Annotated in this window: 45 protein-coding genes and 1 tRNA gene (2 of these 46 cut by a window edge); 17 read left to right on the forward strand and 29 right to left on the reverse strand. The window is 74.0% G+C overall.

The features are described 5' to 3' along the window. On the reverse strand, nucleotides 1-260 hold the start of the coding sequence (gene hutU / locus RVR_RS12880) for a urocanate hydratase (protein ID WP_202233985.1). 1,405 nt of this gene lie to the left of the window's left edge; 260 of the gene's 1,665 nt are visible here — the first part of the coding sequence; its start codon is at nucleotides 258-260; its stop codon lies off the left edge, out of view. Nucleotides 261-455: 195 nt separating this feature from the next. Between hutU and RVR_RS12885 the strand changes: the two genes are divergently transcribed. Next, on the forward strand, nucleotides 456-1,781 hold the full coding sequence (locus tag RVR_RS12885; protein ID WP_202238574.1) for a type III PLP-dependent enzyme domain-containing protein: 1,326 nt from the start codon (nucleotides 456-458) through the stop codon (nucleotides 1,779-1,781). A 119-nt stretch (nucleotides 1,782-1,900) separates the two neighbouring features. On the opposite strand, the gene RVR_RS12890 is transcribed toward RVR_RS12885, so the two are convergent. Further along, on the reverse strand, nucleotides 1,901-2,443 hold the full coding sequence (locus RVR_RS12890; protein ID WP_346731449.1) for a hypothetical protein: 543 nt from the start codon (nucleotides 2,441-2,443) through the stop codon (nucleotides 1,901-1,903). Nucleotides 2,444-2,853: 410 nt separating this feature from the next. Here RVR_RS12890 and RVR_RS12895 point away from each other — a divergent pair, with 410 nt between their 5' ends. Then, nucleotides 2,854-4,497, forward strand: a complete 1,644-nt coding sequence (locus tag RVR_RS12895; RefSeq protein ID WP_202233987.1) for an LPXTG cell wall anchor domain-containing protein — start codon at nucleotides 2,854-2,856, stop codon at nucleotides 4,495-4,497. Nucleotides 4,498-4,574: 77 nt separating this feature from the next. Here RVR_RS12895 and RVR_RS12900 read toward each other — a convergent pair whose 3' ends face one another. From RVR_RS12900 to RVR_RS12910, 3 genes are all read right to left on the reverse strand, one after another. Next, the gene (locus RVR_RS12900) at nucleotides 4,575-5,438 is read right to left on the reverse strand and encodes a MurR/RpiR family transcriptional regulator (RefSeq protein ID WP_202233988.1); all 864 of its coding nucleotides are present in this window, start codon (nucleotides 5,436-5,438) and stop codon (nucleotides 4,575-4,577) included. A 247-nt stretch (nucleotides 5,439-5,685) separates the two neighbouring features. After that, nucleotides 5,686-7,851, reverse strand: coding sequence for an MMPL family transporter (locus tag RVR_RS12905; RefSeq protein WP_202233989.1), 2,166 nt, complete (start codon nucleotides 7,849-7,851; stop codon nucleotides 5,686-5,688). Nucleotides 7,852-8,072: 221 nt separating this feature from the next. Continuing rightward, the gene (locus RVR_RS12910; protein ID WP_202233990.1) at nucleotides 8,073-9,509 is read right to left on the reverse strand and encodes an acyl-CoA synthetase; all 1,437 of its coding nucleotides are present in this window, start codon (nucleotides 9,507-9,509) and stop codon (nucleotides 8,073-8,075) included. 91 nt (nucleotides 9,510-9,600) lie between these two features. Between RVR_RS12910 and RVR_RS12915 the strand changes: the two genes are divergently transcribed. Further along, on the forward strand, nucleotides 9,601-10,020 hold the full coding sequence (locus RVR_RS12915) for a hypothetical protein (protein ID WP_202233991.1): 420 nt from the start codon (nucleotides 9,601-9,603) through the stop codon (nucleotides 10,018-10,020). A 395-nt stretch (nucleotides 10,021-10,415) separates the two neighbouring features. On the opposite strand, the gene RVR_RS12920 is transcribed toward RVR_RS12915, so the two are convergent. Then, entirely contained in the window at nucleotides 10,416-11,804 is a 1,389-nt protein-coding gene (locus tag RVR_RS12920) for a cystathionine beta-synthase (protein ID WP_202233992.1), read from the reverse strand. Nucleotides 11,805-12,164: 360 nt separating this feature from the next. Between RVR_RS12920 and RVR_RS12925 the strand changes: the two genes are divergently transcribed. From RVR_RS12925 to RVR_RS12940, 4 genes are all read left to right on the forward strand, one after another. Then, complete coding sequence (locus RVR_RS12925; protein ID WP_237404709.1) at nucleotides 12,165-13,262, forward strand: SGNH/GDSL hydrolase family protein; 1,098 nt, start codon at nucleotides 12,165-12,167, stop codon at nucleotides 13,260-13,262. A 475-nt stretch (nucleotides 13,263-13,737) separates the two neighbouring features. Next, a complete protein-coding gene (locus tag RVR_RS12930) occupies nucleotides 13,738-15,141 on the forward strand; it encodes an NAD(P)/FAD-dependent oxidoreductase (protein ID WP_202233993.1) in 1,404 nt (467 codons plus the stop codon). 431 nt (nucleotides 15,142-15,572) lie between these two features. Continuing rightward, nucleotides 15,573-17,000, forward strand: coding sequence for an SAM-dependent methyltransferase (locus RVR_RS12935; RefSeq protein ID WP_202233994.1), 1,428 nt, complete (start codon nucleotides 15,573-15,575; stop codon nucleotides 16,998-17,000). 265 nt (nucleotides 17,001-17,265) lie between these two features. Beyond that, nucleotides 17,266-17,351, forward strand: a tRNA-Leu gene (locus RVR_RS12940). A gap of 178 nt (nucleotides 17,352-17,529) precedes the next feature. Here the strand turns inward: RVR_RS12940 and RVR_RS12945 are convergent. After that, nucleotides 17,530-18,408: a bifunctional DNA primase/polymerase gene (locus RVR_RS12945; RefSeq protein ID WP_202233995.1), complete on the reverse strand. Its 879-nt coding sequence runs from the start codon at nucleotides 18,406-18,408 to the stop codon at nucleotides 17,530-17,532. A gap of 350 nt (nucleotides 18,409-18,758) precedes the next feature. Between RVR_RS12945 and RVR_RS12950 the strand changes: the two genes are divergently transcribed. Beyond that, on the forward strand, nucleotides 18,759-20,816 hold the full coding sequence (locus RVR_RS12950; protein WP_202233996.1) for a hypothetical protein: 2,058 nt from the start codon (nucleotides 18,759-18,761) through the stop codon (nucleotides 20,814-20,816). Between the two features lie 172 nt (nucleotides 20,817-20,988). Continuing rightward, nucleotides 20,989-21,777, forward strand: coding sequence for a Bax inhibitor-1/YccA family protein (locus tag RVR_RS12955; protein ID WP_202233997.1), 789 nt, complete (start codon nucleotides 20,989-20,991; stop codon nucleotides 21,775-21,777). A 23-nt stretch (nucleotides 21,778-21,800) separates the two neighbouring features. Here the strand turns inward: RVR_RS12955 and RVR_RS12960 are convergent, their stop codons facing one another. Then, nucleotides 21,801-22,034 (reverse strand): DUF4287 domain-containing protein, encoded by a 234-nt coding sequence (locus RVR_RS12960; protein WP_202233998.1) that lies wholly within the window; start codon nucleotides 22,032-22,034, stop codon nucleotides 21,801-21,803. A 134-nt stretch (nucleotides 22,035-22,168) separates the two neighbouring features. Between RVR_RS12960 and RVR_RS12965 the strand changes: the two genes are divergently transcribed. Beyond that, complete coding sequence (locus tag RVR_RS12965; RefSeq protein ID WP_202233999.1) at nucleotides 22,169-22,495, forward strand: hypothetical protein; 327 nt, start codon at nucleotides 22,169-22,171, stop codon at nucleotides 22,493-22,495. 31 nt (nucleotides 22,496-22,526) lie between these two features. Here RVR_RS12965 and RVR_RS12970 read toward each other — a convergent pair whose 3' ends face one another. The 9 genes from RVR_RS12970 to RVR_RS13010 all read right to left on the reverse strand — a co-directional run bounded on the left by RVR_RS12970 (nucleotide 22,527) and on the right by RVR_RS13010 (nucleotide 32,486). Beyond that, the gene (locus tag RVR_RS12970; protein ID WP_202234000.1) at nucleotides 22,527-23,378 is read right to left on the reverse strand and encodes a hypothetical protein; all 852 of its coding nucleotides are present in this window, start codon (nucleotides 23,376-23,378) and stop codon (nucleotides 22,527-22,529) included. Nucleotides 23,379-23,693: 315 nt separating this feature from the next. Further along, on the reverse strand, nucleotides 23,694-24,938 hold the full coding sequence (locus tag RVR_RS12975; RefSeq protein ID WP_202234001.1) for an acetyl-CoA C-acetyltransferase: 1,245 nt from the start codon (nucleotides 24,936-24,938) through the stop codon (nucleotides 23,694-23,696). 206 nt (nucleotides 24,939-25,144) lie between these two features. Beyond that, nucleotides 25,145-26,098, reverse strand: a complete 954-nt coding sequence (locus tag RVR_RS12980; protein ID WP_237404710.1) for a Ppx/GppA phosphatase family protein — start codon at nucleotides 26,096-26,098, stop codon at nucleotides 25,145-25,147. Further along, entirely contained in the window at nucleotides 26,095-26,610 is a 516-nt protein-coding gene (locus RVR_RS12985) for a DUF501 domain-containing protein (protein ID WP_237404711.1), read from the reverse strand. Before RVR_RS12985 ends, RVR_RS12980 begins: the two co-directional genes overlap by 4 nt. Before the next feature lie 83 nt (nucleotides 26,611-26,693). Next, on the reverse strand, nucleotides 26,694-27,200 hold the full coding sequence (locus RVR_RS12990; protein WP_202234003.1) for an FtsB family cell division protein: 507 nt from the start codon (nucleotides 27,198-27,200) through the stop codon (nucleotides 26,694-26,696). Nucleotides 27,201-27,335: 135 nt separating this feature from the next. Next, entirely contained in the window at nucleotides 27,336-28,616 is a 1,281-nt protein-coding gene (eno, locus tag RVR_RS12995) for a phosphopyruvate hydratase (RefSeq protein ID WP_202234004.1), read from the reverse strand. 196 nt (nucleotides 28,617-28,812) lie between these two features. Then, entirely contained in the window at nucleotides 28,813-29,517 is a 705-nt protein-coding gene (locus RVR_RS13000) for a LysM peptidoglycan-binding domain-containing protein (protein WP_202234005.1), read from the reverse strand. A gap of 506 nt (nucleotides 29,518-30,023) precedes the next feature. Next, nucleotides 30,024-30,980 carry a transglycosylase family protein gene (locus tag RVR_RS38590; protein WP_272933075.1) on the reverse strand — a complete coding sequence of 319 codons (957 nt, stop codon included), beginning with the start codon at nucleotides 30,978-30,980 and terminating at the stop codon, nucleotides 30,024-30,026. A gap of 234 nt (nucleotides 30,981-31,214) precedes the next feature. Beyond that, nucleotides 31,215-32,486: a cytochrome P450 family protein gene (locus tag RVR_RS13010; RefSeq protein WP_237404712.1), complete on the reverse strand. Its 1,272-nt coding sequence runs from the start codon at nucleotides 32,484-32,486 to the stop codon at nucleotides 31,215-31,217. Between the two features lie 299 nt (nucleotides 32,487-32,785). Here RVR_RS13010 and RVR_RS13015 point away from each other — a divergent pair, with 299 nt between their 5' ends. Beyond that, entirely contained in the window at nucleotides 32,786-33,295 is a 510-nt protein-coding gene (locus tag RVR_RS13015; protein ID WP_430393130.1) for a Uma2 family endonuclease, read from the forward strand. 9 nt (nucleotides 33,296-33,304) lie between these two features. Here the strand turns inward: RVR_RS13015 and RVR_RS13020 are convergent, their stop codons facing one another. The 6 genes from RVR_RS13020 to RVR_RS13045 form a co-directional block, all read right to left on the reverse strand. Beyond that, entirely contained in the window at nucleotides 33,305-34,006 is a 702-nt protein-coding gene (locus RVR_RS13020) for an endonuclease V (protein WP_202234008.1), read from the reverse strand. 5 nt (nucleotides 34,007-34,011) lie between these two features. Then, nucleotides 34,012-35,058, reverse strand: a complete 1,047-nt coding sequence (locus tag RVR_RS13025) for a nucleoside triphosphate pyrophosphohydrolase (RefSeq protein ID WP_272933076.1) — start codon at nucleotides 35,056-35,058, stop codon at nucleotides 34,012-34,014. A gap of 135 nt (nucleotides 35,059-35,193) precedes the next feature. Next, on the reverse strand, nucleotides 35,194-35,874 hold the full coding sequence (locus RVR_RS13030) for a SurA N-terminal domain-containing protein (protein ID WP_202234009.1): 681 nt from the start codon (nucleotides 35,872-35,874) through the stop codon (nucleotides 35,194-35,196). A gap of 171 nt (nucleotides 35,875-36,045) precedes the next feature. Beyond that, nucleotides 36,046-36,759: an HNH endonuclease family protein gene (locus RVR_RS13035; protein ID WP_202234010.1), complete on the reverse strand. Its 714-nt coding sequence runs from the start codon at nucleotides 36,757-36,759 to the stop codon at nucleotides 36,046-36,048. Nucleotides 36,760-36,814: 55 nt separating this feature from the next. Then, nucleotides 36,815-38,350 carry a serine/threonine-protein kinase gene (locus RVR_RS13040; RefSeq protein WP_202234011.1) on the reverse strand — a complete coding sequence of 512 codons (1,536 nt, stop codon included), beginning with the start codon at nucleotides 38,348-38,350 and terminating at the stop codon, nucleotides 36,815-36,817. Continuing rightward, nucleotides 38,347-39,195, reverse strand: coding sequence for a hypothetical protein (locus RVR_RS13045; protein WP_202234012.1), 849 nt, complete (start codon nucleotides 39,193-39,195; stop codon nucleotides 38,347-38,349). Before RVR_RS13045 ends, RVR_RS13040 begins: the two co-directional genes overlap by 4 nt. A gap of 220 nt (nucleotides 39,196-39,415) precedes the next feature. On the opposite strand from RVR_RS13045, the gene RVR_RS13050 reads away from it, so the two are divergent. Next, nucleotides 39,416-41,113 carry a DUF2079 domain-containing protein gene (locus RVR_RS13050; RefSeq protein ID WP_202234013.1) on the forward strand — a complete coding sequence of 566 codons (1,698 nt, stop codon included), beginning with the start codon at nucleotides 39,416-39,418 and terminating at the stop codon, nucleotides 41,111-41,113. Between the two features lie 121 nt (nucleotides 41,114-41,234). Here RVR_RS13050 and mfd read toward each other — a convergent pair whose 3' ends face one another. Then, entirely contained in the window at nucleotides 41,235-44,831 is a 3,597-nt protein-coding gene (gene mfd / locus RVR_RS13055; protein WP_202234014.1) for a transcription-repair coupling factor, read from the reverse strand. Between the two features lie 265 nt (nucleotides 44,832-45,096). Between mfd and RVR_RS13060 the strand changes: the two genes are divergently transcribed. Then, nucleotides 45,097-48,267, forward strand: coding sequence for an N-acetylmuramoyl-L-alanine amidase (locus RVR_RS13060; RefSeq protein WP_202234015.1), 3,171 nt, complete (start codon nucleotides 45,097-45,099; stop codon nucleotides 48,265-48,267). A 144-nt stretch (nucleotides 48,268-48,411) separates the two neighbouring features. On the opposite strand, the gene RVR_RS13065 is transcribed toward RVR_RS13060, so the two are convergent. The 3 genes from RVR_RS13065 to RVR_RS13075 all read right to left on the reverse strand — a co-directional run bounded on the left by RVR_RS13065 (nucleotide 48,412) and on the right by RVR_RS13075 (nucleotide 52,742). Then, nucleotides 48,412-50,982: an ABC transporter permease gene (locus RVR_RS13065; RefSeq protein WP_202234016.1), complete on the reverse strand. Its 2,571-nt coding sequence runs from the start codon at nucleotides 50,980-50,982 to the stop codon at nucleotides 48,412-48,414. Continuing rightward, the gene (locus RVR_RS13070) at nucleotides 50,979-51,755 is read right to left on the reverse strand and encodes an ABC transporter ATP-binding protein (RefSeq protein ID WP_430393131.1); all 777 of its coding nucleotides are present in this window, start codon (nucleotides 51,753-51,755) and stop codon (nucleotides 50,979-50,981) included. The genes RVR_RS13065 and RVR_RS13070 overlap by 4 nt, the downstream gene beginning before the upstream one ends. A 381-nt stretch (nucleotides 51,756-52,136) precedes the next feature. Continuing rightward, nucleotides 52,137-52,742, reverse strand: a complete 606-nt coding sequence (locus RVR_RS13075) for a TetR/AcrR family transcriptional regulator (RefSeq protein ID WP_202234018.1) — start codon at nucleotides 52,740-52,742, stop codon at nucleotides 52,137-52,139. A gap of 197 nt (nucleotides 52,743-52,939) precedes the next feature. On the opposite strand from RVR_RS13075, the gene RVR_RS13080 reads away from it, so the two are divergent. Further along, nucleotides 52,940-53,695, forward strand: coding sequence for an SDR family NAD(P)-dependent oxidoreductase (locus RVR_RS13080; RefSeq protein ID WP_202234019.1), 756 nt, complete (start codon nucleotides 52,940-52,942; stop codon nucleotides 53,693-53,695). 106 nt (nucleotides 53,696-53,801) lie between these two features. Here the strand turns inward: RVR_RS13080 and RVR_RS13085 are convergent, their stop codons facing one another. Beyond that, nucleotides 53,802-54,299, reverse strand: a complete 498-nt coding sequence (locus tag RVR_RS13085; protein WP_202234020.1) for an SUKH-3 domain-containing protein — start codon at nucleotides 54,297-54,299, stop codon at nucleotides 53,802-53,804. Continuing rightward, nucleotides 54,296-54,805, reverse strand: a complete 510-nt coding sequence (locus RVR_RS13090; RefSeq protein ID WP_202234021.1) for a YwqJ-related putative deaminase — start codon at nucleotides 54,803-54,805, stop codon at nucleotides 54,296-54,298. The genes RVR_RS13085 and RVR_RS13090 overlap by 4 nt, the downstream gene beginning before the upstream one ends. 591 nt (nucleotides 54,806-55,396) lie before the next feature. Here RVR_RS13090 and RVR_RS13095 point away from each other — a divergent pair. The 3 genes from RVR_RS13095 to RVR_RS13105 form a co-directional block, all read left to right on the forward strand. After that, the gene (locus RVR_RS13095) at nucleotides 55,397-56,068 is read left to right on the forward strand and encodes a hypothetical protein (RefSeq protein WP_202234022.1); all 672 of its coding nucleotides are present in this window, start codon (nucleotides 55,397-55,399) and stop codon (nucleotides 56,066-56,068) included. A 138-nt stretch (nucleotides 56,069-56,206) separates the two neighbouring features. Then, nucleotides 56,207-57,217, forward strand: coding sequence for an SMI1/KNR4 family protein (locus tag RVR_RS13100; RefSeq protein WP_202234023.1), 1,011 nt, complete (start codon nucleotides 56,207-56,209; stop codon nucleotides 57,215-57,217). Nucleotides 57,218-57,225: 8 nt separating this feature from the next. Further along, a protein-coding gene (locus RVR_RS13105) for an SUKH-4 family immunity protein (protein WP_202234024.1) crosses the window boundary here: on the forward strand, nucleotides 57,226-57,671 show its start. The gene runs 2,416 nt beyond the window's last position; the window shows 446 of its 2,862 coding nt (coding positions 1-446); the start codon lies at nucleotides 57,226-57,228; its stop codon lies beyond the right edge, outside the window.

Consider the following 57,671-nt stretch of genomic DNA (forward strand, 5'->3'; position numbering starts at 1 on the left):
ATCACACCGACCGGGCGCCCGGACTGGACGAGCATGGTCTCGTCCTGCTTCAGCCCGCGCAGGGTGCGCACCATGGCGTCGAAGGAGTTCCAGTCGCGGGCCGCCTTGCCGGTGCCGCCGTAGACGACGAGCTTGTCGGGGTGCTCGGCCACCTCGGGGTCCAGGTTGTTCTGGAGCATCCGCAGCGCGGCCTCCTGCTGCCAACCCTGGGCGCTCAGTTCCGTGCCGCGCGGCGCGCGTACCGGCCTCGGTCCGGTCATCGGGCAAGCCTCCTCGTGACGGCGGCGGGGTGCCGTGGTGCGGCGCGGTGCCGAGGCGGCACCGGGCCGCACGGGGTGCGCGCGCCGCCGGGCGGCGCACCCGTAGCAAGATATTCACATCCTGGTCTGCTGAATACCCCTAGTCAACAGGCCCCGGGTGGAAGTCCCGCCGGTGGAGGTGGTGTCATGGCGGACATGACGGATGAGCTGGGGATACGGCGAGGGCACGCGCTGCGGGCCGCGGTGGAGCAGGGGCTGGCCGGGCAGGCCGAACCGGTGGTCGGGTTGCTGGACATCGCGGGCATCGCCGGCTCCGCGAAGGCCCTGAAGGCCGCGTTCGCCACGCCCGGGGTCGCCATCACGCACACCTTCGCGGTGAAGGCGGCCTCGCTGGTGCCGGTGCTCGGGCTGCTCGCCGAGTGCGGGCTCGGCGCGGAGGTGGCGAGCCCGGGCGAGCTGGCGCTGGCCCGCGCGGCCGGCGTCCCGGCGGAGCGCACCGTGCTCGACTCCCCCGCCAAGACCGTCGCCGAGCTGCGCGAGGCACTCGCCCTCGGGATCGCCGTCAACGCGGACAACCCCGAGGAGCTGGCCAGGATCGACCGCCTGCGCGACACCGCGCCCGCCGGCTCCCCCGTGGGCCTGCGGGTCAACCCGCAGGTGGGCGGCGGCAGCATCGGGGCGATGAGCACGGCCACCGCCAGCTCCAAGTTCGGCGTGGCGCTGCGCGACCCGGGCGCGACGGAATGGGTGCTGGACGCCTACGCGCGCCGGCCCTGGCTCAACCGGCTGCACACCCACACCGGTTCGCAGGGCGTACCGCTGGAGCTCATGGCCGCGGGCGTGCGGGCGGCCTACGACCTGGCCGAGCGGATCAACGCGGCCGCCGGACGGCAGCAGGTGGAGGCGCTCGACATCGGCGGCGGCCTGCCGGTGAACTTCGGCTCCGACGAGGTGACACCGTCCTTCGCCGACTACGCCGACCTGCTGCGCGCCGAGGTCCCCGGGCTCTTCGACGGGCGCTACGGCATCGTCACCGAGTTCGGCCGCTCCCTGCTCGCCAAGAACGGGACCGTGCTGGCGCGGGTGGAGTACGCGAAGTCCGCCGGCGGGCGGCCGATCGCCGTCACGCACGCCGGCGCGCAGGTCGCCACCCGTACCGTGTTCGTGCCCGACTCGTGGCCGATCCGGGTGCTCGCGCTCGACGCCAAGGGGGTGGAGAAGGGCGGCGAGCCGGTGGTGCAGGACGTCGCCGGGCCGTGCTGCTTCGCCGGCGACCTGGTCGCCAAGGGGCGCGCGCTGCCGCTGCTGGAGTCCGGCGACCACGTGGCGCTGCTCGACACCGGGGCGTACTACTTCTCGAACCACTTCGCCTACAACTCGCTGCCGCGCCCGGCGGTGTACGGGTACCGGGTTCCACGCGACGGCGAGGTCGAGTTCGCGCAGGTACGGGCGGCGCAGACCGAGGAGGAGCTTCTCGCGGAGAGCGGTGCCGGCTTCCCGGCGTTGCGGCTCCAGGGGTGAGGGCCGGGCCGCCGCCGGGGGCCGCGGGAGGCTCCCGCCCGGCGGGCCGGGCCGCCGCCCCGGCCCCGGTACGGAGCGCGGCGGCGGCCCGGCGGCCGCGGGTCAGCGGCGGCCGCGGGTCAGCGGTGGCGGCGCCGGCCGCCCCCGGGTGCCGCGTCGCCCGCGGCGATGCCCGTGAGCTGGTAGAGCGCGGGGTCGCCGTCGGGCCGGACCCACAGCAGGCCGTCGCGGGAGCGCTCGATGCGGGCGACCCGGCGGGACCGCAGCCACAGGCCGGCGCCGACGCCTCCGACCAGCATGCCGGCCGCGCAGGGCAGCACGGCGTTCGAGGCGAGGGCGACCACGAAGACGGCGAGCAGCCACCAGCGGCGGCGGCGCAGCCACGCCCGCGCGGTGACCCTGCGGTCCTGGAGGAACACGGACTTCGCCGCGCGCGAGGCGCCCCTGGCGCGCTCGGCGTGCCGGCTGCCGCGGAAGAGGAAGGACACGGCCGCGGCGACGACGAAGAGCACCACACCGGCCATCACGCCGATCCGGCGGCCGGTCGGGCTGAACGTCACGGCGGTGCCGGGCACCGCGGCGACCACGCCCAGCCACCACAGCCAGCCCGCCGCCACGCGCACCGTCACCGCCACCCGCGCCAATGTGTAGGCCCCGCGCACCACGTCGCGCTCCCTCCGCCGTCGCGCCGGCCCGCCGTCCCTTCAGTACGGCGGCACCGGCCCAGGGCCTTCCGTCCGGATCTCCGCGGCGTCGCGTCGCGCACGAAGGGCCCTGATGCTGGGGAGGGACACTACTTCGCCAATCTCAGATTTTCGTTAAACCGGATACGCGGATCGGACCGCTCGCCGCCCCGCCTGCCCGCGCCCGGCGCCGCCCCGCCGCAACGCCCCGACCCCCAAGCCGGCGCGACCCCGCCGAACCGCCCCACCCCCAAGTCGGCGCCGCCCCGCCGAACCGCCCCCGTCCCACGGATCGGACGCCGTGACGCCGCGTACAACCTTTCCCCTGGATCGCTGGTCGCACGGGATGTTCACCACACCGTGCACCAAGGGACCTGGGGGAAGATCCCGTGACTCCGCTCCTCAACTGGCGCCGGTCGGCCGCCGCGCTCACCGCCGCGGCGGTCGCGCTGCTCGGCGCCGCCGTCGTCCAGGCGCCCGCGCAGGCCGCCGACGGACCCGCCCTTCCGCTGGTCGTGCAGAGCACCAGCGTGGGGCTGCCGCAGCCGGACGACTCGGGCGACCCGCCCCAGATCAGCTGGTCGCTCGCCCCGCCGAGCAGCGGCCCGACCGTCACGGACGTGGTCGTCTCGCTGGACCTGTCCGGCATCAGCTCCTTCGCCACCGCCGACAGCGGGTCCCCGGGCGACGTCGTCACCTGGAAGGACGCCGAGCTGGGCGTCGGCGGCACCGGCGGCCTGGTCGAGCTGACCGCCAAGGCGGGCGTGCCGCTGGGAACCACGGGCACCGCGGTCCTGTCCGGCACCGCGGACAACGCGACGATCACCCCCGTCACGGTGCGGGTCACCGTCGGCGCGGTCGGCCTGGTGGTGAACAAGCTCGCCAAGGTCGGCCACGCCAAGCCGGGCGACCACCTCGACGCGCCGATCACGGTCGTGAACACCGGCCAACTGGCGGCGGACGGCGCCTACCTGAAGGTGACCACCACCGAGGGCCTGGCCTACGCACAGCACTTCTCGAACTGCGTCTACGGCAAGCAGTCGAGCAGGGACGGCTTCGCCACGCTCGACAACAACGCGGTCTGCCACATCGACACGACCCTCCTGCCCGGCACGAAGTACCGGCTGTCCACCCCGGTCGGCATCGACGTGACCGGCAGCGCGATGTGGGACCTGGTCCGCTACAGCGTCAGCCCCGAACCGGGCACGCCGGTCGTCGGTCCGAACACCGGCGGCGGCCCGGCGCTCTCGCTCGTGCCGGTCGGCGCCGGCAGCGCGCCCGCCGGCGCGCAGGACACCGCGGACTGGACCGTCGACACCGACAACACCGCGAACCTCGTGGCCGGCGGCGCCACCGCGAGCGGAAAGCCCGGCGACACGGTGGAGGTCACCGCGTCGATGCGGAACGAGGGTCCCGCCGGTGTGGACATCGAGACCAGCGACGACCAGCTCGGCGTCATGGTCGACGTGCCGCGGGGCACCACCGCGGTGAAGATCCCCGACGCCTGCTACACGTGGTCCGGCGACGGACCCGGGCAGCACAGGACCGGCGCCTCCCGGTACATCTGCTGGACGACCCCGCCGCTCAGGGTGGGCGCGAGCGTCACGATGCCGTTCACGCTGCGGATCGACGCCGACGCCCCGACGCTCGCCACCGGCACGGTCCGGGCCACCACCGTGTACGACTCCGCGCTGCCCTTCGACCCCGACCCGTCCGACAACACCGCGCCGCTGACCGTGCACGTCCAGGGCGGTGCCACGGCCACCCCGACCGCGTCGGTGGCCGGCACCGGCACCGGCACCGGCACGAACGGAAGCTCCGGCACCACCCGGTCGGCCGCCCGGACTCCCGCCGGCGGCACCTCCGGCGGGAGCACCGGGTCCACCGGCGGCACCGGCGCGCTCGCCTCGACCGGCAGCGACGGAGCCCGCGCCCTCACCTGGATCGGCGCGGCCCTCCTCGCCTTCGGCGGCGCGGCCTTCGCCCTCGCCCACAGCCGCAGGAGCCGCCGCCGTACGGCCACCGGCGCCTGACCGGGGCCGGGGCCCGTCCGGCGCGCGAAGCCGGGGCCGGCCCCGTCCCGCACACCACCCGCGGCCCGCGGGGGCGTTCACTCCAGGAACACCCCGCGGGCCGCGGCATGCGCGTCGAACTCCTCCAGTCGCGCCTGCGCGTCCGGCAGGTCGTCGCACATCGACTCCAGCAGCACCCGGCCCAGCAGCATCGGCGCGCACGCGGTGTCGAAGGCCAGCCCGGTGCCCACGGCCGCGGGCAGCAGCAGGTCGCTGTGCGCGGCGACCGGCGCGAACGCGCTGTCCGCGACGGTCACCACCGTCAGCCCGGCCTCCCGCGCGGAGCGGAGCGCGTCGGCCACCTCGCGCGGGTGCCGGGGCAGCGCGAAGCACAGCAGCGCGCTCGCGCCCGCGCGGACCGCCGCGTCGATCCGGTCCGCCAGCATGGTGCCGCCCTCGTCGAGCAGCCGCACGTCAGGGTGCACCTTCGCCGCGAAGTAGGCGAAGCCGCGGGCCTGGGCGCCGGCCGCGCGCAGCCCCAGTACCGGCAGCGGCCTGGACGCGGCCAGCAGCGCTCCGGCCCTGGCCACCGGCCCGGGATCGGCGAGCAGGTCGGCCAGGTGGCGCAGGTTCTCGATCTCGGCGTGCACCGCCTGCTGGTACGCGTTGTACGTGCTCGCCCCGGCCTGGTCGGGGGCCGGGGCCACCTCGCGCAGGTGCCTGCGCAGCGCCGGGTAGCCGTCGAAGCCCAGGGCGACCGCGAACCGGGTCACGGAGGGCTGGCTGACGCCGGCGAGCTCGGCCACCTCCACGCTGGACAGGAACGGCGCCTCGTCGGCCTTGCGCACCAGGCAGTGCGCGATCCGCCGCTGGGTCGGGGTCAGCCGGTGCGCCTCGAAGAGTTTCAGCAGCCGCGCGGAGGAGTTCCCCGCGCCGGCCCCCGGGCCCGTACCGCCGTTCATCGCCGCCTCGTCCCCGTCCTGTCCGCGCCTGCGCCGCCGGCCGCGAGGGGGCGGCCGTTATTCATCGGAACACGACTCTGCATGAGAATATGCAGCCGGGCAAGACGCCCGCCCCAGGCCCCGCGGCCCACCGTGCGCCCCGGCCCGCCGCGCATCGTGCGACCCGGGCGCGCGGGCCCGCCGGGAGAAGCACGAAGGGGCCGGGCGGGGGTGCCCGTCCGGCCCCTTCGGGGGGTCCGCCGGCTGGCTAGCGCCGGCCGGTCCCGTCGAGCTGCTGCGTGCCGCTGCCCGAGGCGACCGCGTGGGCACCCTCGTCGGCGCCGCGGTCCGCGTGGCCGGGCCACCACGCGGCGTGCCCGATCAGCGCGGTGAGGCTCGGCGTGAAGAACATCGCCATCACGAACGCCGCGACCACGATGCCGAAGGCGATCGCGAAGCCCATCTCGGTGAGGAAGGAGTTGCCGGACAGCATCAGCGTGGCGAAGGTCGCCGCCAGGATGAACCCGGCGGAGGCGATCGTCGGACCGGCGTGCCGCAGCGCCTCCGCGGCGGCCTCCCGCGGGGAGCGGCCCTCACGGGCCTCCTCCCTGAGCCGGGCGATCATCAGGATGTTGTAGTCCGTGCCGATCGCCACCACGAACAGGTACATGATGATCGGCAGCATGAAGATCAGCCCGCTGCCGCGGCCGAAGATCAGCACGGTGGCGCCGAGCGTCGCCCCGAACCCGAGGGCCACCGAGGCGATCAGGTACCAGGGGGCCACCACGCTTCGCAGCAGCAGCCCCAGGATCACCATGATCAGGATCGCGGCCACCGGGAAGACCGTGCGGTAGTCGTGGTTCACGGCCGCGTTGATGTCCCGGTAGATCGAGGACGTGCCGCCGACCACCGCCTCGGTGCCGGGCGGGGCGTTGTCCTTCGCGGCGGTGCGGACGTCGCCGACCGTCGCGATCGCCTTGTCGCTCGCGCCGGAGTACTTCAGCGTCAGGTTGAACAGGGCCGTGGTGCGGTCCTTGTTCAGCCCGGTGCTCTGGTCGAAGGTCGCGGTGGCGACCCCGTCGACCTTCGCCAGCTTGTCCTTGTACGCGTCGAAGTCCACGCCGGTCAGCGGCTTGCCGTCGCTGCTGGTGAGGAAGACCGAGGTCGGGTCGGCAGCGCCGGCGGAGTACGCCTTCTGCATGCTGTCCTGGACGACCATCGACTCCTTGGTCTTGGGGATGGACCCGGAGGCGAGGTCGTAGTCGGCCTTGTAGCCGAGGGTGCCCAGCGCCAGCAGCAGCATCACCAGACCGGAGACGACGGCCACCAGTCCGGACCTGCTGCCGACCGTCCGGCCGATGGCGGTGAACCGGGTGCCCGACGGCTCCTGGTTCCACTTCTTGCCCGGCCAGAACAGCGCCCTCGGCGGGATGAGCGAGCAGATCGCCGGGAAGAGGGTGAGACCCGCGATCAGCGTGACCGCGACCAGGATGGCCAGGGCCGGGCCCAACTGGGTGAGGAAGCCCAGGGTGGACAGGGCCAGCGCCAGGAACGAGATGATCACCGCGCCGGCCGCCGAGGCGATCGCCTCACCGACCCTGGTGACGCTGTTGATCATCGCTTCCTTGGGCTCGTCGCCCAGCCGCAGCCGTTCTCGGTAGCGGAACATCAGGAACAGGAAGTAGTCCGTGCCGACGCCGAGCACCACCACGATCAGCAGCGCGGAGATCGAGCTGTTGGCCTGGAGGCCGAAGAGCTTGGTGGCGTAGGCGATCAGGCCGTTGGACGTGGTGAAGACCAGGCCCATCAGGATCACCAGCGGCATGATCGCGACCAGCGGGGACCGGAAGATGATCAGCAGCGTGATGATGATGATCAGCAGCGAGCCGACCAGCGCGACGGCGTCGGAGGTGTTGCCCGCGTCCTGCTGGTCGAGGTTCTGCGCGGCCGAGCCGCCGACCTGGACCTTCAGGTCGGTGCCCTTGGCGAGGTCCTTGGAGTCCGTGCGCAGCGCCTTGGCCGCGTCGGCCTGCTTCGGCTGCCCGTCGGACTTCTTGTCCATCTGGACGTAGGCGGTCGAGAACTTCTGGTCCTTGGACTCGCTGCCCGCGACGACCTTCTGGACCTGGTCGATGTGCTTGCCGCCCAGGGCCGTGGTGATCCTGCTGATGTCGGCCTTGTCGGCCGCGGTCAGCGGGGCGTTGTCGTTCCGCTGGTAGAGGACGATCGCCGCCGGCGTGAACGCCGACGGGAACGCCTTCTCCTGGAGGTCCATCGCCTTGATCGACTGGTAACTGCTGGGCAGGAAGCTGCTCTCGTCACTGTTGGACGGCAGGCTCGGGGCGGTGGCGACGATCGCGACGGCTGCGACGAGCCAGGCCACGATCGTCCATACGGGATGGCGGACGACGGCGCGTCCGATGCGGTGGAACATGCGGTGCTGCCTCCATGGCAGGACGTATCACCGCCACCCTTTGGAGCGGTACCCGGGTATCGGCGACCCGGTCGGCGCGGTACGCCGGCCGGAGATTTTCATATGGGCGGGTTGTGACCCAGATCCTACTTGCCGCCCGGCAAGGGGCAAACCGCCACCCCGACGGGGCCACTGCCCGTCACGGCCGCGACGGACGGCCGAGCCCCGTATGAGTACCCCGTTCAGATCGGCGGGAGCAACCGCTTTTGCGGCTTGCCCATGGCGTTGCGCGGCAGTTCGCCGAGGAACGCGACGCGCCGGGGGCGCTTGTGCACGGAGAGCCGGGTGGCGACGAAGTCGGTGAGTTCGGTGGCGCTCACCCCGTCGGCGACCACGTAGGCGACGATCTCCTGTCCCAGGTCGGCGTGCGGCGCGCCGACCACCGCCGCCTCGCGCACCGCCGGATGGGCGAGCAGCGCGTTCTCCACCTCGCCCGCGCCGATCCGGTAGCCGCCGGACTTGATCAGGTCGGTGGAGGCCCGCCCGACGATCCGGTGCGAGCCGTCCGGGTCGATCGCCGCGATGTCGCCGGTACGGAACCAGCCGTCCTCGGTGTAGGAGGCCGCGGTCGCCTCCGGGCGGCCGAGGTAGCCGTCGAAGAGGGTCGGGCCGGTGAGCTGGAGTTCGCCGATGCCGTCGGCGGACTCGGCGATCCTGGTGGTGATCCCCGGCAGCGCGGTGCCGACCGCGCCCGGGCGGCGCGGCCCGTCCGCCCGCGCCGAGACGGTGATCAGCGACTCCGTCATGCCGTAGCGCTCCACCGGCTCGTGCCCGGTCAGTTCGGCCAGACCGGTGAAGACCGGCACCGGGAGCGGCGCGCTCCCGGAGACCAGCAGCCGCGCGCCGGACAGCGCGCGGGCGGCCTCGCCGTCGCGCACCACCCGGTGCCACACGGTCGGGACGCCGAAGTAGAGGCTGCCGCCGGCCGCCGCGTACGCCGCCGGGGTCGGGCGCCCGGTGTGCACCAGGCGGCTGCCGACCCGCAGCGCGCCGAGCACGCCCAGCACCAGGCCGTGCACGTGGAACAGCGGCAGTCCGTGCACCAGGGTGTCGTCCGCGGTCCACTGCCAGGCCCGCGCCAGCGCGTCCAGGTCCGCGGCGATCGCCTCCCGGGAGATCATGACGCCCTTGGGCGGGCCGGTGGTCCCCGAGGTGTAGAGCACCAGTGCCGGGCGCTTCCCACCGCCGCCCGGCTCCCCCGCGCCGTCCGCCCGCCCTCCGTCCGCCCGACCCGCCCGCGCGCCGTCCGCCCGCGCCCCGTCCACCCGATCCGACCGCGCCCCGTCGGCCGCCGGGCTGAAGTCCGCGCGCTCCGCGAAGTCCACCGCGACCACCTCCGCGCCGGAGTCCCGCAGCACGTGCGCCCGTTCGTCCGGCCCGGCGTCCGGCGCGAGCGGCACCACCGGCACCCCGGCCAGCAGCCCGCCCACCACGGCCGCGACGGTCTCCAGCGTCGCGCCGGCCTCCACCGCGAACGCGTCCCGCCCGGACACCCGCCGGGCGACCGCCCCCGCGGCGCCGAGCAGTTCCTCGTAGCTGCACGCCCGGCCGTCGACCCGCAGCGCGTCCGGGCGGTCCGGCCCGTCGTGCAAGGCGGTGAGCAGCGGCACCGATGCCATGGGAATCCTCCTACTGGACGGTCCGACCCCCGGGAAAACCGGGGGTTAGCCCCAGTGTCGCCCACGTGTCCGGCCTCCTACGGTTGCCCTCATGGACGCCCGCGACCCGGAACTCAAGAAGGAACTCGCCGCCACCCTGGAGGCGCGCAGGACGCTCGGTGAGGAGTACGAGTCGGAGTTGGTCGACTCGTTCATGGACAAGGTGGCCGCGCGCGTGGACAGCCGCGTCGAGCAGCGGGTGCGCCGCGAACTGGCCCAGCAGCAGACCTCGTCCGCGCGCGCGGACCGCCGCCCGATCGGGCCGCCCCGGACCAACCCCCGCTTCGCCCGCTACGGCTTCGCGGGGTTCACGATGATCGCCGCGATCCCGCTGTCCGCGATCGGCGCGGTCAACGCCGGCACCACCGGCCTGCTGATCACCTGGGCCGGCATCGTGGCGGTCAACCTGGCCCAGGGCGTGGGCAGCCTCTTCTCCAGGGACCACCCCGAACAGGACACGGACTGGTCCTGAGGCTCTTCCCCGCCTGATTCCCCGCCTGATCCCCGCCCCAAAAGAAAGAAAGGGCGAGGACCGCCGCACCCCCGGGGCATCGCAGCCCGGGGGGCGGGACGACGGCGGTCCTCGCCGGGACGCGTGCCGGGTCAGGACCGGGCCTGCGCGTCCAGGGTCACCATGGAGTCCGGGAGCCGCTCCGGAAGCCTTGGCGCCACTTGGGTGCCGGCGCGGCCGGCTGGGCCGCCCGCGCTTTCGACGTGACCCAATCTGCCGGACCCGTGTTAACCGCGTGCTGCGCCGACGTGTCGCGGGCGTACCAGTTCCCGGAATCCGCCCCCGGCCTGCTCGGGCACGGCCGTGACCTGCTGGGGCGACGCCCTACTACCTGCTCGGGCGGCGGTGCGGCCCGCTCAGGCCGCGCCGTGGCCCGCGAGGAAGCCCAGCAGGTCCTGCCGGCTGACCACGTTGGTCGGCTTCCCCTCCACCAGCACGACCGCCGCGTCCGCGTTCTCCAGCACCGCCATCAGGTCGGCGACCGGCTCGCCGGAGCCGACCTGCGGCAGCGGCGGGCACAGGTGCCGCTCCAGCGGGTCGTCCAGGTTGGCGCGCTTGGTGAACAGCGCGTCCAGCAGCTCGCGCTCGACCACCGAGCCGATCACCTCGGCCGCCATGACGTCGGGGTGCCCGGCGCCGGGCTTGACCACGGGCATCTGCGAGACCCCGTACTCGCGCAGCACCTCGATCGCCTGGCCGACGGTCTCGTCCGGGTGCATGTGCACCAGGTTGGGCAGGCCGCCGTCCTTGTGCGCCAGCACGTCGACGACGCGCGGCTCGCCCTCGTTCTCGTCCAGGAAGCCGTGCGAGCCCATCCACTCGTCGCTGAAGATCTTCGACAGGTAGCCGCGGCCGCTGTCGGGCAGCAGCACCACGACCACGTCGTCCTTGCCGAGCCCGGAGGCGACCTCCAGGGCGGCGACGACCGCCATCCCGCAGGAGCCGCCGACCAGCAGGCCCTCCTCGCGGGCGAGCCGGCGGGTCATCTGGAACGAGTCCTTGTCGGAGACGGCCACGATCCCGTCGGCCACGTCGCGGTCGTAGGCGGTCGGCCAGAAGTCCTCGCCCACGCCCTCGACCAGGTACGGGCGCCCGGAGCCGCCGCTGTAGACGGAGCCCTCGGGGTCGGCGCCGATCACCTTCACCCGGCCCTCGCTGACGTCCTTGAGGTAGCGGCCGGTGCCGGAGATGGTGCCGCCGGTGCCGACGCCGGCCACGAAGTGGGTGATCCGGCCTTCGGTCTGCTTCCACAACTCGGGGCCGGTGGAGTGGTAGTGCGACAGCGGGTTGTTGGGGTTGCTGTACTGGTCCGGCTTCCAGGCGTTGGGCGTCTCGCGCACCAGGCGGTCGGACACGTTGTAGTACGAGTCGGGGTGGCTGGGGTCCACCGCCGTCGGGCAGACCACGACCTCGGCGCCGTAGGCGCGCAGGACGTTGATCTTGTCCGCCGAGACCTTGTCGGGGCAGACGAAGATGCAGTGGTAGCCCTTGCGCTGGGCGACCATCGCCAGGCCGACTCCGGTGTTGCCGGAGGTGGGCTCCACGATGGTTCCGCCGGGACGCAGTTGGCCGCTCTCCTCCGCGGCTTCGATCATCCGCAGGGCGATCCGGTCCTTGACCGAGCCTCCGGGGTTGAAGTACTCGACCTTCGCGAGGACGGTCGCTTCGATCCCCGCGGTCACGCTGTTGAGCCTCACCAGCGGGGTGTTGCCGACGAGGCTGATCATCGAGTCGTGAAACTGCACCGTGTGTCTCCGGGTTCTCCGTGATGGTGGCACCACATTAGGGCCTTTCGTTCGGATCTCCGTGGGTGAAGGAGCGGGTCCGGTGCGGGCAGCTGCAAGGCGGAGGAGGGAGTCGACGCGGAGCGTCCGCGACCGACGACAACGTGGCAGGTGCGCGTGCCGGGCGACGCGACGCCGCGGAGGTCCGAACGAAAGGCCCTGAGGGCCTGCCGGACGATGCGGTCGGCGTGCGGGTGGGTAGAGGTGTCTCGCGGCGGCTCGCGGGACGGGGCCGGCGCGGAGTGCGGCGGCCGTGGTGGGCGGCGGGCCGGCGCGCGGTCCCCGGCGTGTGGCGGGGGGTGCGCGTGTGCACGGTGACGCATGGTGGTGTCCGGAGAGTCCAGGGAGGTGGCCGGCTCGATGTCCAGGGCGAGGGTGGCACGGCGGATCGCGACCGCGGCGGCGTTCGGCGGCGGGGGGATCAGCCTGCTGGGCGGGGCCGCGGTCGGGCTGCTGCTGACGGAGGCGCGGTTGGCCAAGCGGGTGGTGGGCGGGTCGGGCGACGTACCGCCGCGGGCGGACGGGCGCTACGGCTCCGCGTTCGCGCACCGCACGGACGAGGCACCGCTGCGGTTGGGCTTCCTGGGTGATTCCACCGCCGCCGGCCAAGGTGTGCGGCGGGCCCGGGAGACCCCCGGGGCACTGCTCGCCTCGGGGCTCGCGGCGGTGGCCGAACGGCCCGTGAAGCTGGTGAACGTGGCGCTGTCCGGCGCGAAGTCCGACGACCTGGACCGGCAGGTGTCGCTGCTGCTGAACCCCGCGCTGCCGCCGCCCGACGTCGCGGTGCTGATGATCGGCGCCAACGACGTCACCCGCCGGATGCCGCTGGCCGCCTCGGTACGGCTGCTGTCCGACGCGGTGCGGCGGCTGCGGGCCGCCGGCTGCGAGGTGGTGGTCGGCACCTGCCCGGACCTGGGGTCGGTGGAGCCGGTCTACCAGCCGCTGCGCTGGCTGGCCCGGCGGGCGAGCCGCCAGCTCGCGGCGGCGCAGACCATCGCGGTGGTGGACCTGGGCGGCCGGACGGTCTCGCTCGGCGACCTGCTGGGCCCGGAGTTCGAGGCGCGGCCGCGCGAGCTGTTCGGGCCGGACAACTTCCATCCCTCCGCCGAGGGTTACGCGACGGCGGCGATGGCACTGCTGCCCACGCTGTGCGCCTCGCTCGGGCTGTGGCCGGAAGCCGACGAGCAGCCGGACGCGCGGCGCGGCGAGGGCTTCCTGCCGGTCGCCCAAGCGGCGGCCGAGGCGGCGGCGGAGGGCGGTACGGAGGTGACGGCCGCCCATGCGGTGTCCTCGGGCCCGCGCGGCCGGTGGGCGCTGCTGAAGCGGCGCCGGCGGCACCCGGTGGAGCAGGAGCACCCGCAGGAGGACAGCGGTGCCGCGGCCGGCGCGGCGGAGGGAGCGGCCGGGCGCGGCGCGTGAGGAGGCGTACGGCCGCGGCGCGTGAGCAGGTGTACGGCCGCGGCGTCCGTACCCGGAAGCGGCGGCCGGACCCGGAAGCAGCGGCCGTACGCGCTCACTTGAGACACCGATCTTCGCTGGTGAGCGCGCCGGAGGGGGTCACCGGACCCCTCGGATCACGGCCCTCCGAATTCCTTTGTGAAACTCTTCACATGAAGTTCCGGCCCGGCGGGTCAACTTTCCGGGACACCGGGCTCTGAATCCCCTTGAATCCATGGGCCATCCGTGTTTCCAGGGCGTTGCGGAGCGGGAAGGAAGAAGGGGCGGGCCGCCGATCGACGCTGTTCAGCGCCGTGTATAACGACTGGTGGCCGGCCCGGGCGGGCCGTGGCCGCGCCTCCGGCGCCCGTGAGGTCGCGCAGTATAGCAGAGGGTGTCCAGACCCTTGTGAAGGGGCTCACGAGGTACACCCCCCGACGTGCTGGATACTCGAAGCATGAGCACCACGGAGCGTCCACGGATCCTCGTAGTAGGCGGCGGTTACGTCGGCCTGTACGCGGCGCGCCGCATCATGAAGAAGATGCGGTACGGCGAGGCGACCGTCACGGTCGTCGACCCGCGCTCGTACATGACGTACCAGCCCTTCCTTCCCGAAACCGCAGCGGGCAGCATCTCCCCGCGGCACGTCGTCGTCCCGCTGCGGCGCGTGCTGCCCGGGGTCGAGGTGCTCACCGGTCGGGTCGCCACCATCGACCAGGACCGCAAGGTCGCCTCGGTCGAGCCGCTGGTCGGCGAGTCGTACGAGCTGCCCTTCGACTACCTCGTGATCGCGCTCGGCGCGGTCTCCCGCACCTTCCCCATCCCGGGTCTGGCCGAGAACGGCATCGGGATGAAGGGCGTGGAGGAGGCGATCGGCCTGCGCAACCACGTGCTGGAGCAGCTCGACAAGGCCGACTCCACCACCGACGAGGAGATCCGCCGCAAGGCACTCACCTTCGTCTTCGTGGGCGGCGGCTTCGCCGGCGCGGAGACCATCGGCGAGGTCGAGGACATGGCCCGCGACGCGGCCAGGTACTACCCGAACGTGAAGCGCGAGGACATGCGCTTCATCCTCGTGGACGCCGCGGACAAGATCCTCCCCGAGGTCGGCCCGCAGCTCGGCAAGTGGGGCCTGGAGCACCTCCAGGAGCGCGGCATCGAGGTCTACCTCGGCACCTCCATGAAGTCCTGCGTCGACAAGCACGTGGTGCTCGCCAACGGGCTCGAGGTCGACGCCTCCACCATCGTGTGGACCGCCGGTGTGAAGCCGAACCCGGCGCTGACGAAGTTCGGCCTCCCGCTGGGCCCGCGCGGCCACGTGGACACCGCGCCGACCCTCCAGGTGCAGGGCACCGACTACATCTGGGCCGCGGGCGACAACGCCCAGGTGCCCGACCTGGCCGGCGGCGAGGGCGCCTGGTGCCCGCCGAACGCCCAGCACGCGCTGCGCCAGGCCAAGGTGCTCGGCGACAACGTGGTCTCCGGGATGCGCGGCTTCCCGCAGCAGGACTACAAGCACGCCAACAAGGGCGCGGTCGCGGGCCTGGGCCTGCACAAGGGCGTCGCGATGATCGTGGTCGGCAAGACCAAGATCAAGCTCAAGGGCCGGCTGGCCTGGTACATGCACCGCGGCTACCACGGCCTCGCCGTGCCGACCTGGAACCGCAAGATCCGGGTCTTCGCCGACTGGACGCTCGGCATGTTCCTCAAGCGCGAGGTCGTCTCCCTCGGCGCCATCGAGAACCCCCGCGAGGAGTTCTACGAGGCCGCGCGCCCGATCCCCGCGCCGGTCGCCGCCGAGAAGCGCACCGAGGGCACCGCCTCCAAGGGTGCCGCGGGCGCGGAGAAGGTCGCCTCCTAGCAGGGCTCGGCAGGAGCAGCAGCGCGTTGACGAAGGGCGCCCGCCATCCGTGGTGCGGGCGCCCTTCGCCGTGCCCGGGTCCGCGCCCGGGTTCGTGCCCGGGTTCGTGCCCGGGTCCACGCCCGGATCTGCGCCCGGGGCGACGCCGCCCCGTCGCCGGACCGCCGCTCGGCCGCCGCTCGGCCGCCGCTCGGCCGCCCCTCGCCGGAGTGCCGCTCGACTGCCTCCGAACTGCCGCACGACTGCCGCCGGAACTGCCGCCCCCGCCCTTCCGGATGACGGCCCGGCAGGCGCCCGGGGCCCCACCCCGTCGGTGACGACACTCCAGGTCGGGGGGCATTCCACCCCTTCCGGCCCAACTGCGTGTATCCGCAACGTAGATTTCCGCGTCAGGCGCCTCAAGTGCGATTTTCAGTCGTACGCTCGGATCCATGGCTGACGCGGCTCATCGCATCTTCGACATCGCCGAACGCGTTCTCCCCGGTCCGTTCCCCCTGCGCGTGCGCGCGTGGGACGGGAGCGAGGCCGGACCGGCCGGCGCGCCCGCACTCGTCTTCAGGAAGCGCCGGGCGCTGCGCCGGCTGCTGTGGCGGCCCGGCGAACTCGGCCTGGCCAGAGCGTGGGTGGCCGGCGACCTCGACGTGGACGGCGACCTGTACACCGCGCTCGACACGCTCTCCGGCCTGGTCTGGGAGCGCGGCGAGCCCGACCCGGCGGCCGGCCGCGCGCAGGGAGTGCGCCAGGTCGCCGCCGCCCTGCGGGACCCGGAGACCTACCGGCTGCTGCGCGGCGTGCTGTCGCTGGCCGGCGCCGGACTGCCGCCGTCGGCGCCCGTGGAGGAGGTGCGCCGCCGTACCGGCATCGCGCACACCAAGCGGCGCGACAAGGAGGCGATCGCCCACCACTACGACGTGGGCAACGCCTTCTACGAGATCGTGCTCGGGCCGTCCATGGTGTACTCCTGCGCGCTGTGGGCCGATGCCGGTCTCGCCCCCGGGTCCGGCGCCGCCACCTCCGAGGCGCGCGCGGCCGCCGCCTCCTCGGTGGCCGGCGCCTGCGCGGCGGGCACCGAGCCGGTCGGCGCCGCCGCGATCACCCTGGAGCAGGCGCAGTACGCCAAGCTCGACCTGGTCTGCCGCAAGTTGGGCCTGCGCGAGGGGCAGCGGCTGCTGGACGTCGGCTGCGGCTGGGGCTCCATGGTGCTGCACGCCGCCCGGCACTACGGCGTACGGGCCACCGGGATCACCCTGTCCGTGGAGCAGGCCGCCTTCGCCCGCAAGCGGATCGCGGAGGCCGGGCTCGCCGATCGCGTCGAGATCCGGGTGCAGGACTACCGCGACGTCAAGGACGGCCCCTACGACGCGATCTCGTCGATCGGGATGGCCGAGCACGTGGGCAGCACCCGCTACCTGGAGTACGCGCAGACGCTCTACGCCCTGCTCAAGCCGGGCGGCCGGCTGCTGAACCACCAGATCGCCCGCCGCCCGCTGCGCAGCGAGGAGGAGTACCGGATCGACGAGTTCATCGACCGCTACGTCTTCCCCGACGGCGAACTCTCCCCCGTGGGCACCACGGTGGGCCGGCTGGAGGAGGCCGGCTTCGAGGTGCGCGACGTCGAGGCGCTGCGCGAGCACTACGGGCGCACCCTGCGCACCTGGGTGGCGAACCTCGAAGCGCACTGGAAGGAGGCGGTCGCCGCGACCAGCGCCGGCCGGGCCCGGGTGTGGCGGCTCTACATGGCCGCGTCCGCGCTCTCCTTCGAGCGCAACAGGATCGGCGTCAACCAGGTGATGGCGGTGCGCACCGACCCGGGCGGCCGGGCCGGGCTGCCCGCCACCCGTTCGGCGTGGATCTCCTGACGCGTTCCCCGGCGCGGTGAGGCGCCCCGCGTCGTCCCGACGCCCTCCGCGGCCGGGCCGGGTCACCCCCGGGCCGGTTGCGGAGAGCGATTTCACGTCACTTGTGCGTGAGGGCTGTTGCTGGTGTGAGGCCGCCTGTGGTGCGGCGGGACCCCGGGCGGCGCCCTGACCACACGTCAGTAACCCCTAAAATAAGACAACATGGCTACTTAGACGCCCTGTTCACGTCTCCGAACCCGGATACGCTTTTGTCTGCGCCCCGCCGGCCCGGATGGTGGAACGCAGACACGGCGAGCTTAAACCTCGCTGCCCTTTGAGGGCGTGCCGGTTCAAGTCCGGCTCCGGGCACCACCTCTCGCTGGCCCCCTCACCAGCGAGAACGGCCGGACCCGGGCGTGACCGCTCGTGTCGTGGCGCCCTGCGGTGCCCCGACCTCACCGCCGCCCGTGCGCGCGGCGCGGCCCCCTCACCTCCGACGACCGGCGCCGGACTCCTCGTGGACCGTTACCGGCTCCCGCCGGCCCGCGGCTCAGGGCTGGACGGAGGCGCGCAGCCGTCCCGCGGAGGCCACCGTCGCGGCGGCCTCGCGTTCGCTCAGGCCGGTGTGGACGGCGGCCGTCACCAGGGCCGGCGCCAGGGCGTCGCCCAGCCCCGCGTCGTAGGCACGGCAAGCGGCCCAGAACAGGCGGCCGTTGCGCTCGCCCTCCCGGGAGTCCAGCACGAAGCGGACGAGCCCCGCGGCGCGTTTCTCGGCCGGGTGGCGGGGAGCGGCGGGGGCCGGTGCGGACGCCTCGGGGTCGGGCTGCTGCGGCGGGGCGGCCAGCAGGAGGAGCGCGGGCGGCGCCGGCGCCAGGGGGTGCTGGGCGGTGCCGGGCTCCAGCAGGTAGTGGCCGGCGACGGTGCGCGAGCCGGGACCGACCACGTAGCCGCCGGCGCCGCGGACGTCGATGCCCGGGGCGAGCCGGCCGGCGGAGTTGGGCACCGGGCCGGGCGCGGTCAGCCACAGGTGGCGGCCGCCGCTGGGGGTGAGCACGGTGACGGTCCGCGGGAGCGCGAAGGAGTGCCGCTCGGCGAGGTCGCGCAGCGCGGTCAGGCCGTCCGCGCCGTGCTTGACGTCGAGGTCGAGGCCGATCAGGTGGTGGGGCGCCCGGCCGCACGCGATGCCGTATCCCGTCGCCCAGGGTGCGAGGGCGAACAGGGCGCGTATGCGGTCGGGGTCGGTGGTCGCGTCGTGCACGCCGTGGCCCGGGCGGCCGCACGCGCCGCGGCAGTCGCCGGCGCGGGGCTCGTCGCGGTGCGGGGAGCGGACGGCGGGGAGTTTGGTGCGGGACAGCGGGAAGACCGGCAGCCCGCGCCGGGCGGTCAGCAGCGCCGTGTGCAGGGCGCGGACGTGGTCGGGGCGTGGCATGGCCTGCTCCCTGATGCTCGAACGCGTGTTCGTATCCACTCCTCAGTGATACCGCGCCCGGCCGCCGGCGTCCACCTCATACCGGCAGGTGTCGGCAGGTGGCGCGCCCCGCCGCGGCGGGCGGGGGCGGGCGGAGCGGGGCCGCGGCCCACGGCGGGCGCGGGTGCCGCCACCCCGGTGCCGCGGCGCGCCGGGCGGGTAATACGGTCGGCACCGGCGGCATCGTCGGCGCGCACCGGCCGGAGGACCGTCCGGGGCACCGCACGGGCCGCGCCAGGGGGGCGCGACCCGGCGTGCGGTCCCCGGAGCCGGCCGGTGCGGGGCCCGCGCGGGAGCGAGGGGTGGGGCGGATGGACGAACAGCACACGCACGGCGCGAACCCGTACCGGGAGGGCGGCGAGGAGCGGCTCGCGGCCGAGGGCGAGGTGGCACTGGCCCGGCTGGTCATGGCCGGGGGCGACCTGGCCCACGCCGCGGACCACCTGGGCAGCGCGTTCGCCGCCGACCCGCGGCTGCCCGACGCGCACGAGGCGCTCACCGAACTGGCCCGGCACGCGGGCGGACCGGCCGCGGCCGCGGAACTCTTCCCGGCGGACCGCGCGTTCGTCGGCGCGGCGGTCTGCCGGGCGCACCTGCTGGCCGCCTGCGGGGAGTGGGGCGAGGCGGTGCTGCTGATCGCGAAGGCGATCCGGGCCCGCCACGACCGCCCCTGGGCGCACGTCGCCTGGCTCACCCAGGACGCGCTGCCCGGGCGGCTGCCGGCCGAGCTGATGACGCGGGCGCTGGCGCACATGGTCACCGCGCTGCCCGATCCGCTGCCGGCGGCGGGCCGGGAGGCGGTCCGGCCGTTCCACGACCTGGTCACCTCCGTGGTCGAACTCCACCCCGACGACACGCGGTTGGCGGCGATCGGCTCGGCGCTCGCCCGCCGGACCGGGAACACCGGCCAGGCGGTCCGCTGGGCCGAGCGGGCGCACCGGCTCCAGCCCGACCACATCCCCAGCATCATGCTCGGCTACGCGCTGCGGGCGGCCGGACGGGCCGACGACGCGCTGCGGGTGTGGCGGGAGGAGGTCGAACGGGACGCCTCCGACGTGTCCTTGATGGTCGACATCGCCGAGCTGTACGCCTCCACCGGGCGCGCCGCGCAGGGCCTGCCGTGGGCCGAACGGGCCGCCGCGGCGGCCCCGGACGACCCGCAGGCCGGTCCGGCGGTGTTCGGGGTGCGCCACGCCGCCGACGGCGACCCCGGCCACCTGCTCGCACTCGCCGACCACCTGCGCGCGCACCCCGACCACTCCTACGCGGCGACCGTGCTGGCCCGGCACAGCGAGTGGCAGCCGTGGCTGGGCGCGGTCGCCGATGCGACCGAGGGCACCGTCGACCTGCTGCACCGGATGCTGGGCGCCCCGGACGCGGACGCCACCCGCTTCGCGCGGGTACGGCTGCTCTCGTCGGCGGTCGAGCCGCCCAGCGCGGTGCTGGCCTTCCTGATGGCCTTCCCGAACGGCCGGGTGTCGGCGCGCGCCGCGGGAGATCCGGACCCGCGCGAGCCGGTCGGCGCGGTCGGCCGCACCCTGTGGGCGTACGACGGGTTGACGGCCCGTCCGGCCGTGCCCGCGCCGTCCGCCGGCGCCGCCCGGCTGGTACGGGACACCGCGGCCGCGACCTGGCCGCACATCCCGGCCGCCTACGACCACGGGGTGCGGCTGTCCGGCCTCCCGTTGGCGGACCTGCTCGGCGTGATGGTCCATCCGCCGGAGCCGCCCGACGACGAGCAGGGCCGCCATCTGCGGGCGCACCGGCCCGAGTTGTGGGTGCGCGCGGTGCAGGTCCTCGCCTGCCTCGGGCTCGCCCACCACCGCGCCGACGAGCCGTGGCCGCGGTCGGTGCGCCGCTCGGTGCTGCTGGACCTGCTCGGCGGCCCGGAGGACTGGCTCGCCGAGGCGGCCGCCTTCGCCATGGTGGCCACCGCCTGGGTCGATCCCGCGGTGCGCGAGGACGTCGGGCTGCGGGTGACCGAGCGGATGCTCGCGGCGGCCAAGGCGCACCGCACCCGCGAGGTCGGCGTGCTCGGTTCGCTGTGCCGCCTGGTGCTGCTGTGCCCCTGGCTGGACCCGACCTACACGGACCTGGCCCACGACCTGCTGGCCGCGATCGGGCCCGGTGGCGACCCGCCGGCCCGGCGCGGGGCGGGCGGCGCGGCCGGGCCCGGGACCGCGGGCGGGAAGGCGGGCGGGACCGCGGGCACAGCGACCGGCATGAGCACGGCAATCGGCGCGGGCACGGGAGGCGTCGCACGTACGGGAGACGTCGCGGTGCCCCTCGCGGGTGAGGCGAAGCCCGCGGCGCCCGGCACGGGCCGCCGGTCCGGCCGCTGGGCCTTCCTCCGGCGCCGCCGCCGCTGACCGCGCGCCCCGCGTCGCCGACCGGCCCGCGGCGCGTCCACCGCGCACGCCGGGGGGACCACCGCGCACACCGGAGGGGCCACCCCGGCGCGCCCGCCGGCACCGCCGTGCGGCCCCCCGGCCCTCCGCTTAGCCTGGGGGAAGCCGCCGCGCGCGGCGCCGGAGGACCGTGATGAAGAGCAGCAACCCCGTGCTGACCGGCCGCGGCTTCACCGAGGGCGGCGCGGCCGCCGCGCGGCCGCGGGACCTGACGGCGGACCAGTTGGAGGCGGCGTACGCCCGCCCGTCCGCCGGATCCGCGCGCACCGGCCGGATGACGATCGGTGACGTCGTCTCCCGCACCTCCGCGACGCTGGGCGTGGTGGTGGCCGGCGTGCTGCTCGGCTGGTTCGCGCTGCCCGAGCGGTACGGCCTGGCGGTCGGCGCCGCGGTCGTCGCCTTCGTGCTCGCGATGGTGCAGGCTTTCCGGCGGACCCCCTCGCCCGCGCTGGTCCTCGGCTACGCCCTCTTCGAAGGCGTCTTCCTGGGCGTTCTCAGCCGCACCTACAACGAGGAGTGGCAGGGCGCGCCGGTGCAGGCGGTGCTCGGCACCGCGGCCGTCTTCTGCGGGATGCTCCTGGCGTACCGGACCCGGCTGATCCGTGTCACCACGCGCTACCGCAGGATCGGGCTGGCGGTCTGCGTCGCCTTCCTGATCGCGATTGTGGTGAACCTGGTCTTCTCGGCCTTCGGCGGCGGCGACACGCTGGGCATCCGCACCGGGGGGCTGGGCATCGCCTTCTGCGTGCTGGGCATCCTGCTCGGCGCCTTCTTCCTCTCCCTGGACTTCCAGCAGGTCGAGGAGGGGGTCCGCGACGGGGTGCCCCAACAGCACGCCTGGCTGGCGGCGTTCGGGCTGACCTTGTCCCTGGTGTGGATCTACCTCGAACTGCTGCGCCTGGTCGCGCTGCTGCGCGACTGACGCCGAAGTGCCGACGAACGGCCCTAGACGAGGTTGCGCCGGGCCCGCCGCAGGTCGAACTCGTGGACGAGGGCCTTCGCGTGGCCGTAGGAGAGGGAGTGCTCGGCGCGCAGCCAGCTCACCCGTTCGTCGAAGCGGAGGAGGGAGGGGCCCTCGGCGAGGTCGTGCAGCCACTCGCTGACCTCGCGGCCGGTGCAGTGCGGGATTCGGTCGAGCAGGTTCCGGTGGGTTTCGTCGGAGAAGTGCGTCGGGTACATAGCGCCTCCGGTATGCGTTCCGGTCACCCCACCGTGCCCGAGAGGTGGTGGGTTGGCAACCGTCCGGAGTGGGGGGATCTCGTGACGGTGGCGCTCTCCCGGTCGGGGCCGGCCGCGCGGGTAGGGTCGCGGTCATGTCCGATCGCACCGCGCTGCACACCGCCGTCGACCGTCTCGCCGGGCGGCTGAGGTCGCTGCCGCAACGCCGGCTCCAGGGCGGGGCCGCCGCGCAGGCACTGGAGTTGGCCCGCTGGCTGTCCGCTCAGGCCGAGGAGCTGGAGTTCCCGGGCCGCGCGCCGCACACCATGCCGAACGACGGGCTGTTCGTCGTGGGCGACCAACTCGCCGTCGCCGGACACGACCTGGCGGTGGCGCTCGACTCCGCCGAGCCCGGGCGGGCCGCCGCGGTGGCGGCGAGCGCGCTGGAGCGGGTGGCGTCGGCGGCGAGGAGCATCGGCTGACGCCGGCTCGGGGGGACGCGGCCGCCCGCCGTCACAGGGACGCGACGACGCGGTCCGCGAGGACGTACACGGCCTCGTCGCCGCAGGCGAAGGTGAGGGCATAGGCGCCGGCTATCGCGGAGCCGCCGCGCAGCACCGGGGTGTCGCCGCGGTCGAGGGCCTCGCACAGCTTGAGCGCGGTCTCGCGGTGCCCCGGGGTCATGCACAGCGTGGTGCCGTCGGCGAAGACGTAGACGTCGAGGGTGCCGAGCGGGCCGGGGCGGACGTCCGCGAGCGGGATCCGGCCGTCGGCGAGGTCGGAGAGGCGGTCCGCGGTCTGGTCCGGGGAGGCGACGACCGGGGAGGGCGTGAAGTCCGGGCCCGAGGGGTGCGGGATCGCGCCGGGCGCCGGACGCGCGGCCTCGGGCGCCTCCGGGGCCTCGGGGTCGGCGGCGGCGTCGAGGGCCGCCTCGAAGGCGACGGGCTCCGGGCCGCCGGGTTCGATCCCGGCGAAGTCGGACTGCCGGGGCAGGTAGGGCCGCAGCGGCGTGACCTCGTGGTCGCGGTGGCCGGCGGGGTCGGCGCCGGCGCCCGGCAGGCCGCCGGAGGAACCGTGCGGGCCGCGCGGCAGGCCGGCGTCGGCGGCGCTCTCGCGGGCCTCCTGCTCGGCCCAGAAGGCGCGCGCCTCGGCCAGTTCGCGCTCGCGCTCGTCGGCGAGCGCCTCGGCGACGGCGGCACGGACGTCTAGGGCGCTGTCCCGGGGCGCGGGCAGGCTCAGGCCGGCCAGATCACGGCGCAGCGCGGTCAGTTCGCGGCGCGTGCCGCGGGCGGTGAACAGGGCTGCGGCGCCCGTGGCCGCGGCGAGACCCGCGGCGACCAGCAGGACGGTGAAGTTCACACTCACGGAGCTACTCCCGACTGACGCGACCCGAGCAATGCCCACCAGGACGGTGGGCGAAACTTCCCCCCCACTCACTTTGCCGGTAAACCCCTGGCCCTCGCAGTGCGGAACGTCATGGATTGGTCGGTTCTGCTCCCTTGCCCCGCTCGGCTGCACCGCCCGTGACCTGCCCAAACGCGAGCGCCCCCGGGAAAATCACGTCCCGGGGGCAATTTGGTTGCGACTTATGTCACACTCCGTACCCAAAGAAGCCGCTTCGTCGCACAACGTCACGCATCGCAGGTCGGCGCCGGTGCGGGCGCTGCGGCACCGTCCGGCTCAGCTCAGGCGCTCGAGCACCATCGCCATGCCCTGGCCGCCGCCGACGCACATCGTCTCCAGCCCGAACTGCTTGTCGTGGAACTGGAGGCTGTTGAGCAGCGTGCCGGTGATGCGGGCGCCGGTCATGCCGAAGGGGTGGCCGACCGCGATCGCGCCGCCGTTCACGTTCAACCGGTCGAGGTCGACGCCCAGGTCCCGGTAGGAGGGGATGACCTGCGCGGCGAACGCCTCGTTGATCTCCACCAGGTCGATGTCGCCGATGGACATGCCCGCCCGCCGCAGCGCCTGCCTGGACGCCTCCACCGGGCCGTACCCCATGATCTCCGGGGACAGCGCGGAGACGCCGGTGGAGACCACCCGGGCCAGCGGGGTGACGCCCAGTTCGCGCGCCTTGGTGTCGGACATGACGACCAGGGCGGCGGCGCCGTCGTTGAGCGGGCAGCAGTTCCCGGCGGTGACGGTGCCGTCGGGGCGGAAGACGGGCTTCAGGCCCGCCACGCCCTCCATGGTGACCCCCGCACGGGGCCCGTCGTCCGTGGCGACCACGCTGCCGTCCGGGAGCGTCACAGGGGTGATCTCGCGCTCCCAGAACCCGTTCGCGAGGGCCTGCTCGGCGAGGTTCTGCGAGCGCACCCCGAACTCGTCCTGCTCCTGGCGGCTGATGCCCTTCAGCGACGCGAGGTTCTCGGCGGTCTGCCCCATCGCGATGTACGCGTCCGGGACCGCGCCGTCCTCCCGCGGGTCGTGCCACCCTCCCCCCTGGTCCGCCGAGGCCGGTCCCGTGCCCTCCTCGGCGCGCTTCTGGGTCCGCGCCCGCGCCTCGTCGAAGAGCGGGTTCATCGTGTCCGGCAGGCTGTCGGAACTGCCCTTGGCGAACCGCGAGACCATCTCCACGCCCGCCGACACGAACACGTCGCCCTCACCGGCCCGGATGGCGTGCAGCGCCATCCGCGTGGTCTGGAGCGAGGAGGAGCAGTAACGGGTGACCGTGCAGCCCGGCAGGTGGTCCATGCCCAGGCGCACCGCCACGATGCGGGCCATGTTGAAGCCCTGCTCGCCGCCGGGCAGGCCGCAGCCGAGCATCAGGTCCTCGATGTCGCGCGGGTCGAGCTGGGGCACCTTCTCCAGCGCGGTCCGGATGATGGTGGCGGCCAGGTCGTCCGGGCGCAGTTCCTTGAGCGAGCCCTTGACGGCACGCCCGATGGGCGAACGGGCGGCTGAGACGATGACGGCTTCGGGCATCGCGACACTCCTCTTCGAGGCGGCGGGGCTGCCGGCCGGGGCCTTCGCCGGCGCCGGCCGGCACGGCACGGGCCCGTCCCCGGACCCCCTGGGAAGTTACCCGGACGTAGCGGAGCGCGTCACCAGCCGCCCGCTGTGACGCGGGATACTTTCTGAGCGCTTGCTTACCCCCTTGACGCCAGGCCCGTACCCGTTTCCCGCCGGGCTCAACCCGCGGCGGCGAAGGCGATGCCGTCGAGGATGTCGTGCTCGCTGACCACGACCTCCTTCGCCGCGGTGCGCTCCATGATCCGCAGCAGGATCAGCGCGCCGGAGGCGATCACGTCGACCCGGCCCTCGTGCAGCGACGGGATCGCGGCGCGCTCGGCGTGGGTGGCGGCCAGCAGCCGGGCGGTGACCTCGCGGACCTGCTCCAGGCCGACCCGGGAGTGGTGGATCCGGGCCGGGTCGTAGGCCGGCAGGTCCTGGGCGATCGCGGACACCGAGGTCACCGAGCCGGCCAGGCCCACCAGGGTGCGGGCCCGCTCCAGCGGCACGGCGGCGGCCGCCTGGTCGAGCGCGGCGTCGATGTCGGCGGTGATCGCCGCGACCCGCTCGGAGGTCGGCGGGTCCACCACGGCGCCGTCCACCGTCAGGTGCCGCTCGGTCATCCGCACGCAGCCCAGGTCCACCGACCGGGCGGCGGTCACCTCGCGGTCGCCGAGCACGAACTCGGTGGAGCCGCCCCCGATGTCCACCACCAGGTAGGGCGCGTCCATCCCCTCGGCGCCGGCCAGTTCGCGGGTGGCGCCGGTGAAGGAGAACTCCGCCTCCTGATCCCCCGAGATCACCTCGGGGCGCACCCCGAGGATCGAGACGACCCCGGCCACGAACGCGTCGCGGTTCTCCGCGTCCCGCGACGCGGACGTGGCCACGAACCGGACCCGCTCCGGCGGCACCCCGTGCCCGGCGATCACCTCGGCGTACTCCCGGCAGGCGGCGAAGGTGCGCTCCAGCGCCTCCGGGGCGAGCCGGCCGGTGCGGTCCACGCCCTGCCCGAGCCGGACGATCCGCATCCGCCGGTCCAGGTCGGCCAGGCTCCCCGTGGCCGGATCGACGTCGGCGACCAGCAGCCTGATCGAGTTCGTGCCGCAGTCCACCGCGGCCACGCGTACGGTCACTTCGCGGTCCCCTCTCCCGTGCACGGGCCCTTGGCCCACCACTCCGGCAGCAGCGCCAGCGTCTCGTCGCCGAGCGGGTTGACCCCCGGTCCGGCGGCCAGCGAGTGCGCCGCGAGTACGTGCAGGCACTTGACCCGGTCGGGCATGCCGCCCGCGCTGGGGAAGTTCGGCAGCACCTCGATCGCGTCGCGGCGCGCGAGGTAGTCCTCGTGGGCGGCCCGGTAGCCGGCGGCCAGTTCCTCGTCCTCGGCCAGCCGGGCGGTCATCCGCTTCATCACGCCGTCCGCCTCCAGGGTGCCGATCGCGGAGGCCGCGCGCGGGCAGGTGAGGTAGTACGTCGTCGGGAAGGGGCTGCCGTCCTCCAGCCGGGGCGCCGTCTCCACGACGTCCGGGTTGCCGCAGGGACAGCGGTGCGCGACGGCGCGCAGCCCGCGCGGCTCGCGGCCGAGCTGTGCGCGGACGGCGTCGACGTCGGCCTCGGTGGGCGGGGTGTGTTCCGGGGTGGTGTCCATGAACCGTTCTGCTTCGCGGAGTGCGGGAGTCGGGCCGGGCGGCGGGGTGGAGCGGACGGTGCGGAAGTGCGGGCGGTACGGGGTCAGTGCCGGGGGGCGGCGGCCGCGTCGGCCTGGTCGACGCCGTCCCACATGTTGTCGTACCACGGCCGGTGCGCGGCGGCCTCGTCGGTGGCGCGGCGCTCGGCGGCGGGGTCGGAGTCGGCCGGGGCGCCGCCCGCGACCGAGTAGCCGGTCTCGCCGGGCAGCACGAAGTGCAGGTGCGCGCGGGCCTGGGTGCGGACGTAGTCCGGGTCCTGCCAGCGGGCCTTCTCCTCGCGCAGTTGCTCGACCTTCTGCTTCGCCTGCTCGGCGGCGCGGCGCTGGTCGGCGATGTCGGAGCGCTGGGCGATGTACTGCCTGGTCGGGTAGGCCAGGGCCACCACCAGCGCGCACAGCACCAGCGCCAGCAGCGCCGCGCGCCCGGTGAGCTTGTTGCGCCGCACCGGGCGGCGGGCCGCGGCGCGGTAGACGCGGGCCTGCGCCTCCTGGCCGATGGCCTTCAGCCGGGCCGCGGTGGTGAAGCGGTCAGAGAAGCGGTCCGACCCCACGCCGTGACTCCCCTCGCCGTCCTGCGGACGGTCAGATGCGTACGTCCCCGCCCCACGGTACGTGACCGGGTGCGGGGACGTCCGCAGGCTGACGGAGCGTCAGCCCCCGCGGTGCCGGCGGCCGCCCGCCGCCGGTCAGCCCTTGAAGCGCGGGAAGGCGCTGCGGCCGGCGTAGACCGCGGCGTCGTCCAGGATCTCCTCGATGCGCAGCAGCTGGTTGTACTTCGCCACGCGCTCGGAGCGGGCCGGGGCGCCGGTCTTGATCTGGCCGCAGTTGGTGGCGACGGCGAGGTCGGCGATGGTGACGTCCTCGGTCTCGCCGGAGCGGTGCGACATCATGCACTTGTAGCCGTTGCGCTGGGCCAGCTCGACCGCGTCCAGCGTCTCGGTCAGCGAGCCGATCTGGTTCACCTTCACCAGCAGCGCGTTGGCCGTGTCGTGGTCGATGCCCTTCTGCAGGCGCTCGGGGTTGGTGACGAACAGGTCGTCGCCGACGATCTGCACCTTCGCGCCGAGCCGGTCGGTGAGCACCTTCCAGCCGTCCCAGTCGTCCTCGAACAGCGGGTCCTCGATGGAGACCAGCGGGTAGGAGGCGACCAGGTCCTCGTAGTACTCGGTCATCTCGGCGGCCGACTTCTCGCCGCCCTCGAACTGGTACTTGCCGTCCTTGTAGAACTCGGACGCCGCGACGTCGAGCGCCAGCGCGACGTCCTGGCCGGGCGCGTAGCCGGCCTGCTTGATGGCCTCGACGATGAGGTCCAGCGCCTCGCGGTTGGAGCCGAGGTTCGGCGCGAAGCCGCCCTCGTCGCCGAGTCCGGTGGACAGGCCGCGGGACTTCAGCACGCCCTTGAGGGTGTGGTAGACCTCGGCACCCCAGCGGACGGCCTCCGAGAAGGACTCGGCGCCGATCGGGGCGATCATGAACTCCTGGATGTCGACGTTGGAGTCCGCGTGCGAGCCGCCGTTGAGGATGTTCATCATCGGGACCGGCAGCACGTGCGCGTTCGGGCCGCCGAGGTAGCGGAAGAGCGGCAGGTCGGACGCCTCGGAGGCGGCGTGCGCGACGGCCAGCGAGACGCCGAGGATGGCGTTGGCGCCCAGCGAGGACTTGTCCGGGGTGGCGTCCAGGTCGAGCATCGCCTGGTCGATGAGGCGCTGCTCGGTCGCGTCGTACCCGACCAGCTCGGGGCCGATCTGGTCGCTGACGGACAGGACCGCCTTGCGCACGCCCTTGCCCTGGTAGCGGTCGCTCTCGCCGTCGCGCAGTTCGAGGGCCTCGAAGGCGCCGGTGGAGGCGCCGGACGGGACCGCGGCGCGGCCGGTGCTGCCGTCGTCGAGGCCGACCTCGACCTCGACGGTGGGGTTGCCTCGCGAGTCGAGGATTTCCCGGGCTACGACGACGTCGATCGACGGCACGTTGTCTCCTTCTGAGATGTCTTCTCGTCTTTATCAGGACGAGCCTAACCGGCTTCGGCGCCCGGATCGGCCCTGGGCCCGGCCCCTGGGACGAGCGGCGCCCGCGCCGTCACCGGAACGCCCCGGCCGGGCGCGCGCTTGCGCTGCGCGCGCCCGGCCGGGGCGGTGGGACCTTCACCGAGGTGTCGCCCGGTGTTCAGCTCAGGTGCAGGTGCTGGCCCGGGTAGATCAGGTTCGCGTCCTTGACGATGTCGTCGTTGAGCGAGAACAGCTTGCGCCAGCCGCCGGCCACGTGGTGCGCGGTCGCGATCTTGGCGAGGCTGTCGCCCTTGACCACGGTGTACTCGCCGTCGCCCTTGGGGATGCTGGTCGGCACGGCCTGCCGGGTGGTGCTGCGGCTGCTGTGCGTGGTGCCGGTGTGCGTGGTGGTCGGCGTCGACTTCGGGGTGGTCGCCGCCGGGGTGGACGACGTGCTCGACGACGAGGACGAGGACGACGAGGAGGCCGAGCCGGACGGGTTGATGTCCGGGGACGGGCCGCCGGCGGTCAGGCCGCCGGCGGACGCGCAGGACCACGCGCCCGGGCCCTGCATGGCGAGCAGCTTCTCGGCGACCGCGATCTGCTGGTCCTTGGTGGCGAGGTCGGCGCGCGGCGCGTACTGGAGGCCGCCCGCACCCTCCCAGCTCGACTGCGAGAACTGCAGGCCGCCGTAGTAGCCGTTGCCGGTGTTGATGGACCAGTCGCCGCCGGACTCGCACTGGGCGACCTTGTCCCAGGTGGCGACGGAGGCGGCGGAGGCGGACGTGCTGGCGATCAGCGGGACGGTGATCGCGGTGCCGGCGACTCCGGCGAGCGTGGCGATGCGGACAAACCTCTTCGAGGCACGACGGTGCTTACCCATGTTGATATCAGCCCTCACCGACGCCTACGAGGTGAGCTGTCGGGTTCGGACGTGAGTTGCCCGGCCGTGCCGCGTCAGGCGGCGCATCGGCTTCACCCCGAGCCGGATCGTGGTGCCGCTGCGGCCGCGACGGTTGCTGTCCGTTGCCGCGGGCCTGCGGCCGATCCGGCGGAAGACCTTGGGTCCCCCGCTCCTGCCTGCGGCGCTTTCGCGTCGACTGTTCCCGTCGGGCGGCGGCAGGACTCGGCGTTCCGCTCCGGACGGGGCCCGCTGTGGCGAGCGATAAGACGGTAAGCACACCGCACGGGGTTCTTCAAACATTCCGGCGGCGGGCGCCAACTGCGCCCCCGCACTCGGCGGGTGGGCAACGGCGCAGGTCGGGAGGGTGGCATTCGCGAGTTGACGGGCAAACGGCCCGACAAGAGCGCGAGACGCTTGTCACATCGGCGGTGGCGGCCGGGAGTTGATACGTCCGGTTTGTCTTCCGGCCGCCACGCGCCCCCGGTTCACGTCAGGTTAAGGATCTGTCCCGGTTTGATGAGGTTGGGGTCGTCGCCGATCAGGTCGCGGTTGGCCTCGTAGAGCTGGTGCCAGCCGCCGGCGACGTGCTGGGCCGCGGCGATCCCGGAGAGCGATTCGCCGGAGCCGACCCGGTAACCGTCGGTGGCGGACGTGCCCGACGCGGGCCGCCCGGTGGACGGCGTGGCGTGCCCGCCCTGCCCCGCGTCCCCGCCCGCGCCGCCGGCGGTCGAGAGGATCTCGGTCCTGGTGGCCCGGTCCTTCGCCGCCAGCTCCTCGTCGGTCGGGTCGTACGGCTTGCCGTGCCGGCCCGAGCCGGTGGTGGGGGCGCCGGGGTCCGACGGGGTGCCCGTGGCGGGCGTGCCGGAGCCGTCGGGCGCGGTCGGCGACGTGGTGGGCGCCCCGGAGCCGGTCGGCGCGTCCGTGCCGCCCGTGGTCGGGGTGTCCGTGGTGGACGTACCCGTGGTGGGTGTGCCGGAGCCGTCGGGCGCGGTCGGCGACGTGGTGGGCGTCCCGGAGTCGGTCGGCGCGGTGGTCGCGCCGGCGCTGGGCTGGATGCCGGTGGGGCCCGAGGGGTCGGGCGCCGGGGTGGTACTCGGGTCGACGTCCGGGGTCGAGGTGTCGATGAGCAGCCCGGTGGTGATCTCGCAGCCGGGCCACGCGTTGGGGCCCAGGTCGGCGAGGACCTTCTCCGCCACGGAGATCTGCTGGTCCCGGGTGGCGAGGTCGGGGCGCTTCGCGTACGCGTCGCCGCCGTACTGGTCCCAGGTCTTCTGGGTGATCGCCAGGCCGCCGAAGAAGCCGTTGTCGGTGTTCGCGCTCCACACGCCGTTGGACTCGCACTGGGCGACCTTGTCCCAGGTGCTCGCGCTGGCCGCCTGGGCGGAACCGGCGCTGATCAGCGGAAGCGCGATGCCGACGCCTGTCGCGGCGGCGGTAGCCACGGTCACCACAGCCGCCGGGGCCTGCCGGGGGCGTCGGTGCCGGCCGTTACCGGACGAGAGCATGCGGTCGCCTTTCGTTCAAGCCGTAGGCCGTTCCGTGCACCCGGCCGCGCCTCGTGCCGGCGGCCGCGCCGTGAACGTCCTTGCGTTGACCGCAGAACGTAGCGGCCTTGGCCAGTGCGTCACAAGTCGATGTAGCGATCATCACGTCGGGATCACGGTGCTGACGGCACGTCAGCTTGCGGGTGGTGCCACGGCGGTGAACTCCACCGGCAGGGTGCGCAGTCCACGCATGATCAGGCCGCCGCGCCAGCGCAGTTCGGCGGGCTCCACCGCCAGCCGCAGGTCAGGCAGCCGGGTGAGCAGAGCGGCGAGCGCGGTGCGAGCCTCCAGCCGCGCCAGCGGCGCGCCCAGGCAGTAATGGATGCCGTGGCCGTAGCCGAGGTGGGGGTTGTCCCGGCGGCCGAGGTCGGGGGTGTCCGGCGCGGTGAACCTGGCCGGGTCGCGGTCGGCCGCGGCGAGCACCACCAGCACCGGGTCGCCCGCCGCGACGGCCCGGCCGCCGATCTCCAGCGGCTCGGTGGCGTACCGCCAGGTGGCCATCTCGACCGGGCCGTCGTAGCGCAGCAGTTCCTCGACGGCGGAGCCGAGCAGCGTGTCGTCGCCCGCGGCCAGTGCCTCCTGGAGGGCGGCGCGCTGCGCGGGGTGGGCGAGCAGGGTGTGCACACCGTTGCCGATCAGGTTGACGGTCGTCTCGAAGCCGGCGAACAGCAGGATGAAGGCCATCGCGGCGGCCTCGTTCTCCGTCAGGTGCTCGCCGTGGTCGCCGGCGCGGATCAGCGCCGAGATCAGGTCGTCGCCGAGGTCGCCGCGCTTGCGGTGGATCAGCTCCACGAGGTACGCCCGCATCCGCTTCACCGCCCGGGCCACCCCGCCGCGGGGGCCGCCGCCCTGACCGGGCGCCGCGTGACGCACCATCATCCCGGCCCAGTCCCGGAAGTCGTCCTGGTCCTCCCGCGGCACACCGAGCAGGTCGCAGATGGCGTAGATGGGCAGCGGGAAGGCGAACTCGTGGATGAGGTCCGCCTCCCCCCGGCCGGCGAAGGCGTCGATGAAGCCGTCCGTCAACTCGCGTACCCGCGGCTCGAACAGCGCGACCGTACGCGGGGTGAACGCCTTGGACACCAGGCGGCGCAGCCGGGTGTGGTCGGGCGGGTCGATGTTGAGCAGGTGCGTCGTCAGCTCCGCGGTCCGCTCCCCCGGGATGCCGGTCTTCCCCTTCGCCCCGGACTCCCCCGCGTGGTGCACCGGGTTCTTGCTCAGCCGCGGGTCGGCCAGCGCCTGCCGCGCGTCGGCGTAACGGGTCACCAGCCACGCGTCGACCCCGCTCGGCAGCGTGGTCCAGCGCACCGGCGCGTGCTCGCGCAGCCAGGCGTACGCGGGATAGGGGTCGGTGGCGAACTCCCAGGAGAAGAGCTCCGGCGACGGCCGCGTCGTATCGGTCACCCTCCCGACGCTACCCGCCGGCCCCGCGCCCGGGGCACACCGGGCGGCCGAGCCCTCGGCACCCACGTCTTCGCAGGTCAACGCGGTACACCCAACCCGACTTCACCCGTTCGAGTGATCGATCTTCTTTTCGTCTGGGTACGCTTCCGGTACGCGCCACAATCCGTCGCATGGGAGCGCTGATGAGTACCCCAGCCGAAGGCGATCAGGACACGGGCTTCACCTGGCCCATGCCTCCGTCCGGTGGGTGGACCGCGGATGACCTGGACAGTATTCCGGGCCTCCCGTCACACACCGAGATGATCGACGGAGGGCTGTTCTTCGTGAGTCCGCAGACCTATTTCCACATGGCCGTGCTCCGGCTGCTGGAGACCGCGCTGCTGGACCAGGCGCCGGAGGAGTACGACGTGATCCGGGAGATGACCGTCACGCTGGACGGGCGGGACCGGCCGGAGCCCGACCTGATGGTCGTGCCGTACTCCGCGCTGGGCCAGTTGCGGCAGACCTCGTTCGACCCGTCGCAGATCGTGCTGGCGGTCGAGGTCGTCTCACCGGAGTCGGTCGGCCGTGACCGCGAACTGAAGCCGAGGAAGTACGCGAAGGCCGGTATCCGTCACTTCTGGCGGGTGGAGGAGAACGACGGCACGCCCGTCGTGTACGTCTACGAGCTCGACCCCGCCACCGGTGCGTACGCGATCACCGGCATCCACCACGACCGGCTCAAGGTCGCGGTGCCCTTCGTCGTGGACGCCGACCTGACCAGGCTTCGGCGCGGTCGCCCCGGCGACGGGGCGGGGCAGGACGCCTGACGCGCGGCGCTATCCCGTTGCCGCGCGCAGCGCCTCACGGCTGAGGTGGTCGGCCTGGCGGGTGGTCTCGGGGAGCCGGTGGCGCGGCGCCAGCTCCAGGACCCGGGCGCAGGCCGTCGGCAGGTCGACGAGGTGGCCGGTGGAGACGTACACCGGCTTGACGCCCGCCCGGGTGCGCAGCGCGCGGCCGACGACCTCGCCGCCGTCCACCAGGTCGGCGTGGGCGCCGCGGTCCGGCCCGAGGGCGGCCGGGTCGTGGCGGCCGGTGAACGGGGTCTTGGCGACGCCCGCCGTCGGCAGGCCGGTGAGCACCCCGAGGTGGCAGGCGAGCCCGAAGCGGCGCGGGTGCGAGCGGCCGTGCCCGTCGCACAGCAACAGGTCGGGGACCGCCTCCAGTCGGCGCAGCGCGGCGACCAGCGCGGGCAGCTCACGGAAGGCGAACAGGCCCGGGACGTACGGGAACGCCGTGGCCGCGGTGGCCGTGGCCCGCTCGACCACGTCGTGCGTCGCGGTGTCGATGACCACGACGGCCGCCGCGACCAGGTCGCCGGTGCCGCGCCCGTCGCCGGCGTAGGCGACGTCGAGGCCCGCGACGAGGCGGGGCGCGGCCGGACCGGGGCCGCGGTGGTCGGCGAGCGGCCGCAGCCGCTCCTGGAGGGCGCGGGCCTCCGCCTCACCGGTCGGCCAGGCGTAGGGCACCTCGACCCGCACCGGTGTCAACCGCCTTCTACGGTACGGCCGTTGCCGTCGTGGTCGGCATCGCTGCGCGCCGCCGCCTCCGCCGCCTTCGTCGCCGCGCGGTAGCGGCGCGCGGCGTGCCGCAGGGCGCGTTCCGGGTCGAGGCCGGCGGCCTGCGCGGCGGCGGCGAGCGCGAGCAGGTGGTCGCCGAGCGCGTCCTCGCCGTCGGGCACGGGCCCGGCCGGGGCGGCGGGCACGGGCAGCCCGGCGTCACCCGCCCGGGAGGCGAGCTTCGCCGCGAGCGCGAGCGCGGGCGCGGCGACCGGGACGCCCTCGGTGACGGACTCCCGGACCTTCTCCGCGCTCTTGCGCCGCGCCCAGATCTCCCGGACCTCCTCCGGGGTGCTCGCGTGCTCGTCGCCGAAGACGTGCGGGTGGCGGTGGACGAGCTTGGCGATCAGGCCCGCGGCGACGTCGTCGATGTCGTACGGGTCCTCCGGGTCGTCCTCGGCGACGGCGGCGTGGAAGGCCACCTGGAGCAGCACGTCGCCCAACTCCTCACGGACGGCGGTGCGGTCGCCCTCCTCGATCGCCTCGACGAGTTCGTACATCTCCTCGATGCCGTACGGGGCGAGGTCCTCGTGGGTGCGGACCGCGCTCCACGGGCACTCGGCCCTGATCCGGTCCATCACCCGCACCAGGTCGAGCAGCCGGGCGCCGGGCAGGTCGTACGACCCGGGCAGCAGCTCCAGTTCGGGCATCGCGACGCGACCGGAGCCGCCCAACCGGGCCAGTTCGTCGGTGACGGCGCGGTCCGCCCCGGCGTCCGGCGGCAGGTACACCACGGTGCGGCCGCCCGCGGCGGCGTCCACGAGCTGCTGCCCGGTCGGCGTCGCCGCCTCGACGGCGATACCGGCCTGCCGCAGGTAGGGGAGCTGCGGGTGCTCCGGGTCGGCGCACAGCACGCGGTCGGCCGCGCGCAGCACCTGCCAGGCGGGCCAGGACAGCAGGCCGGGGGCGACCCGGTGGCTCATGGTGAGCAGCACCAGGCGTCCGGCGGGCACGGCGTCGGGTTCTTCGGTCACCCCACGAACGTACCTCGCGGCGCCGGGTGGACGTCGGGCGGGCGGCCCGACCGGCCGGCCAGCCGGGCAGACCGGCAGGCAGGCGGTCGGGCCGGCAGGCAGGCGGTCGGGCCGGCAGGCAGGCGGTCGGGCCGGTCAGGCGACGCCGACGGCCGCCGCGGTGTCGTCGGTGCCGGCCACCGGCGTCTTGTCGACCACCCACGGGTCCTTGACCTTGCCGATGGACGCGCTCGTGCCGTCCCACACGCCGTACCGCGGGTTGATGTGCACGTCGAGGGACTTGGCGGTCTTCACCATGTAGTCCTCCAGCGCCTTCTCGCCGCCGTCGCTGCCCGGCTGGTAGCCGAGCGCGGCGATGATCTTCGTGATGCCGATCTTCTCGCGCAGGTAGCTGTCGATCTGGTCGGGCGGCGTGCCGTACTGCGCGAGCATGCCGGCCTCGTACTGCTCGCGGCTGCCGCCGGCGAGTTGCTGCACCTCCGCGTCGTACTCCCGCTGCACCTCGCCCGCGGTCACCGTCAGGTGCTTGTCGGCGAGCGCCCGGTCGACCACCCGGTTCTGCACGATGACGTTGAGCACCTGGGTGGGCAACTGGGTCGCGCCGGCCACCGCCTGCTCGGCCTGCGGGTCGCCGCTCGCGGCGTCGCGCAGGTCGGTGACCCGCGCCTGCACGGTCGACACGGCGATCCGCTGGTCGCCGACCACCGCGGCCGCGCCCGCGCGGTCGGGGCCGGACCCGCACGCGGTCAGCGCGGGCGACGCGAGCAGCAGGGCGATTGCTGCGGTGGAGACGGCGGCGGTGCGGCGGCGGACCATGTGTGCCTCCCGGCGGGTGACGGCGGTGAGCCGCGGGGAGGTTGTCCCCGCGCCCCGCGTCTCGCGTTCCTGGCGTGATGGATGATCGGGCACGAGGATATTGACCAACGGCGGCCGATATCCAGCACCGTGCACAACGTGATCCGCGCCGGGAGGGTTGCGGCCCCGGGATCAACCGGTCGGCAGCGCCTGCTTCGGGCAGGTGTTCAGCACCTTGCGCATGGCGTCCTTCTCCGCGCTGCTGACCCACAGCCCGTACTTCTTCTTCACCGCGACCTGGCGGGCCACGTAGGAGCAGCGGTAGGACGTGTTCGGCGGCAGCCAGGTCGCGGTGTCGCCGTCGCTCTTACGGCGGTTGGTGGACGAGTCGACGGCGAGCAGGTTCAGCGGGTCGTTGGCGAAGTCCTCGCGGCGGTCCTTGGACCACTGCTGCGCGCCCTTCTGCCAGGCGTCGGACAGGGCCACCGCGTGGTCGATGTCCACCTTGCTGGCGCCGCGCTTGTAGACGATCTGCGTGCCGGTGTACGGGTCGGCGAGGGTGCCGCCGGTCACGATGCAGTCCTTGGTGCCGGCCCGGTAGGTCCTCTTGGTGAGGTCGCGGGTCAGTATGTCGTCGCGGGTGTCGCAGTGGTTGTGGTCCACGTCGGCCCACGCGGGGCCGAACTGGTCCCGCGAGTAACCGGTCTTCGGGGCCCGCCCCTTGACCGGAAGCGCGTTCGCGGCGGCCAGCGCGCTGCCCGGAGCGGCGCTGGCGGCGGTGGTGCCGCTGGTGGCCGCGGTACCGGTGGGGTCCGCGCCCTGGGTGGTGACCTTGCACCCGGCGACGCCCAGCGTCGCGGCCACCACCGCCGTGCAGGCCAGCGCCCGCGTCCTACGTATCCCCATCACTCACCTTCGAAGAAGTCGTCCGGGGCGCGAACCGCCCCTCCAGCCATGTCCCTTACCCCTGGACATGCCCCAACCAGGCGAGAGTACGGCGCACTTCGGCCGGAAAAGGATGGTGGGGACCGCGGACGCGCTCGGCGTCGTACAGCAGGCGGGTCAGCACGTCGCGTGCCGCGCGGCGGTCCCCGACGGACAGCAGCAGGTGGCCGATCCGGCGCCTGATCTCCAGCGGCGGTCCGGGGTCGGCGGCCGCCCAGCGCTCGAAGTACGGCAGCAGGACGCGGTACTCGGACAGCGCGGAGGTGGTGTCGCCCAACTGCTCCAGGCACTGGGCGGCTTCGTAGCGGTACTGCAGGGCCGTCCGGTCCGCGCCGCCGTACTGGGAGGCGAACTCATCGGACAGGCGGCGCAGTTCGGGCAGCGCGCGACGGTACTGGCCGTCCTCCATCAAGGTCGCGGCGTACTGCTTGCGCAGGCTGCGCAGCACCGGGGAGTGCTCGCCGTGCTTCGTCGCGGCGGCCGGCAGCAGCCCGCCGAGCACGTCGACGGCCTGGGTGATCCGGCCGGCCGCCAGCAGCCGGCGCACCTCGTCGACCGCGGCGGCCAGGTCGGGGCCGGCGGAGTTCACCGCCGGCGGGTGCGCGGGGCGCTCGGGCAGCGGCGCGGGTGCGGGCTTGTCCGGCCACGGGGCGTGCGGGCGCAGGAACGGCCGGGTCGGGTCCATCGGGCCGAGCGGCGCGGAGCGGTCCGCGCCGGGCGGCGGCACCAGGGCGACGAGCTGCCGGAAGGCGTCCTGGGCGTCCTCGGGGCGGTCCTGCGGGTCCTTGGCGAGCAGCCGCAGCACCAGGGCCTCCAGCGGCTCGGGCACCTGGGGCCGTATCCGGCGCAGCGGCGTCGGCTGCTCGTACAGGTGGCCGTGCAGCACGCCGAGGGCGGTGGGGGCGTTGAACGGGACCTCGCCGCCGAGGAGTTCGTGCAGCACCACGCCGAGGGCGTACAGGTCGGTGCGCGGGCCGATCGCGCCGCCCATCGCCTGCTCGGGCGCCATGTAGGCGGGGCTGCCGATCGGTGTCCCGGTGTGCGTGAGCCGGGTGGTGTCGGTGTCCATCACGGACGCCACGCCCAGGTCGAGCACGGTGACGGTGCCGTCGGTCCTGACCATCACGTTCCGCGGCTTGAGGTCGCGGTGGACGATCGGGACGGCGTGCACCGCCGACAGCGCCGCGCAAAGCTGCGCACCGACGGCGACCGCCCACGGCCAGGGGTACGGCGTGTGCGCGGCCAGGTGCGCGCCGAGGTCGCCGCCCTCCACGAACTGCATCACCAGGTACAGCTCGTCGCCGTCGGCGCCCGCGTCGTGGACGGTGACCAGGCCCGGGTGGTCGACCTGCGCGGTGACCCGGCACTCGCGGTCGAAGCGCTGCCGCAGCTCCTCCACGTTCTCCCCGCCGGCGACCTTGTCCGGGCGCAGCAGCTTCACCGCCACCCGGCGGTCCAACCGCCGGTCGTAGGCGGTCCACACCTGCCCCATGCCGCCCTGGCCGATGACCGAGGCCAGTTCGTACCGCCCGGCGATGAGCCGACCGGTCATCTGGCCGCCCCGCCCTCACCGCTGTCCCGGCCCTCGCCGCGCTCCTTGCGCAGGAAGTCGCTCAGCTCGTCGAGCTCCGCCCTGACCTGGTCGATGCGGGGGGCCGGCTGCGGCGTGGAGTGCGGTGCGGAGTTCGGGGCGGTGTTCGGGGGCGGGGTGGGGTTGCGCGGCGGGGTGGACGGTCCGCCGACCGGGCCCGGGGCGGCGGGGCGGTTCGCGGGCGGCGGGGTGGAGGGGCGGTTCACCGGTGGCGGGGTGGCCGCGCGGGCGGGCCCGGGGTACTGCCGGGGGGCCGGGTAGCCCTGCTGCGCCGGGCGGGCCATCGGGACGGGGCCGCCGAAGCCGGTGGCGTACGGGTTCTGCGGCGGGTAGCCGGCCACCGCGGCGGGCCGGCCCCGGCGGGCGGCGCGGTACCTGAGGACGTCGGCGACCAGGAAGTACACGGCGCCGCCGAACATGCAGATCAGGATCAGAGTGGCGCCGGTGTTGGCCTGCCAGTCGTCGTCGTGGGACAGGCCGAAGCAGACCACGGCGATCACGGCCATGCCGACCGCGACGGCGAGCACCAGCCAGTCGGTGCTGCGCTTGCGCAGCACCGCCAGGTAGAGCATCGACACCCAGGCGAGGAAGCCCAGGGTGACCACGGGCACCACGGTGAGGATCACCCGCAGCACGACGGCAGTCGTGGGGTCGGCGGGCTTGGGCCCCTGCGTCACCGGACCTGGGCCGTACATGTGGGTGCTCCTGCGTTCGTCGGGCAGCGGACGGCGGGCGGACTGCTGCTCGACGTCCGCCGCCGCGCGGGCACCGGTCGGATGTCCGCGCGCCCGCCCCTCGGCGAACACCCTGTGAGCGTATCGGCCGCGACCGGCGGCCGTCCCCTGCTCTCCCCCGACCTGTGGACAACTATTTCGACCCCTCCGGTTCCGCCCTGCGGCCGGGAGCGTGCGGAGGTGCCGGCGAAGCCCGTCAGGCGGGGCCGGCGGCGCGCGGGGGCGGCGCCGGCACAGCGTCGTCCCGTATCTTTTCCGGCAGACCCGACCCCGCTTCCGCTGGAGGACGAGCATGGACAGGGCCGAGGCCGTCATCCCGGCGCAGGAGGCCGACTCCGCGCCGGGCACCGGGGCGGCACGGGCCGCCGGCGGCATCGAGGGGCTGCGGCTGCGCATGTCCGGCGGCGGTGCGGACCCCTACCTGCTGGCGGTCGTCTTCTTCGCGGCCTACACGGCGCTGTCGGTGACCCGCTACCGGCAACTGCTGACCATGTCGTGGGACCTGGGCATCTTCGAGCAGGCGATCAAGTCCTACGCCCACCTGCACGCGCCGGTCGCCGACCTCAAGGGGCCCGGCTTCAACATCCTCGGCGACCACTTCAGCCCGATCACCGCCCTGGTCGCGCCCTTCTACCGGGTCTTCCCGACCCCGGTGACGCTGCTGGTCGCGCAGGCGCTGCTGTTCGCGGTGTCGGTGGTCCCGGTGACCCGGGTGGCCGGGCTGCTGCTCGGACGCGGGCGCGGACTCGCGATCGGGGTGGCGTACGCGCTGTCGTGGGGGGTGCAGAAGGCCGTCCAGTTCGACTTCCACGAGATCGCCTTCGCGATGCCGCTGCTGGCGTTCTCCCTGGAGGCGGTGCTGCGGCGGCGGTGGGCGGCGGCGATGTGGTGGGCGGTGCCGCTGGTCTTCGTCAAGGAGGACATGGGGGTGACCGCCGCGGCGATCGGCCTGATCGTGTGGTGGCGCACCCGGCAGGAGCCGGACCCGGCAGGCGGCGGTGCGGCGGCCGTCGCGCCCGGGCCGGAGGCGGCGGAGTCCGCGGGGTCCGCGGAGCGCGCCGGGGGGACGCCCGCGGCGGCGCAGGGCCTCGGCCCCGGCGCGGACGGAGCCGCCGACCGGGACGGCGCGGACGCCCCGGACGAGGACCCCGACGGCCACGGGGGCCACGGAGGCCACGGGCCGTACGGCGGGCGGACCGCGGACGCGCTGCGCTTCGGCCCCTGGGCGCTGGGCCTGGCCGGCTTCGGGGTCCTCATGTCCGCGCTCGCCTTCGCCGTGATCATCCCGGCGTTCAACACCACCGGCGGCTACGACTACTGGAACAAGCTGAACGGGAACGGCGCCCCGATGCCCGGGCACATCCCGTTCGACACCGCGCTGCACACCCTGCTGTGGATCCTGCTGCCCACCTCCGGGCTGCTCGCGCTGCGCTCCCCGCTGATCCTGGCCGCGCTGCCCACCATCGGCTGGCGGTTCGTCTCCCACGACGACCACTACTGGGGCACCGACTGGCACTACAGCGCCGTACTGATGCCGGTGGTGATGCTCGCCCTGGTGGACGCCGCCGCGTCCTGCCGGCGCAGCCCGCGCCCCTGGCTGCGCTCCTACGCCTCCGGCCTGCCGGCGGCCGCCGCGGGCGCCGCCCTGGCGCTGACGATGACCCTCCCGCTGGCGGCGCTCGACCACTCGGCCACCTACAAGGTCGACGCCCGCACCAAGGCGATCGAGCACACCCTCGACCAGATCCCCGACGGGGCCACCGTGGAGGCCAACGTCGGCCCGATCAGCCACCTGGTGCACCGCACCACCGTGTACTGGGTGGGCGACACCGAGGGCGTCACCCCGCAGTACATCGCGCTGGACAACACCTCCGGCTGGGCCGGCGACCCGCTGACGTACGCCAAGCAGTTGCACCCGGCCGCGACCTACACCCTGGTCGCGGAGAACCAGGGCTACGTGGTGCTGGGGCTGGCCGCCGGCACGAAGTAGCCGCCCGCGGCCGGGGCCCGGCGGACGCCCGGCCGCCAGGACAGCGGACCGCCGGGCGCCCGGGACGCCACGGGCGCCCGGTTGCCGGGAGCGGTCCCGGCAACCGGGCGCACCGCGCGGCTCAGTTGTCGAGCACCGTGGTCAGGAACTCCGCGGTCCACTGGAGCAGTTCGCGGCCCACCACCGGCTTCCCGCCGATCCGCGCGGTCGCCGGGCGCGGCACCAGCACCTGCTTGGTGGCGTGCCGGACCACCGAGCGCGGGTAGACGCGGGCGAGCCGCAGCTCCTGGGACTCGCGCAGCTCCACCGGCCCGAAGCGGACGTTGCCGCCCTGGAGGGTGATGTCGCCGACGCCCACCTTGCGGGCGAGTATCCGCAGCGCGGCGACCAGCAGCAGGTTCTCCACCGGCTCGGGCAGTTTGCCGTACCGGTCGACCAGTTCCTCGCGCACCGCCGCGATGTCCTCCTCGCTGGTGGCGGCGGCGATCGACCGGTACGCCTGGAGCCGCAGCCGCTCGCCCGGCGCGTAGTCGTGCGGGACGTGCGCGTCGACCGGCAGCTCGATCTTCACCTCCAGCAGCTCCTCCTCCGCCTCGCCGCCGTTCTCCAGCGCGTTGCGGTAGTCCGCGACCGCCTCGCCGACCATCCGCACGTACAGGTCGAAGCCGACGCCGGCGATGTGGCCGGACTGCTCGCCGCCGAGCAGGTTGCCCGCGCCGCGGATCTCCAGGTCCTTCATCGCCACGTACATGCCCGCGCCCATCTCGGTGTGCTGGGCGATGGTGGCCAGCCGCTCGTGCGCGGTCTCGGTGAGCGGCTTCTCCGGCGGGTACAGGAAGTACGCGTAGCCGCGTTCCCGGGAGCGCCCCACCCGGCCGCGCAACTGGTGGAGCTGGGACAGGCCGAAGGTGTCGCCGCGCTCGACGATGAGGGTGTTGGCGTTGGCGATGTCGATGCCGGACTCCACGATCGTGGTGGACACCAGGACGTCGAACCGCTTCTCCCAGAAGTCGACCACCACCTGTTCCAACTGCGACTCCCCCATCTGCCCGTGCGCGGTGGCGATGCGCGCCTCCGGGACGATCGCGCGCAGCCGCGCCGCCGCCCGGTCGATCGACTCCACCCGGTTGTGGATGTAGAAGACCTGGCCCTCGCGCAGCAGTTCACGGCGGATGGCGGCGCCGATCTGCTTGTCCTCGTACGGACCGACGAAGGTGAGCACCGGGTGCCGCTCCTCGGGCGGGGTGGTGATCGTGGACATCTCGCGGATGCCGGTGACCGCCATCTCCAGGGTGCGCGGGATCGGCGTCGCGGACATGGTGAGCACGTCGACGTTGGCCCGCAGCTTCTTGAGCTGCTCCTTGTGCTCGACGCCGAACCGCTGCTCCTCGTCCACGATGACCAGGCCGAGGTCCTTGAACTTCGTCTCCGACGAGAACAGCCGGTGGGTGCCGATCACCAGGTCGACGCTGCCGTCCCGCAGCCCCTCCAGCACCGCCTTCGCCTCGGTGTCGCTCTGGAAGCGGGACAGGGCGCGGACGTTCACCGGGAACTGGGAGTACCGCTCGGCGAAGGTGCCCATGTGCTGCTGCACCAGCAGGGTGGTCGGCACCAGGACCGCCACCTGCTTGCCGTCCTGCACCGCCTTGAACGCGGCGCGCACCGCGATCTCGGTCTTGCCGTACCCGACGTCGCCGCAGATCAGCCGGTCCATCGGCACGGACTTCTCCATGTCCGACTTGACCTCGGCGATGGTGGTGAGCTGGTCGGGCGTCTCCGCGTACGGGAAGGCGTCCTCCAGCTCGCGCTGCCAGGGCGTGTCGGGGCCGAACGTGTGGCCGGGGGCGGCCATGCGCGCGGAGTACAGCCGGATCAGGTCGGCGGCGATCTCCTTGACCGCCTTCTTCGCCCGCGCCTTGGTCTTCGTCCAGTCCGCGCCGCCCAGCCGGTGCAGCGAGGGGGCCTCGCCCCCCACGTACTTGGTGACCTGTTCGAGCTGGTCGGTGGGGACGAAGAGCCGGTCGCCCGGCTGGCCGCGCTTGGCTGGGGCGTACTCCACGACCAGGTACTCGCGGGTGGCGCCCTGGACGGTGCGCTGCACCATCTCCACGTAGCGGCCGACGCCGTGCTGCTCGTGCACGATGTAGTCGCCGCCGGTGAGGGTGAGCGGGTCGATGGTCTTGCGGCGGCGCGAGGGCATCCGCCCCATGTCCTTGGCGGTGGACCGCTGCCCGGACAGGTCGGTCTCGGTGAGCACCGCGACCTTGAGCGCGGCGTCCACGAAGCCGTGCTCCAGCGACCCGGTCGCCACGTGCACCACCGAGGGCGCGAGCTGCTCCGGTCCGGCCAGCTCCGGGTCCAGCCGGGCCGCGATGCCCTCGCCGCCCAGCACCTCCACCAGCCGCGCGGCCGGTCCGTGGCCCTCCGTGACGTAGACCGCGCGCCAGCCGTCGGCCAGCCAGCCCTTGGTGTCGGCGAGCGCGCGGGCGGTGTCCCCGCGGTACAGCTCGGGCGCGTGCATGCCCAGCCGCAGGGTGTCGCCGAACTCCAGCTCGGGCCCCTGCGTCGGGCGGTCGTCGTACGGCCCGGCGGGCGCGGCGCCCTGCTCGTCGGCGGCGAACGGGCTCACCGACCACCACGGGGTGCCCAGCGTGCGGGCGTGCTCCCGGACGTCGGCGATGGACCACAGGGAGGCGGCGCCCAGGTCGATCGGCGCCGCTCCCCCGCCCGCCGAGGCCGCCCAGGACGCCTCCAGGAACTCCCGGGAGGTCGCCACCAGGTCCGCCGCGCGGGTCCGGACCCGCTCCGGGTCGCAGACCACCGCCGTCGAACCGGCCGGCAGCACGTCCAGCAGCAGTTCCATGTCGTCGACCAGCACCGGGGCCAGCGACTCCATGCCCTCGACCGCGATGCCCTCGGCGATCCTGCCGAGCAGTTCCTCCAGCTCGGGGTGCTCGGCGGCAAGCGCCGCCGCCCGCTCCCTGACCTGGGCGGTGAGCAGCAGCTCGCGGCAGGGCGGCGCCCACAGTCCGTGCTCGGCCACTTCCAGGGAGCGCTGGTCGGCGACCTTGAAGTAACGGATCTCCTCGACCTCGTCGCCCCAGAACTCCACCCGCAGCGGGTGCTCCTCGGTCGGCGGGAAGACGTCGAGGATGCCGCCGCGCACCGCGAACTCGCCGCGCTTCTCGACCAGCTCCACCCGGGCGTACGCGGCCGCCGCGAGGGCGTCGACCACCGTGTCCAGGTCCGCGCTGCCGCCCCTGCGCAGGGAGACCGGCTCCAGGTCGCCGAGCCCCTTGACCTGCGGCTGGAGCACCGACCTGATCGGCGCGACCACCACCTGGACCGGGCCGGCCGCCACGTCGCCGGCGTGCGGGTGCGCCAGCCGGCGCAGCACCGCCAGCCGCCGGCCCACGGTGTCGCTGCGCGGCGACAGCCGCTCGTGCGGCAGCGTCTCCCACGAGGGGTACTCCACCACCGCGTCCGGCGGCAGCAGCGAGCGCAGCGCCGCCGTCAGGTCCTCGGCCTCGCGGCCGGTGGCGGTGACCGCCAGGACCGTGCGGCGCGCGCGGGCGGCCAGCGCGGCGACCACCAGCGGGCGGGCGGCGGGCGGGCCGACCAGGTCGACCTGTGGGCGGTTGCCCGCGGCGGCGGACTCGACCGCCTCGGCGAGAGCGGCGTCCTCGACGACGACGTCGACCAGACCGTTCAGACTCATCAGGGTTCCGTCCCGGAGGTTGAGGCAGAGCAACGCGAAGCGCCCGACACGTCGCACGGGCCGGGGGTCCTTCCAGCGTACGACGTACCGGTGACAGTCACCGCCGGACCGCCGCTGTGGCCGCTGTGCTGAGGGAGGCGGCTGCTACGTTGCCAGCTCCGGGCCCGGCACACCGGGCGCGGGCAACCGAACACGGTGGGGAGGGACCTTGAGACCGACAGATCAGGGGCGCCGCAGAGGACCGCGGGGGGCATGGACGGCCACGGTGGCCGCGCTGGTCGCCGGCGCGCTGTCCTGGACGGGGGCGGCGCAGGCCGCACCGGCCGGCGGTGCGACCGCGGGCGGCACGGCCGCCGGAAGCACGCCGGGCGCCGCGCACGGGACGCTCCAGCAGGACTTCGCGAGCGCCGCGAAGGAGTTCCACGTGCCCGAGGGCCTGCTCATGGCGGTGGCCTACCACCAGTCGCTGTGGGACACGCACGCCGGGGCGCCGAGCACCACCGGCAACTACAACGTCATGGGCCTGACCCATGTGGACACCGCCACGCTGCGGGCCGCGGGCACGGCCCCGGACACCGACCAGCGCGGCGCGGGCGGCAGCGCCGCACCGCGCGCCACCGCCGCCGCCCCGGCGGCGGCCGGTCCGACCGCCGCCTACCGCACCCTGGACGCGGCCGCGGCGCTGACCGGCACCGCGCAGGCGCGGCTGCGCACCGACCCGCTGCAGAGCGTGCGCGGCGGCGCCGCGCTGCTCGCGCACTACGAGAAGCAGCTCGCCGGCTCCCTGCCGGCCGACCCGGGCGCCTGGTACGGCGCGGTGGCGCGCTTCAGCCAGTCCACCGACGCCCAGGGCGCCGGGCAGTACGCGGACCGCGTGTACACCACGCTGCGGGCGGGGGTCGCGCGCACCACCGCCGACGGCCAGCAGGTCACGCTGGCCGCCGAGCCGTCCGTGGCGCCGCGGACCTCGGCGCTGGCGCGCCTGGGCCTGCCGTCGGCGACCGCGGAGGCCGCGCGGGAGACCCGGGCGGCCGGCACCGCCGCCACCCCCGCCGCGAACCCGACTCCGGAGTGCCCGTCCGGCCTGACGTGCAACTACGTGCCGGCCGCGTACAAGCAGACCGACCCGGACGACAAGTCGAAGTACGGCAGTTACGACCTGGCGAACCGCCCGGCCGACGGCAACACCATCAAGTACATCGTCATCCACGACACGGAGGGCAGCTACAGCAGCGCGCTCGGGATATTCCAGGACCCGGCCCAGTACGCCACCCCGCACTACATCGTGCGCTCGTCCGACGGCCTGGTCACCCAGGTCGTGCAGACCAAGAACGTGGCCTGGCACGCCGGCAACTACTACGTCAACACGCACTCGGTCGGCATCGAGCACGAGGGCTTCGCGATCTCCGGCGCCTCCTGGTACAGCGAGTCGCTGTACGAGTCGTCGGCCGCGCTGGTGCGCTACCTGGCGAACCGGTTCGGGGTGCCGCTGGACCGGCAGCACATCCTCGGCCACGACGACGTGCCGTCGCCGCAGACCGCCCAGCTCACCAGCATGCACTGGGACCCGGGCCCGTACTGGAACTGGTCGCACTACCTGGACCTGCTCGGCGCCACCCCCGGTGGCGGCGGCACCCCGGTGGTGGGCGGTGAGATCACCATCGACCCGCCCTTCACCTCGGCGAACGAGCCGGCCGTCACCGGGTGCAGCCCCGACCCGTGTGCCGCGCAGCCGACCAGCTTCGTCTACCTGCGCACCTCGCCGTCCTCGACGGCCGCGCTGATCGGCGACCCGGTGCTGGCCGCCGACCACGTCGCCACCGGCACCACGCAGGCGGCCGACCTCACCGACAAGGCGGTCGCCGGGCAGTCCTTCGTGGTGGCGGCCGTCCAGGGCGACTGGACGGCGATCTGGTACGGCGGGCAGAAGGCGTGGTTCTACAACCCGGGCGGGCAGTTCGCGGTCGCGAACGGCAACACCGCGCGCCACGTGGTCACGCCGGCCGGCAGCAGCGCGGTCCCGGTGTACGGGCGGGCCTACCCGGAGGCGTCGGCGTACCCCTCGGTGATCGCCGACGTGGCGAGCGAGGACACCCAGATCGTGGCGCCGCTGGGCTACACGATCCCGGCCGGGCAGTCCTACGTCGCCGACGACCCGGTGAACGCCGACTACTACTACGCCAAGAACATCGACCAGAGCGCGCCGGGCGACCAGACGCGGGTGGTGGGGACCACCGTCTACTACCCGATCCGGTTCAACCACCGGCTCGGGTACGTCAAGGCGAGCGACGTGACCGCGACCTCGGCGGCGACCCCGCCGGCCGGGACGTTCACCCCGGCGGGCCCGACCCGGATCATGGACACCCGCAACGGCACCGGGGTCGCCAAGGGCGCGGTCGGCGCCGGGAAGACGATCAGCCTCCAGGTCGCGGGCAGCGGCGGGGTGCCGGCCGCCGGGGTGACGGCGGTGGTCATGAACGTCACCGCCGTCAGCCCGACCACCACCGGGCACCTGATCGTCTACCCCGACGGCACCACCCAGCCGGGCACCTCCAGCCTCAACTACCCCGCCGGCCGCACCATCGCGAACCTGGTCGTGGTACCGGTGGTCGACGGCAAGGTCGACTTCTACAACTCGGCCGGCAGCGTCGACGTCCTCGCCGACGTCACCGGCTACTACACCTCGTCGACCACCGGGTCGCGGTTCGACCCGGTCGGCCCCGAGCGGCTGATGGACACGCGTGACGGCACCGGCGGGGTGACCGGTCCGGTGACTGCGGGGCGGACCGTCGCGCTCCAGGTCACCGGCGGCAGCACCGGCATCCCGGTGGACGGGGTGACGGCCGTGGTCATGAACGTCACCGCGGTCAGCCCCACCGCCACCGGGCACCTGATCGTCTACCCCGACGGCACCACCCAGCCGGGCACCTCCAGCCTCAACTTCCCGGCGAACACCACCATCCCCAACCTGGTGACGGTGCCGGTGGTCGACGGGAAGGTCGACTTCTACAACTCGGCCGGCAGCGTCAACATCCTGGCCGACGTCACCGGCTACTACGCGGCGAGCGGCTCGGTGTTCCACTCCACCGGGCCGACCCGGCTGATGGACACCCGCAACGGCACCGGCGGCGTCAAGGGCGCGGTCGCCGGCGGGAAGACGATCACGCTGCCGCTCACCGGCCACGGCGGGCTGCCCGCCGACGGGGTGACGGCGGTGGTCATGAACGTCACCGCGGTCAGCCCGACCACCACCGGCCACGTCATCGTCTACCCCGACGGCACCACCCAGCCGGGCACCTCCAGCCTCAACTTCCCCGCCGGGCAGACCATCCCCAACCTGGTGGTGGTCCCGGTGACGGACGGCAAGGTGGACTTCTACAACTCGGCCGGCAGCGTCAACCTGCTGGCCGACATCACCGGCTACTTCACGTCCTGACGGCCGGACCGCGCACGGCGCCCGCGGTGGGCGCCGTGCGCGGCGCCCACGACACGGCGGCCCCGGACGCGCGCGGAAGGTTCGCGCGTCCGGGGCCGCCCTTTCGCGTACCGGCCGGGGTGACCCGGCCGGCCGCCCCGCACCCTAGTCGGTGGCGATCGCGTTCAGCACGTTCATCCGCGCCGCCCGGAAGGCCGGCAGCAGCGCGGCCAGCAGGCCGACCACCGCCGACGCCACGAAGACGACCACGATCGTGCTCCACGGGATGCGCAGGATGTGCAGCCCCTGGGTGGCCAGCACCTGCTGGGCGGTGGAGCCCCAGCCGAGGCCGAGGCCGAGCCCGACCAGCGCGCCGAAGAGCGAGATGACCACCGACTCCAGCCGGATCATCCGCCGCAACTGGCGCCGGGAGGTGCCGATCGCCCGCATCAGGCCGATCTCCCGGGTGCGCTCCACCACCGACAGCGCCAGGGTGTTGACCACCCCGAGCACCGCCACGATGATCGCCAGCGCCAGCAGCGCGTAGATCATGTACAGCAACTGGTCGACCTGGCTCTTGATCAGGTGCTTGTAGTCGGCCTGATCGCGGACGTCGATCTGCGGGTAGTCGTGGGTCCTGGCCTTCAGGGCGGCGTACGCCTGCTTCTCCTTGCCGTCGGCCGCCTTGCCGAACATCATGAAGTCGCCCGGCATCTTGTCCGCCGGCAGGTACGCGCGCGCGGTGTCGATGCTGGTGAAGAGCGTGCCGTGCTCCAGCGCGGTGTCGTCGCTGGTGACCGCGGCGATCCGCAGGTGCGCGGTGCGGCCGCCGACCATCGCCACGGTCATCACGTCGCCGACCTTGACGTGGTTGTCCTTCGCGAAGCCCTCCGGCACGGACATCGCGTCCTTGCCGTAGGCGTCTGCCAGCCGGCCCTGCGTGGTGTCCAGTTGCACGTCCTGCGGGTAGGTCGGGTCCGCGGCGCTGAGCCGGTCCTTGACCTTCCTGCCGGACGGGGTGGTGAGCGTGGCGTTGACGATCGTGTACTCGGTGAGGTGGTCGAGGTCGGGTGCCGACCTGATCGCCTTGGCGGCCGCCGGGGTGATCGGCTGTCCGCCGTCGCTGCCGACCTCGACGATGAAGTCCGCGCCGACCGACTTGTCGAGCTGGTCGCTGGCGGAGGCCACCATGGACGAGCCGACCACCGACATGCCGGCCACCAGCGCCAGGCCGATCATCAGCGCCGAGGCGGTGGCCCCGGTACGGCGCGGGTTGCGCAGCGCGTTGCGCTCCGCGAGCCGTCCGATCGGGCCGAAGAAGCGCAGCAGCACCGCGCTGACCGCCCGCACCACCACGCCGGCCAGCAGCGGACCGACGATCACGAAGCCGACGAGGGTCAGCAGCACGCCGACCCCGAGCATCCCGCCGCCGGAGGACGCCTTGTCCGCCCGCGAGGCGGCGACCAGCGCGAACACGCCGGCGGCGCACACCAGCAGGCCCAGTGCGGCCCTGATCCGTCCGGCCCTGGCGTCCGCCGGGGTACCTGCGTCGCGCAGCGCGGCCATCGGGGAGATCCGCCCGGCCCGCCGGGCCGGGATGTAGGCGGAGACCACGGTGACGACCACGCCGACCACCAGGCCGACCACCGGGGTGGTGGCCTTGATGGTCAGCTCCGAACTGTCCAGCTTCAGGCCGGCCTTCCCCATCAGCTTCATCAGGCCGACGGCCAGGCCGATGCCGCCGCCGATGCCGACCACGGAGCCGCTGACGCCGAGCATCACCGCCTCGATCAGCACCGACCGGTTGACCTGGCGGCGGCTGGAGCCCAGCGCCCGCATCAGGCCGATCTCCCGGGTGCGCTGGGCGACCAGCATGGAGAAGGTGTTGACGATCAGGAAGACGCCGACCAGGACCGCGATCCCGGCGAAGCCGAGCATCGCGTACTTCATGAAGTTCAGGAAGCCGCCGAGCTGGTCCTTGTCCTTCTTGGCGGTCTCGGCCGCGGTGTCGATCGTGTAGTGGCCGCCGATCGCGGCCTTCACGTTCGCCTTGAGCTGGTCGTCCGTGACGCCCTTGGCGGCGGTCAGGCCGTATCCGGTGTAGGCGTCGGTGCGACCGAGCAGCTTGGACTGCGCGACGGCGGTGTCCACGTAGACCACCGCGGCGCCCGGGTTGGTCGACTTGAAGGTGACGATGCCGGTGAGGGTGGCCCGGAACTCGCCGGGCTGCGCGATGACGCGCAGCGTGTCGCCGATCCTCAGGTGCTTCGCCTTGGCGGTGTCGGCGTCGATGACGGCGTCGCGGTCCGAGGTGGGCAGGTGGCCGGAGGTGAGCTCGACCGCCTTGGTCTCGGTGGAGTCCCAGTTGCTGACGATCGTCGGCGCGCCGGACGACGGGCTGATCTTGTCGTTGTGCGCGTCGGCGACGGTGACGTCCTCGCTGGTGACGTCGGGCACCGCGGAGGCGACCCCGGTCACGTGCGCCAACCGGGCCTGGAGAGAGGCCGGCAGGGTGTCCGGGATGCCGGTCGCCTGCTCGTTCTTGACCTCCTTGGCGCTGACGGTGACGTCGGAGGCGGTGCTGCCGAAGAGCTTGTCGAAGGTGGCGGTCATGGTGTCGGTGAAGACCAGGGTGCCGCAGATGAACGCCACCGACAGCAGCACCGCGACCCCGGACAGGGCCATCCGGCCCTTGTGCGCGAAGAAGTTGCGCACCGACGTCTTGAAGACGGTCACGAGGTCCTCCCGCGACCGTCGAAGGACTTCATCCGCTCCAGCACCGACTCGGCGGTGGGGCTGGCCATCTCGTCCACGATCCGGCCGTCGGCGAGGTACAGCACGCGGTCGGCGTAGGAGGCGGCGACCGGGTCGTGGGTGACCATCACGATGGTCTGGCCCAGCTCGTCGACCGAGCGGCGCAGGAAGCCGAGCACCTCGGCGCCGGCCCGGGAGTCCAGGTTGCCGGTCGGCTCGTCGCCGAAGATGATCTCCGGCCGGGCGGCCAGGGCCCGGGCCACCGCGACGCGCTGCTGCTGGCCGCCGGACAGTTGCGTCGGGCGGTGCTTGAGCCGGCCGGCCAGACCGACGGTCTCCACCACCCGGTCCATCCACTCCCGGTCGACCTTCCGGCCGGCGATGTCCATCGGCAGCGTGATGTTCTCCGCCGCGTTCAGCGTCGGCAGCAGGTTGAACGACTGGAAGATGAAGCCGATCTTGTCCCGGCGGAGCTGGGTGAGCTTCTTGTCCTTCAGGTGGGTGATCTCGGTCCCGCCGATCCAGATCTGGCCCTCGCTGACCGTGTCGAGCCCGGCCAGGCAGTGCATGAGGGTCGACTTCCCGGAGCCGGAGGGGCCCATGATCGCGGTGAAGCGGCCGCGGGCGATGTCCACGTCCACCGCGTCCAGCGCGACCACCCGGGTCTCGCCGGCGCCGTACGCCTTGGTCACCGACCGGCCCGCGGCGGCAACGGCCGAACGTTCTCCGCTGCCCCCGGCTGTGGGAACCGTCATAGCCGTCGTCACTTCTGTCTCCCGTTGGTCGTCTGCGTCGTCGTGCGCGGTGCGTCGTCGTGCGGGGTGGTGCGTCGTCGTGCGGGGCCGGTACGCGGCGGGCGCCTGCCGTCCGGTACCCATGAGCCTTCCGGAACGGGCCGCGCCGGGCGATGGTGGAAGTCACCCTCCACGGGGTGGGGTTACCCCCACCCCCGCGTGAGCCGTCAGCGCGAGGTGTTCCATCCCGCCCTCTGACCGTAGGCAACGCGGCGGGCGCGATCGTCATCCGCCGGTACGAACCGGCGGGCGCCGCAAGTAGGTGTCTCCCCCTAGGGGACTGGTCCTCAGGTCGGACACCCGGCTCGGGGTCGCCCGGTCGCGCCTGCCCCCGACGTGCCGTCAGCAGGGGGGGCGCAGCCCCGAGATCCCCACGTCGAGGGCCGCTTCGAGGTGGGTGAGCCGACCGGTCTGGAGCAGGATCGACACCCCGCCCTGGATGCCTGCCAGCAACGCGGCGGCCGCCCGGTCGGGATCGACACCGGGCGCGGTCGCGCCCTGGTCGCGCATCGCCCGGACGCCGTCGGTGATCATGCGCTGCCACTGCTGGAGCAGCCGCGCGGTCACCTCGCGGGAGGCGGGCGTGGTCCGGGTCAGTTGCGTCATCAGGACGCCCAGCGGGCACGTCATGCCCTGCTGGCGGTAGCGGGCGAGCACCGCGTCGCGCCACGCGTCCCAGGCCGCCCAGGACGTCAGGTCGCTCAGGTACGGCTCCTGGTCCAGCAGCACCCGGTCCGCCTCGTACTCCGCGACGGCGTACATCAACTGCTCCCGGCCGCCGGGGAAGTAGTGGAAGAGCTGGCTCTTGCTCGTGGCGGTCACCCGGCACACGTCGTCCAGGGTGGTGGCGACCGCGCCCCGTTCGCGGATCTCGGCGGCCGCGCCCTCGACGATGCGCCGACGGGTGGCCCGGCCCTTCGCGGTGAGCCTCACCGGCTGCTGCGTCATGCCCCCAGCCTCGCACACCGCTCCGGGTTTTCTGGACTTGCCAGTCCATTTTCCGGGTGCCACTCTCGGCCGTACCGCCACCGGAGCGCCGGGGGACGCCGGGCGGTGCCGCCGGACGGCGGCAGGCGCCGCGCGCCGTGGGCGCCGCGCGGCGGCCGACCCACCCCATCAGGGCAGCATCCAGGAGGACGACGGTCATGGAACGGCAGTTCGACGGCAGGACCGCACTGGTCACGGGTTCGACCTCGGGCATCGGGGCGGAGGTGGCCCGCACCCTGGCCGCGCGCGGCGCGCTGGTCGTGGTCAGCGGGCGCCGCGCGGAACGCGGCGCGGCGGTGGTCGAGGAGATCTCGGCGCGGGGCGGAAAGGCGGTGTTCGTGCCGGCCGACCTCGCGGCGGGCGGTACGGCCGTGCGCGGCCTCGCGGACGCGGCGCTGGCCGCGGCCGGCGGCCGCCTCGACATCCTGGTCAACAACGCGGCGCTGCTGCTCACCCCGAGCCCGACCGCGGAGGTCGACGAGGAGACCCTGGACGCCGCCTACGCGGTCAGCGTGAAGTCCGCGTTCCAGCTCACCGGGGCGCTGGTGCCCGCGATGGCCGCGCGCGGCAGCGGCGCGGTGGTCAACATGGGCTCCGTCACCGGTACCAGCGGGTGGGCGAACTCCGCCCTGTACAGCATGACCAAGGCCGCGGTGCACTCCCTGACCAAGTCCTGGGCGGCCGAGTACGGTCCGCACGGCGTGCGGGTCAACGCGGTCGCGCCGGGCCCCACCGCCACCGAGGAGAACCTCGCCAACGCCGACCAGCTCGCCCCGCTCCTGGCGGGCACCCCCGCCCGCCGGTTCGGCCGCCTGGAGGACGTGGCCGCCGCGGTCGCCTTCCTCGCGGGCGACGAGGCGGCGCACATCCACGGGGCGATCCTGCCGGTGGACGGCGGCTTCACCGCGGTGTGAGCGGCCGCGCCGACCGGGGTCGACGCGGCCGCGGGCCGCGGATGCCGGCCACGGACGGCGCGGGTCGCGGACCGTGGGGACGCGGACGGCGCGGGTCGCGGACGGTTCAGCCCATGGTGAGGCGGACCGGGCGCTCCCCGCCGACCAGGGCGGCCAGCGCGCGGTCGATGTCCGGGCCGACGTACCAGTCGCCGGTGTGGTCGACCGCGTAGACCCGGCCGTCGGGGTCGATGGCCAGCAGCGCGCCGGTCCCGGGTTCCTCGCCCAGCGGGCTGACGGCGGTCTCCAGGGCGCGTCCGAGGTCACCGAAGGTACGGGCCAGGTGCAGGCCGCGCAGCGGGTCCACGACGACGGCCGCGGGCGCGACCTGCCGACCGGGGCCGGAGACCGGCGGGATCCGCAGGCCGCCGAACTCCGCCCACACCTCGACCGCGGCCGGGAAGACCTCGTGCCGGTGGCCGCCGGGCGACAGGTGGCCGCGCAGCCGGTCCGCCCATTCCTCGGCCTGCTTGATGTCCCAGCGGCCCGGCAGCCAGCCGGCCTTGCGCAGTGCGGCGTCCACACCCACCGGGAAGCGGGTGGCGCCCGCCGTGCCCGCGCTCACGCGCGGACCGCGCCGGGATCGAAGGGGCGCACCCCGAAGTGCGCGAGCAGCGGCGCGCAGGAGCGGCACGGCGGCGCGTAGGTGCCGTGCGCGGGGTCGCCGTCCTCGCGTATACGGCGCGCGGTGAGCTTGGCGCCGCGCAGGGCCTTGCGGGCCTCGCCCTGCGTCAGCGGCCGGCGCGAGGCCCGCTTGCCGCGGGACGCCTCCACCGCCGTCAGGTGACGGGAAATGAGCACCGGTTCGGGGCACCGGCCGGTGAACCGCTCGCGCTGGGCGACCGGGAGGGCGTCCAGGAAGTCCTGCACGATCGGGTGGAGCACGGGCGGCTGCTCCCCCTTGGCGCCGGTGCAGGTCAGCACCTCGTCCCGGATGGAGAGGGCGGCCGCGATCGCGGGCAGGATGCCGTCCCGGCGGTGCCGGAGCACCGGGGGCCGCAGGGGGTCGCGGGCGGCACTCCAGCTCAGCCTCGGGTCGGCGGTGTCCGCCGCTGGTAGCCGAGTTGTCATATCCTGCCCCGTTCCGTCGTTCACCCGCCCAAGGCGGCAGCTCCCCCGTATGCCGAATCAGAGTGCCAAACAGGCCATCCGATGGGGAAGCGGAACGCGGTGTGGCGACCTTCCTGTGTGGGCCATGTCACCGTCTTGTGACGTCCCGACCGCACGTCGGACACGCAGCGCGCACATCCGCCGCCAGGCCGTCGCCGTCGACGGGGCGGCGGATACGCGCGGACATGCGCCGCGCACACCGGCGGGGCGCACGGAGAGGAGAGCGCGGGTGGAGGGGGACGTTTCCGGCGGAGGCTCCCGGACCGGGGCTCGCGGGCGGGTCGGGCGCCGGAGCCGGGCGGCACTTCTTCGTGACCGGGTGGTGACCGTGTTGTGAGCAGTGCCATAGGAGGCAGGGCGCGCGCGGTGCCGTAGAGTCGCGCGGCAGCGGGCGGTCGCCCGCGAGGGCCGGGCCGGGACGCACCGGACCGGACGCGGCACGCGGGCAGGGGCGGCGCCGCGGTGCCGGGCCCGTACACGACTCAGGGGTACTCATCGATGCGGATACGCCCACGCCGTCGCCTACTGACCGGTAGCCGCAGGGTGCTGCCCGTGGCCGTGCTGCTGCCAGTGCTCGCGCTCACCGCGGCCTGCGGCGGCGGGAAGAGCAAGGACGACGGCAGCGCGGCGAGCGGGAAGCTGACCGGCTCGGTGATCACCGCCAAGGACGTCGACCACCTCAAGGTGGTGCCCGCGACCAGCGACAGCCAGTTGCTGGGCGCCGAGCAGACCACCGACCCCGCCGCCTGCCAGCCGGTCGCCGACCAGTGGAGCCTGAAGCCGAAGCTCGCCAGGACCGCCTACACCGGCGCCCTGGTCACGGACACCGCGTCCGCCGACGCGGGCGCCAAGACGATCTCGCTGGAGGTCGTGGCGTCCTATCCGGCCGGGCGCGCCGAGCAGGTGCTCGACCAGTTGTCCGCCGCGGTCGCCCACTGCTCCGGGTACAAGGTCACCCGCAGCGGCCGGACCTCGACCTTCGCGGTCAAGAGCGTCAGCCCGTCGGCCGCCGTCGGCGGCACCTTCGGCGACCAGCAGGTGACCTACACCGTCTCCGACCCCGCGCTCGGCTCCTCCGGGGTGGCCCTGGTGACCGTGATCCGGGTCGGCGACTCCACCGCGGCCTTCGAGACGGTGCGGGCCGACCACGGGACCGCGTCGCTGCGGTCGGTGATCGCCGGCAAGCAGGCCGACAAGCTGCGGGCCGCGGCCGGCGGGAAGTGAGGCCGGCGCCCGCGCGGCCGGGGCGGACCGGGCGGCGGTGACCGAGTTGTCCACAGGCCGGAGGACGGGGCCCGCGGGGCTCTTGCCGGACCCCCTAGGCTGTCGTCATCAGCTCAGACGCAGCAGGGGGCAATCGCCATGACCACAGGCCCGCAAGGGCTGGGATCACCTCCCGGACCCGAAGCCGCCGCGCGGACCGCTCCGCCGAACGCGGCCTACGCCGGACAGGTCGTGCATTTTCCCGACCCGATCCGCGCCGCGCGCCACCCGCAGGGCGTGTGGGTGGACGAAGCGGGCCACCCCGACTTCTCGCCCTACGCCCGGGCGGCGGCGGAGATAGCCGAGCCGCCGGAGGGCTTCGGCGTGGACGAGCTGCGGCTGACCGACTACGTCTCGGCCAACGCCGCCCTGCACGCCTCCGGCCACGAACTGTGGGGCAACCTGTCGCCGGTCGCGACCCCGCACGGCTGGACCTGGCACCACGTCCACGGCAGCCGCCGACTGGAGTTGGTGCCGGTCGAGGTCAAGGCGCTGCTGCGGCACCACGGCGGCCTCGCCGGCTCGGTGGCCGACCACGCCAAGCGCGGCACCCGCCCGCTCCAGGAGACCCGCCCCGTGCACTTCGGGCTGCCCAAGGAGGCGGTCGCGGTCACCGAGCAGCAGGTGCGGGACGTGGAGGAGGAGTTGGGGTACCGCCTGCCGGGCTCCTACCGGACCTTCCTCAAGGCGGCCGGCGGCTGCGCCCCCAAGGGCGTCGCCCTCGACCCCGACCTGGGCCTGCTCATCGACCAGCCGTTCTTCACCGTCCGCGACGACGCGGCGGTGAACGACCTGGTGTACGTCAACAAGTGCCTGCGCGACCACCTCACCAAGGACTACCTGGCGATCGGGTACGTCCAGGGCGGCCTCCTCGCGGTCCGGGTGAAGGGCGGGGGCACCGGCTCGGTCTGGTTCCTCGGTTACGACGACGCGCGCGACGGCGACCACTGGGCCACCCCGGCCGAGCGGGTGGCCGACCTGCTGCTGCCCTGCGGTGACTCGCTCGACGCCTTCCTGCTGAGACTGGTCGGCAATCCGCCCGAGTTGGACACGGTCGCGCATCTGATGGTCGACGGCGGCTTCGCCGGTGCCGCGGCCGTGGAGGGGTGAGGCAGCACATGGTCACTTTCGCGCAGGCGCAGGAGCGCGCGGAGCGCTGGGTCAACGCGGACGTCCCCGCGTACGCGGCCCGGGAGGTGCGGGTCCGCGAGTTCGACCTCGGCTTCGTGGTCTGGTCCGAGGCCCGGGAGGACGGCCCGTCCTCCGACGACGGGTCGGTCCGGGTGGTGATCGCCCGGGACAGCGGCGAGGCCACCTTGTGGCCGGCCCTGCCCATCGGCGAACTCATCCGCCGCTACGAGGAGGAGTACGCCCAGGTGCCCGACGACGCAGTGCCCGAGCCGCCCCAGCGAGTCGACCTTGAGGCGACCTCGTTCCTGCTCAGCCCCCCGCAGTGGCTCCAGGACGCCGCCGACAGGATGGGCATCCCGGACCGCCGGCCGTCGGCGGCCGGCGGCGAGCCGGCACCGTCGCCCGCTGCGCCCGGCACTCCCGGCACCGGCAC

It is taken from the genome of Streptomyces sp. SN-593 (assembly GCF_016756395.1).
Classification (GTDB): Bacteria; Actinomycetota; Actinomycetes; order Streptomycetales; family Streptomycetaceae; genus Actinacidiphila; species Actinacidiphila reveromycinica.

Bases quoted from the DNA above. Each gene is read 5' to 3' on its own strand.
- RVR_RS12885 (WP_202238574.1), top strand. From the start codon at position 456: ATGACGGATGAGCTGGGGATACGGCGAGGGCACGCGCTGCGGGCCGCG.
- RVR_RS12900 (WP_202233988.1), bottom strand. From the start codon at position 5,438: ATGAACGGCGGTACGGGCCCGGGGGCCGGCGCGGGGAACTCCTCCGCG.
- RVR_RS12905 (WP_202233989.1), bottom strand. From the start codon at position 7,851: ATGTTCCACCGCATCGGACGCGCCGTCGTCCGCCATCCCGTATGGACG.
- RVR_RS12910 (WP_202233990.1), bottom strand. From the start codon at position 9,509: ATGGCATCGGTGCCGCTGCTCACCGCCTTGCACGACGGGCCGGACCGC.
- RVR_RS12915 (WP_202233991.1), top strand. From the start codon at position 9,601: ATGGACGCCCGCGACCCGGAACTCAAGAAGGAACTCGCCGCCACCCTG.
- RVR_RS12925 (WP_237404709.1), top strand. From the start codon at position 12,165: ATGGTGGTGTCCGGAGAGTCCAGGGAGGTGGCCGGCTCGATGTCCAGG.
- RVR_RS12930 (WP_202233993.1), top strand. From the start codon at position 13,738: ATGAGCACCACGGAGCGTCCACGGATCCTCGTAGTAGGCGGCGGTTAC.
- RVR_RS12935 (WP_202233994.1), top strand. From the start codon at position 15,573: ATGGCTGACGCGGCTCATCGCATCTTCGACATCGCCGAACGCGTTCTC.
- RVR_RS12945 (WP_202233995.1), bottom strand. From the start codon at position 18,408: ATGCCACGCCCCGACCACGTCCGCGCCCTGCACACGGCGCTGCTGACC.
- RVR_RS12950 (WP_202233996.1), top strand. From the start codon at position 18,759: ATGGACGAACAGCACACGCACGGCGCGAACCCGTACCGGGAGGGCGGC.
- RVR_RS12955 (WP_202233997.1), top strand. From the start codon at position 20,989: ATGAAGAGCAGCAACCCCGTGCTGACCGGCCGCGGCTTCACCGAGGGC.
- RVR_RS12960 (WP_202233998.1), bottom strand. From the start codon at position 22,034: ATGTACCCGACGCACTTCTCCGACGAAACCCACCGGAACCTGCTCGAC.
- RVR_RS12965 (WP_202233999.1), top strand. From the start codon at position 22,169: ATGTCCGATCGCACCGCGCTGCACACCGCCGTCGACCGTCTCGCCGGG.
- RVR_RS12975 (WP_202234001.1), bottom strand. From the start codon at position 24,938: ATGCCCGAAGCCGTCATCGTCTCAGCCGCCCGTTCGCCCATCGGGCGT.
- RVR_RS12985 (WP_237404711.1), bottom strand. From the start codon at position 26,610: ATGGACACCACCCCGGAACACACCCCGCCCACCGAGGCCGACGTCGAC.
- RVR_RS13000 (WP_202234005.1), bottom strand. From the start codon at position 29,517: ATGGGTAAGCACCGTCGTGCCTCGAAGAGGTTTGTCCGCATCGCCACG.
- RVR_RS13015 (WP_430393130.1), top strand. From the start codon at position 32,786: ATGATCGACGGAGGGCTGTTCTTCGTGAGTCCGCAGACCTATTTCCAC.
- RVR_RS13030 (WP_202234009.1), bottom strand. From the start codon at position 35,874: ATGGTCCGCCGCCGCACCGCCGCCGTCTCCACCGCAGCAATCGCCCTG.
- RVR_RS13035 (WP_202234010.1), bottom strand. From the start codon at position 36,759: ATGGGGATACGTAGGACGCGGGCGCTGGCCTGCACGGCGGTGGTGGCC.
- RVR_RS13040 (WP_202234011.1), bottom strand. From the start codon at position 38,350: ATGACCGGTCGGCTCATCGCCGGGCGGTACGAACTGGCCTCGGTCATC.
- RVR_RS13050 (WP_202234013.1), top strand. From the start codon at position 39,416: ATGGACAGGGCCGAGGCCGTCATCCCGGCGCAGGAGGCCGACTCCGCG.
- mfd (WP_202234014.1), bottom strand. From the start codon at position 44,831: ATGAGTCTGAACGGTCTGGTCGACGTCGTCGTCGAGGACGCCGCTCTC.
- RVR_RS13070 (WP_430393131.1), bottom strand. From the start codon at position 51,755: ATGACGGTTCCCACAGCCGGGGGCAGCGGAGAACGTTCGGCCGTTGCC.
- RVR_RS13075 (WP_202234018.1), bottom strand. From the start codon at position 52,742: ATGACGCAGCAGCCGGTGAGGCTCACCGCGAAGGGCCGGGCCACCCGT.
- RVR_RS13080 (WP_202234019.1), top strand. From the start codon at position 52,940: ATGGAACGGCAGTTCGACGGCAGGACCGCACTGGTCACGGGTTCGACC.
- RVR_RS13090 (WP_202234021.1), bottom strand. From the start codon at position 54,805: ATGACAACTCGGCTACCAGCGGCGGACACCGCCGACCCGAGGCTGAGC.
- RVR_RS13100 (WP_202234023.1), top strand. From the start codon at position 56,207: ATGACCACAGGCCCGCAAGGGCTGGGATCACCTCCCGGACCCGAAGCC.